At 70.3% G+C, this 56229-nt stretch carries 52 protein-coding genes (2 of these 52 running past the window's edge); 27 read left to right on the plus strand and 25 right to left on the minus strand.

What is annotated here, in order from left to right; translation table 11 throughout:
- The 3 genes from NHL51_RS06965 to NHL51_RS06975 all read left to right on the plus strand — a co-directional run.
- On the plus strand, positions 1-78 hold the final stretch of the coding sequence (locus NHL51_RS06965; RefSeq protein ID WP_434142692.1) for a hypothetical protein. 498 nt of this gene lie to the left of the window's left edge; 78 of the gene's 576 nt are visible here — the last part of the coding sequence; the start codon falls outside the window, past its left edge; it ends in the stop codon at positions 76-78.
- 21 nt (positions 79-99) lie between these two features.
- Positions 100-3492, plus strand: a complete 3393-nt coding sequence (locus tag NHL51_RS06970) for a carboxypeptidase-like regulatory domain-containing protein (RefSeq protein WP_434142693.1) — start codon at positions 100-102, stop codon at positions 3490-3492.
- Positions 3493-3787: 295 nt separating this feature from the next.
- On the plus strand, positions 3788-5074 hold the full coding sequence (locus NHL51_RS06975; protein WP_434142694.1) for a citrate synthase: 1287 nt from the start codon (positions 3788-3790) through the stop codon (positions 5072-5074).
- A gap of 145 nt (positions 5075-5219) precedes the next feature.
- On the opposite strand, the gene NHL51_RS06980 is transcribed toward NHL51_RS06975, so the two are convergent.
- Both NHL51_RS06980 and dapD read right to left on the minus strand, forming a co-directional pair.
- Positions 5220-6182 carry a hypothetical protein gene (locus NHL51_RS06980; protein ID WP_434142695.1) on the minus strand — a complete coding sequence of 321 codons (963 nt, stop codon included), beginning with the start codon at positions 6180-6182 and terminating at the stop codon, positions 5220-5222.
- A 313-nt stretch (positions 6183-6495) separates the two neighbouring features.
- Complete coding sequence (gene dapD, locus NHL51_RS06985; protein ID WP_434142696.1) at positions 6496-7452, minus strand: 2,3,4,5-tetrahydropyridine-2,6-dicarboxylate N-succinyltransferase; 957 nt, start codon at positions 7450-7452, stop codon at positions 6496-6498.
- Between the two features lie 69 nt (positions 7453-7521).
- On the opposite strand from dapD, the gene dapE reads away from it, so the two are divergent.
- Together dapE and NHL51_RS06995 are read left to right on the plus strand one after the other, a co-directional pair.
- A complete protein-coding gene (gene dapE, locus NHL51_RS06990; protein ID WP_434142697.1) occupies positions 7522-8637 on the plus strand; it encodes a succinyl-diaminopimelate desuccinylase in 1116 nt (371 codons plus the stop codon).
- Between the two features lie 94 nt (positions 8638-8731).
- Positions 8732-8902, plus strand: coding sequence for a DUF3117 domain-containing protein (locus tag NHL51_RS06995; RefSeq protein ID WP_434142698.1), 171 nt, complete (start codon positions 8732-8734; stop codon positions 8900-8902).
- A gap of 100 nt (positions 8903-9002) precedes the next feature.
- Here the strand turns inward: NHL51_RS06995 and NHL51_RS07000 are convergent, their stop codons facing one another.
- A complete protein-coding gene (locus NHL51_RS07000; RefSeq protein ID WP_434142699.1) occupies positions 9003-9641 on the minus strand; it encodes an O-methyltransferase in 639 nt (212 codons plus the stop codon).
- Between the two features lie 122 nt (positions 9642-9763).
- Between NHL51_RS07000 and NHL51_RS07005 the strand changes: the two genes are divergently transcribed.
- The gene (locus NHL51_RS07005) at positions 9764-10108 is read left to right on the plus strand and encodes a twin-arginine translocase TatA/TatE family subunit (protein WP_434142701.1); all 345 of its coding nucleotides are present in this window, start codon (positions 9764-9766) and stop codon (positions 10106-10108) included.
- Positions 10109-10137: 29 nt separating this feature from the next.
- Here NHL51_RS07005 and NHL51_RS07010 read toward each other — a convergent pair whose 3' ends face one another.
- The 3 genes from NHL51_RS07010 to NHL51_RS07020 are packed head-to-tail and all read right to left on the minus strand — an operon-like array spanning position 10138 to position 13155.
- On the minus strand, positions 10138-11289 hold the full coding sequence (locus NHL51_RS07010; protein WP_434142702.1) for an Mrp/NBP35 family ATP-binding protein: 1152 nt from the start codon (positions 11287-11289) through the stop codon (positions 10138-10140).
- Entirely contained in the window at positions 11273-11857 is a 585-nt protein-coding gene (locus tag NHL51_RS07015) for a DUF1003 domain-containing protein (protein ID WP_434142703.1), read from the minus strand. The genes NHL51_RS07010 and NHL51_RS07015 overlap by 17 nt, the downstream gene beginning before the upstream one ends.
- Positions 11854-13155 (minus strand): magnesium transporter MgtE N-terminal domain-containing protein, encoded by a 1302-nt coding sequence (locus tag NHL51_RS07020; RefSeq protein WP_434142704.1) that lies wholly within the window; start codon positions 13153-13155, stop codon positions 11854-11856. Before NHL51_RS07020 ends, NHL51_RS07015 begins: the two co-directional genes overlap by 4 nt.
- Before the next feature lie 100 nt (positions 13156-13255).
- Between NHL51_RS07020 and NHL51_RS07025 the strand changes: the two genes are divergently transcribed.
- The 3 genes from NHL51_RS07025 (at position 13256) to NHL51_RS07035 (ending at position 16290) form a co-directional block, all read left to right on the plus strand.
- Positions 13256-14458 (plus strand): YncE family protein, encoded by a 1203-nt coding sequence (locus NHL51_RS07025; RefSeq protein WP_434142705.1) that lies wholly within the window; start codon positions 13256-13258, stop codon positions 14456-14458.
- A 66-nt stretch (positions 14459-14524) separates the two neighbouring features.
- Entirely contained in the window at positions 14525-15025 is a 501-nt protein-coding gene (locus NHL51_RS07030; protein ID WP_434142706.1) for a general stress protein, read from the plus strand.
- Positions 15026-15039: 14 nt separating this feature from the next.
- Positions 15040-16290, plus strand: a complete 1251-nt coding sequence (locus NHL51_RS07035; protein ID WP_434142707.1) for a hypothetical protein — start codon at positions 15040-15042, stop codon at positions 16288-16290.
- Positions 16291-16329: 39 nt separating this feature from the next.
- Here NHL51_RS07035 and hrpA read toward each other — a convergent pair whose 3' ends face one another.
- Positions 16330-20277, minus strand: a complete 3948-nt coding sequence (gene hrpA, locus NHL51_RS07040) for an ATP-dependent RNA helicase HrpA (RefSeq protein WP_434142709.1) — start codon at positions 20275-20277, stop codon at positions 16330-16332.
- Between the two features lie 43 nt (positions 20278-20320).
- Here hrpA and NHL51_RS07045 point away from each other — a divergent pair, with 43 nt between their 5' ends.
- Positions 20321-21157: an aldo/keto reductase gene (locus NHL51_RS07045; RefSeq protein ID WP_434142710.1), complete on the plus strand. Its 837-nt coding sequence runs from the start codon at positions 20321-20323 to the stop codon at positions 21155-21157.
- A gap of 91 nt (positions 21158-21248) precedes the next feature.
- Positions 21249-22238 (plus strand): malate dehydrogenase, encoded by a 990-nt coding sequence (locus NHL51_RS07050; protein ID WP_434142711.1) that lies wholly within the window; start codon positions 21249-21251, stop codon positions 22236-22238.
- Positions 22239-22378: 140 nt separating this feature from the next.
- Here the strand turns inward: NHL51_RS07050 and speB are convergent, their stop codons facing one another.
- The 5 genes from speB to NHL51_RS07075 all read right to left on the minus strand — a co-directional run bounded on the left by speB (position 22379) and on the right by NHL51_RS07075 (position 27702).
- Positions 22379-23326 (minus strand): agmatinase, encoded by a 948-nt coding sequence (speB, locus tag NHL51_RS07055; protein WP_434142713.1) that lies wholly within the window; start codon positions 23324-23326, stop codon positions 22379-22381.
- A gap of 66 nt (positions 23327-23392) precedes the next feature.
- On the minus strand, positions 23393-24901 hold the full coding sequence (locus NHL51_RS07060; RefSeq protein WP_434142714.1) for an aldehyde dehydrogenase family protein: 1509 nt from the start codon (positions 24899-24901) through the stop codon (positions 23393-23395).
- A 51-nt stretch (positions 24902-24952) separates the two neighbouring features.
- Entirely contained in the window at positions 24953-25966 is a 1014-nt protein-coding gene (locus tag NHL51_RS07065) for an alcohol dehydrogenase catalytic domain-containing protein (RefSeq protein ID WP_434142715.1), read from the minus strand.
- A 47-nt stretch (positions 25967-26013) separates the two neighbouring features.
- Positions 26014-27444, minus strand: a complete 1431-nt coding sequence (locus tag NHL51_RS07070; RefSeq protein WP_434142717.1) for a purine-cytosine permease family protein — start codon at positions 27442-27444, stop codon at positions 26014-26016.
- Between the two features lie 39 nt (positions 27445-27483).
- Positions 27484-27702: a hypothetical protein gene (locus NHL51_RS07075; protein ID WP_434142718.1), complete on the minus strand. Its 219-nt coding sequence runs from the start codon at positions 27700-27702 to the stop codon at positions 27484-27486.
- 115 nt (positions 27703-27817) lie between these two features.
- On the opposite strand from NHL51_RS07075, the gene NHL51_RS07080 reads away from it, so the two are divergent.
- Positions 27818-29425: a PucR family transcriptional regulator gene (locus NHL51_RS07080; RefSeq protein ID WP_434142719.1), complete on the plus strand. Its 1608-nt coding sequence runs from the start codon at positions 27818-27820 to the stop codon at positions 29423-29425.
- Positions 29426-29435: 10 nt separating this feature from the next.
- Positions 29436-30857 carry an argininosuccinate synthase gene (gene argG / locus NHL51_RS07085; RefSeq protein ID WP_434142720.1) on the plus strand — a complete coding sequence of 474 codons (1422 nt, stop codon included), beginning with the start codon at positions 29436-29438 and terminating at the stop codon, positions 30855-30857.
- 61 nt (positions 30858-30918) lie between these two features.
- Here the strand turns inward: argG and NHL51_RS07090 are convergent, their stop codons facing one another.
- Entirely contained in the window at positions 30919-31167 is a 249-nt protein-coding gene (locus tag NHL51_RS07090; RefSeq protein ID WP_010156721.1) for a WhiB family transcriptional regulator, read from the minus strand.
- A gap of 194 nt (positions 31168-31361) precedes the next feature.
- Here NHL51_RS07090 and NHL51_RS07095 point away from each other — a divergent pair, with 194 nt between their 5' ends.
- Complete coding sequence (locus tag NHL51_RS07095) at positions 31362-31772, plus strand: hypothetical protein (protein ID WP_434142722.1); 411 nt, start codon at positions 31362-31364, stop codon at positions 31770-31772.
- 10 nt (positions 31773-31782) lie between these two features.
- On the opposite strand, the gene bcp is transcribed toward NHL51_RS07095, so the two are convergent.
- On the minus strand, positions 31783-32265 hold the full coding sequence (gene bcp / locus NHL51_RS07100) for a thioredoxin-dependent thiol peroxidase (RefSeq protein ID WP_434142723.1): 483 nt from the start codon (positions 32263-32265) through the stop codon (positions 31783-31785).
- Positions 32266-32385: 120 nt separating this feature from the next.
- On the opposite strand from bcp, the gene NHL51_RS07105 reads away from it, so the two are divergent.
- Complete coding sequence (locus NHL51_RS07105; protein ID WP_434142724.1) at positions 32386-34605, plus strand: NADP-dependent isocitrate dehydrogenase; 2220 nt, start codon at positions 32386-32388, stop codon at positions 34603-34605.
- Positions 34606-34794: 189 nt separating this feature from the next.
- Here the strand turns inward: NHL51_RS07105 and NHL51_RS07110 are convergent, their stop codons facing one another.
- Entirely contained in the window at positions 34795-35451 is a 657-nt protein-coding gene (locus NHL51_RS07110; protein WP_434142725.1) for a TetR/AcrR family transcriptional regulator, read from the minus strand.
- A 123-nt stretch (positions 35452-35574) separates the two neighbouring features.
- Here NHL51_RS07110 and NHL51_RS07115 point away from each other — a divergent pair, with 123 nt between their 5' ends.
- From NHL51_RS07115 to NHL51_RS07125, 3 genes are all read left to right on the plus strand, one after another.
- The gene (locus NHL51_RS07115) at positions 35575-36618 is read left to right on the plus strand and encodes an agmatine deiminase family protein (RefSeq protein ID WP_434142727.1); all 1044 of its coding nucleotides are present in this window, start codon (positions 35575-35577) and stop codon (positions 36616-36618) included.
- Positions 36615-38306 (plus strand): amidase, encoded by a 1692-nt coding sequence (locus NHL51_RS07120; RefSeq protein ID WP_434142728.1) that lies wholly within the window; start codon positions 36615-36617, stop codon positions 38304-38306. The genes NHL51_RS07115 and NHL51_RS07120 overlap by 4 nt, the downstream gene beginning before the upstream one ends.
- Positions 38307-38404: 98 nt before the next feature.
- Positions 38405-39793 carry an APC family permease gene (locus tag NHL51_RS07125; protein ID WP_434142729.1) on the plus strand — a complete coding sequence of 463 codons (1389 nt, stop codon included), beginning with the start codon at positions 38405-38407 and terminating at the stop codon, positions 39791-39793.
- Positions 39794-39803: 10 nt separating this feature from the next.
- Here the strand turns inward: NHL51_RS07125 and rsgA are convergent, their stop codons facing one another.
- Both rsgA and aroA read right to left on the minus strand, forming a co-directional pair.
- Entirely contained in the window at positions 39804-40862 is a 1059-nt protein-coding gene (rsgA, locus tag NHL51_RS07130; protein WP_434142731.1) for a ribosome small subunit-dependent GTPase A, read from the minus strand.
- Between the two features lie 2 nt (positions 40863-40864).
- Entirely contained in the window at positions 40865-42403 is a 1539-nt protein-coding gene (gene aroA, locus NHL51_RS07135; protein ID WP_434142781.1) for a 3-phosphoshikimate 1-carboxyvinyltransferase, read from the minus strand.
- A 136-nt stretch (positions 42404-42539) separates the two neighbouring features.
- On the opposite strand from aroA, the gene NHL51_RS07140 reads away from it, so the two are divergent.
- Together NHL51_RS07140 and NHL51_RS07145 are read left to right on the plus strand one after the other, a co-directional pair.
- Positions 42540-43163, plus strand: coding sequence for a sigma-70 family RNA polymerase sigma factor (locus NHL51_RS07140; RefSeq protein ID WP_434142732.1), 624 nt, complete (start codon positions 42540-42542; stop codon positions 43161-43163).
- Positions 43160-43426 carry a zf-HC2 domain-containing protein gene (locus NHL51_RS07145; protein WP_434142733.1) on the plus strand — a complete coding sequence of 89 codons (267 nt, stop codon included), beginning with the start codon at positions 43160-43162 and terminating at the stop codon, positions 43424-43426. The genes NHL51_RS07140 and NHL51_RS07145 overlap by 4 nt, the downstream gene beginning before the upstream one ends.
- Before the next feature lie 24 nt (positions 43427-43450).
- Here the strand turns inward: NHL51_RS07145 and NHL51_RS07150 are convergent, their stop codons facing one another.
- The 3 genes from NHL51_RS07150 to NHL51_RS07160 are packed head-to-tail and all read right to left on the minus strand — an operon-like array spanning position 43451 to position 45597.
- Positions 43451-43819 (minus strand): Fe-S oxidoreductase, encoded by a 369-nt coding sequence (locus NHL51_RS07150; RefSeq protein WP_434142782.1) that lies wholly within the window; start codon positions 43817-43819, stop codon positions 43451-43453.
- A 53-nt stretch (positions 43820-43872) separates the two neighbouring features.
- The gene (locus NHL51_RS07155; protein WP_434142734.1) at positions 43873-44730 is read right to left on the minus strand and encodes an arginase family protein; all 858 of its coding nucleotides are present in this window, start codon (positions 44728-44730) and stop codon (positions 43873-43875) included.
- A gap of 30 nt (positions 44731-44760) precedes the next feature.
- Positions 44761-45597, minus strand: coding sequence for a DUF3097 family protein (locus tag NHL51_RS07160; RefSeq protein WP_434142735.1), 837 nt, complete (start codon positions 45595-45597; stop codon positions 44761-44763).
- Between the two features lie 80 nt (positions 45598-45677).
- Here NHL51_RS07160 and NHL51_RS07165 point away from each other — a divergent pair, with 80 nt between their 5' ends.
- Positions 45678-46796, plus strand: coding sequence for a 3-hydroxyisobutyryl-CoA hydrolase (locus NHL51_RS07165; protein ID WP_434142736.1), 1119 nt, complete (start codon positions 45678-45680; stop codon positions 46794-46796).
- On the plus strand, positions 46793-47680 hold the full coding sequence (locus NHL51_RS07170) for a DNA-methyltransferase (RefSeq protein ID WP_434142737.1): 888 nt from the start codon (positions 46793-46795) through the stop codon (positions 47678-47680). Before NHL51_RS07165 ends, NHL51_RS07170 begins: the two co-directional genes overlap by 4 nt.
- 11 nt (positions 47681-47691) lie before the next feature.
- On the opposite strand, the gene NHL51_RS07175 is transcribed toward NHL51_RS07170, so the two are convergent.
- The 3 genes from NHL51_RS07175 to pdxS all read right to left on the minus strand — a co-directional run bounded on the left by NHL51_RS07175 (position 47692) and on the right by pdxS (position 50381).
- Positions 47692-48678, minus strand: a complete 987-nt coding sequence (locus NHL51_RS07175) for a DMT family transporter (protein WP_434142783.1) — start codon at positions 48676-48678, stop codon at positions 47692-47694.
- Positions 48678-49322: a TetR/AcrR family transcriptional regulator gene (locus NHL51_RS07180; RefSeq protein ID WP_434142738.1), complete on the minus strand. Its 645-nt coding sequence runs from the start codon at positions 49320-49322 to the stop codon at positions 48678-48680. The genes NHL51_RS07175 and NHL51_RS07180 overlap by 1 nt, the downstream gene beginning before the upstream one ends.
- Before the next feature lie 165 nt (positions 49323-49487).
- Positions 49488-50381: a pyridoxal 5'-phosphate synthase lyase subunit PdxS gene (gene pdxS / locus NHL51_RS07185; protein ID WP_434142740.1), complete on the minus strand. Its 894-nt coding sequence runs from the start codon at positions 50379-50381 to the stop codon at positions 49488-49490.
- Positions 50382-50475: 94 nt separating this feature from the next.
- On the opposite strand from pdxS, the gene NHL51_RS07190 reads away from it, so the two are divergent.
- The gene (locus NHL51_RS07190) at positions 50476-52029 is read left to right on the plus strand and encodes a PLP-dependent aminotransferase family protein (protein ID WP_434142741.1); all 1554 of its coding nucleotides are present in this window, start codon (positions 50476-50478) and stop codon (positions 52027-52029) included.
- Between the two features lie 21 nt (positions 52030-52050).
- Here NHL51_RS07190 and NHL51_RS07195 read toward each other — a convergent pair whose 3' ends face one another.
- The gene (locus NHL51_RS07195) at positions 52051-52431 is read right to left on the minus strand and encodes a DUF488 domain-containing protein (protein WP_434142742.1); all 381 of its coding nucleotides are present in this window, start codon (positions 52429-52431) and stop codon (positions 52051-52053) included.
- An 84-nt stretch (positions 52432-52515) separates the two neighbouring features.
- Here NHL51_RS07195 and NHL51_RS07200 point away from each other — a divergent pair, with 84 nt between their 5' ends.
- Both NHL51_RS07200 and NHL51_RS07205 read left to right on the plus strand, forming a co-directional pair.
- Positions 52516-53205 carry a metal-dependent transcriptional regulator gene (locus tag NHL51_RS07200; RefSeq protein ID WP_434142743.1) on the plus strand — a complete coding sequence of 230 codons (690 nt, stop codon included), beginning with the start codon at positions 52516-52518 and terminating at the stop codon, positions 53203-53205.
- A 39-nt stretch (positions 53206-53244) separates the two neighbouring features.
- A complete protein-coding gene (locus NHL51_RS07205; RefSeq protein ID WP_434142744.1) occupies positions 53245-53886 on the plus strand; it encodes an asparagine synthase in 642 nt (213 codons plus the stop codon).
- Between the two features lie 11 nt (positions 53887-53897).
- Here NHL51_RS07205 and NHL51_RS07210 read toward each other — a convergent pair whose 3' ends face one another.
- Positions 53898-54281 carry a GNAT family N-acetyltransferase gene (locus NHL51_RS07210; RefSeq protein WP_434142745.1) on the minus strand — a complete coding sequence of 128 codons (384 nt, stop codon included), beginning with the start codon at positions 54279-54281 and terminating at the stop codon, positions 53898-53900.
- A 42-nt stretch (positions 54282-54323) separates the two neighbouring features.
- On the opposite strand from NHL51_RS07210, the gene NHL51_RS07215 reads away from it, so the two are divergent.
- The gene (locus NHL51_RS07215; RefSeq protein WP_434142746.1) at positions 54324-55010 is read left to right on the plus strand and encodes a hypothetical protein; all 687 of its coding nucleotides are present in this window, start codon (positions 54324-54326) and stop codon (positions 55008-55010) included.
- A gap of 29 nt (positions 55011-55039) precedes the next feature.
- Positions 55040-56229 carry the 5' portion of an MDR family MFS transporter gene (locus tag NHL51_RS07220; RefSeq protein WP_434142748.1) on the plus strand. Its footprint extends 295 nt past the window's final position, so 1190 of the gene's 1485 nt are visible here — the first part of the coding sequence; its start codon is at positions 55040-55042; its stop codon lies off the right edge, out of view.

A 56229-nucleotide genomic window follows, 5' to 3' on the forward strand; every position in this document is an offset into this window, starting at 1 on the left:
GCGTTCGGCTTCCAGATCCGCGAGGCCGAGGGCGGCTTCGTGATCGCCTTCGTCGACAACGAAGCCCCGCTCGAGTAGGGGCACGGAAAGGGATACACGATGAGGAAACGAAGAGAACCACAGGACGGGACGGGCCCCTTCGGCGCCGTGCGCGCCGAAGGAGCGTTGCAGCGCAGGGGGTTGGGAACGGGCGCCGTGCTGCTGAGCGCGGCGCTGCTGCTCGGGGGTTCCGTCCCGGCGAGCGCGAATGAGACGCCGGGCGCGGGGTCAGACGCGCAGGCCGAAGCTCAGGCGGCCGCTGAGGCTCAGGCCGCCGCTGAGGCTCAGGCCGAGGCCGAACGGCTGGAGCGCGAGCGGCTGACCGCCGAGCAGGCGGAGGCCGAACGCCTCCGCCTCGAGGCGGAGCGCGCCGATGCCGAACAAGCCGAGGCCGAGTGGGCCGCTGCTGAGCAGGCAGCTGCTGAGCAGGCCGCCGCTGAGCAGGCCGCCGCTGAGCAGGCCGCTGCGGAACAGGCTGTCGCGTTGCAGCGGAGCGCGCCGGAAGGCGGCGCCGAACAGGAGGGAACGGGCGAGCAGACGTCGGAGGATCCCTCGCAGAACCACGACACCGACCCAGAGACTTCCGAGCCGACCGACACCGAGGGGGAGAGCGCGGAGAAACCCGCGGACGCCGAGAGCGCGGAGAAAACCGCGCAGGATGCCGGGGACTCCAAAGCCGACTTCACCGTGACCGGCATCGCTCCGGGCGAGACGCGGGTGTACCCCGAGGGCGTGCTGAACGCCGAGAAGTACAACGCGAGCGTCGCAGGGCCGGCGGGCATCGAGTTCAGGCTCGTCGCGGTGGGGCGTGAGAGCACCGACTGGTACGGGCCGGGCCAGTTCGCCCAGCTGCGCTTCATCGAGGGCTATGGGGGTCGCTTCACCGGCCTCGTGAACCTCGAAGTGCGCAACAGCGGCATCGAGGCGGCGAACGTGTTCATCGATCGCGGCTGGGAGTCCTCGGGCACGACACAGATGCGCGTCTTCGCCTCGAGCAACAGCCCCGAGCTGAAGATCTGGGGCGACCTCATGCCGATCTCCGATGGCAGGCCCATCGCCGTCACCGTCACGGTCACGGATCAGAACGGCCAGAGTCGCGTCGAAACCGTGCGCACGGAGGGCAACCAGGGGCGCTACAGCCTGGTGATGCGCGGTCTCGCCCCGGGCAGCTACACCGTGCACGCCGCTGCGCGCGTGAGCGGCGTCGCCTCATTCGACATCACCGGCGGGCGTGTGATCGCGGTCTCGGAGGCGCCGCGGCTGTTCCTCACCATGGAGCCCGAAACAGGTGCCTACGGGGGCTACTACCAGCAGCCCATGAGTGTTAGGGTCGAGGCCACCGACCCCGACGGCATCGCGACGATCCAGGGCAGGCGAGACGGTGAGCACGGCTCGTTCGCGATCCAGAACGGTTCGCGGCTGCAGTACTTCGAGGACGGTCGCCACACGCTCGAGGTGTGGGCGCGTGACACCCTCGGCAACGAGACTGCGCCCAGGCTGCTCGAGTTCGGCATCGATCAGACGAAGCCCACGATCGAGCTGGCGGGGGTGCTCGCCGATGGACGGGTCGATCAGCACGAGACCGCGGCTGCGGAGTTCAGCTGCGCCGACGCAACCGCCGGTGTCGAGAGGTGCGTCATCTCGATCGCCGGAAGACCGGCGCAAGAAATCGGCGCGGCGATCGATACCTCGGTGGCCGGGACCGTACCGTACGCGATTCTGGCCCAGGACCGGGCGGGTAACGAGCTGCGGCAGAACGGTGTGCTGGAGGTCGACGCGGGCGACGTCACCCCGCCCACCGTGGACCACGAGGTGACGCCCGAACCCAACTCGCAGGGCTGGCACCGCGGCGAGGCCGAGGTCATCCTCGACGCCCGCGACGACGACAGCGGGCTCGCCTCGCTGCAGTACCGCGTCGACGACGGCCCCTGGACCGACCCGCCCGTGCTCGGGGAGCCCGTGCGCGTGCTCGTGACGGGCGACGGCCACCACCGGGTGTGGTGGCGCGCGAGCGACGCCGCCGGCAACTCGACCGGCGAGCAGTCGGTGCCCGTGAACATCGACGCGACGCGGCCGGCGATCGACATCGATCCGACCCTCGAGGATCGCCAGGTGCCGCTCGGCGCGTCGGTGAACGCGAGCTTCGGCTGCTCCGACGCGACATCGGGCGTCGAGAGCTGCGTCGGATCGACGCCGCACGGCCACCCGCTGCCGAGCGACACGCTGGGGTGGCACAGCCTGCGCATCACCGCGAGCGACGTCGCGGGCAACACGAACGTGCGCATCGTGAACTACCAGGTCGTACCCGCCGACGCCGTGCTCGACGCGACGGCGACTCCCGACCCGGAGCGGCCCGGCGGCTGGTGGAACGGGCCGGTGGACGTGATGCTCGACCCGATCCCGCAGACCGGTGCCTCGGGCGTCGAGTGGCGGCTGACGGGCGCGCAGACCGGCAGCGGCATCACCGACGGCAGCGAGTCGATCTCGGTCGACGCGACCGGGCACACCGTGCTCAGCTACCAGGCCGTCGATGAGTACGGCCGCCGCGGTCCGGTGAAGCGGCTCGACATCCGGATCGACCGGACCGCGCCCACGGCGTCGTCGGTGCTCGACCCCGTGCCGAACGCGCGCGGCTGGCTGCGCCGTGACGCGAACATGCGGATCGAGTCGACCGATCAGGACTCGGGCGTGCAGCGGCTCGACTTCCGAGTGGGGGACGGTCCGTGGCAGGTCGCCTACCCCGGTTTCGCCGACGTGCCGCTGAGCGAAGAGGGCATCTACGCCGTCGAGTACCGCGCCACGGATCGCGCCGGTAACGAGACCGCGCTGCGCAGCCACGGTGTGCGGATCGACAAGACCGACCCGGTCGTGACGGTCGACCCCTCGATCGCGGGTGCGCGCGTCGCGCTCGGCGCCTCGTTGCCCGCAGCGTTCACCTGCGACGACGCGCTCTCGGGCGTGCTCACCTGCCAGGGGTCCGTGCCGCTCGGCCAGCCGCTGCCGACCGATACCGAAGGCGTCTTCGAGTTCACCGCGTCCGCGATCGACAACGCCGGCAACATCACGCGCGAGACCGTGCAGTACACGGTCGTCGCAGAGGAGCCGGGCGGAGATCCCGGCGGGGACCCGAACGGCGGTGCCGAAGGCGATCCGAACGGCGATCCGAACGGTGACCCGAACGGCGATCCGAATGGCGGTGCCGAAGGCGATCCGCACGGGGGTGCGAGCGGTGACCCCGACGGCGGTACCGGAAGCGAAGCGGGCGCCTCGGCATCGGGCGCCGGTGCGAACGCCGCGGCTCGGGGAGGCGATCCCTCGCCCAAGGCCGACGGCGGGCTGGCGCGCACCGGATCCGAATCGGCGGGCCGGTTCGCGGGCGCCGCGCTCGCGCTCGCGGGGCTCGGTGCAGCGGTGATGCTGATGCTCCGCCGCCGCGACTCGCGCGCGGAGTGACCGAAGGGATCGGGGCGTCGCAGCACCGCCATCGTGCGGTCGCGGCGCCCCGATCCCTCTCCCGTCATACCGGTTCCCGAGTCCCGATCCCTCGCCCGTCGCGGCGGATCGAGGGGCCCGATCGCCTGCCCTGCGACCGTCGCACGAATCGCATTTTGCTCGACATCGAGATAATCTGGAGATGATACGCGGCATATCCGCCGTGATTCACCTGTGCTCGAACGAGCCGATAGGGTGGAAGACGGGCAGTGTTTACCGAGACGTCTGCCAGTAAGCGAACTCACGAGGAGACGACGTGACCGATTCGACTCAGGCACCGAGCACGGCGAAGCTGACCTACCCGGGCGGCGCCGCCGAGTTCCCGATCTTGGAGTCGGTGGACGGTCGGTCATCGATCGACATCAGCACGCTGACCAAGCAGAGCGGCTACACGGCGCTCGACTACGGTTTCGTGAACACGGCGTCGACGCGCTCCGAGATCACCTACATCGACGGCGACCAGGGCATCCTGCGCTACCGCGGCTACCCGATCGAAGAGCTTGCGGCCGGTTCGAGCTTCCTCGAAGTCGCCTACCTGCTCATCTACGGCGAGCGCCCGACCGCGGATCAGCTCGCGGCCTTCGACGGCGAGATCCGTCGCCACACGCTGCTCCACGAGGACATGCGGTACTACTTCGAGGCCGTGCCCCACACCGCGCACCCGATGGCGATGCTTTCGGGCGGCCTGCAGACCATGTCGACCTACTACGAGAGCTCGCTCGACACCGCGCGCCCCGAGTTCGTCGAGGTCAACACCATCCGTCTGCTCGCGAAGCTGCCCGTGCTCGCCGCGTACGCGCACAAGAAGTCGATCGGACAGGCCTTCCTGTACCCGAAGAACGAGCTGAGCTTCGTCGAGAACTTCCTGCGTCTCAACTTCGGCAACAAGGCCGAGACCTACGAGATGAACCCGGTGCTCGTCGAGGCGCTCGACAAGCTCCTCATCCTGCACGCCGACCACGAGCAGAACGCATCGACCTCGACCGTGCGCCTCGTCGGCTCGACCGGGGCGAACATGTTCTCGTCGATCTCTGCCGGCATCAACGCGCTCTCGGGCCCGCTGCACGGCGGTGCGAACGAGGCCGTGCTCAGCATGCTCGCGCAGATCCGCGACTCGGGCCAGAGCGTCGAGACCTTCGTCGAGAAGGTCAAGCGCAAGGAGGACGGCGTGAAGCTCATGGGCTTCGGCCACCGCGTCTACAAGAACTACGACCCGCGTGCGCGCATCGTGAAGCAGAGCGCCGATAAGATCCTCGCCGAGCTCGGCATCAACGACCCGCTGCTCGGCCTCGCGCAGGAGCTCGAGCAGATCGCCCTCGAAGACGACTACTTCAAGGAGCGCAAGCTCTACCCGAACGTCGACTTCTACACCGGCGTGATCTACAAGGCGATGGGCTTCCCGACCCGCATGTTCACCGTGCTGTTCGCGATCGGCCGGCTGCCGGGCTGGATCGCGCAGTGGCGCGAGGCGCACTCGGACCGCTTCACGAAGATCGGCCGCCCGCAGCAGCTCTACATCGGCTCGCCCGAGCGCCACATCTAGGCCGTTCGCGCCGGCGGGGCGTGCCGTCGCGCCCCGCCCGGCCCCGCCCCGCCCCGCGACAAAGGGTCGCGAATTGGGGTCGAGCCGTGCTCGATCGCCCAATTCGCGACCCTTTGTTCGTTTTCTGAGTAGGCCGCGGCCTCGATCACGACGGGGCCCAACCCCGGCTCCTGAGCGCTCTCTCGATGCGTCGCGCCGTGTGCGTCGATTCGGAGCCTCCCGCCTTCGTCACTTCGATGATGATCCACCCGTCGTCGCGCAGCGCCTCCACGCGCATGACGTCCTGGGCGTAGGTGGCGGCGTGCATGAGGCCGTGGTATTCGGCCCCGACCTTCAAACTCCGGTAGGCGAGATCCAGACAGGCGAGGAAGCGACCGCCGTCATCGTGCACGTCGACATTGAGCTCGGGCTCCGGGAGCCCGGCCTCACGGAGGTTCAGACGGAGCAGGCTCTCCTGCGGCGACCACGAATCTTCGCGCACCAGTTCGAGGGCCCGTGCCAGACGGGAGATTCCGCTCCATCGGCCGAGTTCGAGCACGGCTCTCAGCTCGTCGAGCGACGCGTGCGGCGGTCGGCCGACCTCCCGACGGCCGTGCCCGGCGCGGTATCGTCGTGCGAAGTAATCGCCGGCGACCACGAGGTCGGAGACGCTCGCACCGAGACCGCCGAGCATCGCCCACGTCGTCGCCGGTGCGCTGAGCGGGACCCCGTCGATGCGGTCGACCTCGCAGCGGCCCGGGTGGATGCGGTGGCCGACGGTGCCGGCGACTCTGGGCGCACGCGCGGGGGAGAGCGCGCTCAGATGGAGCACCTGCCCGAGCCGATGAGGAATCGGCGCGCCCCAGAGGAGCGCCGCGCTGCTGTGGCTCATGAACTGCCCGGGGAGGAGACGCCGGGCGAGCGCATGGATGAGCTGCACCGTGCGGCGACGCTGCAGTTCGAACGGGTGCATCGGCTCGGCGGCGGCCGGAGGCCTCACGATGCGGGTCGCATGGAACGGTGCCTCGAAGCGTCGACTGCGCAACGATTCGTAGCTCAGGCCGGCGGCTCGCGCCTCCGCCACCGAGAAGGCGGTTCCGAGCGATGCGAGGGCGGGCGACTGCGACATGACTCTACGGTGCACGAGATCGCGGAAGTCCGTCGGAGTTCTCCACAGGTAGGACGCCAAGAACCGCTCGAACCCGTGACGAAGAGCTCGACGATGGGGCTGTGGAGGAAGATGCTCGGCGACCGGCCCTCCGGTCGAAGTGCGCGCCGGCTCGATCTCTCAGCGGCGTGCGCCCCACGGTAAAGGGTCGCGAATTGGGGTCCGGCCGACGGGGGCACCCCAGATCGCGACCCTTTGTCGAGGCAGGCCAGGGATCGCCGGGCGTTCGGCGGGCTGCGGAGAGCGCCTACGCGCGGCGGGCTGCGGAGAGCGCCTACGCGTGGAGGGCTGCGGTGAGGGTGATCCCTGCACCGTCGCGCGGCAACGCCTCGACGGCGCCCGTGCGCGAGTTGCGGCGGAACAGCAGCTTCGGCAGGCCCGAGAGCTCGACCGCCTTCACTTCGACGGGCTCGCCGCCCGACGCCGCAGTGCCCTTCGGCAGCAGCACCTTGGTGCCGGCGGTCACGTACAGGCCGGCCTCGACGACGCTGTCGTCGCCGATCGAGATGCCGATGCCCGAGTTCGCGCCGAGCAGGGCGCGTGCGCCGATCGTGACGCGCTGCGTGCCGCCGCCCGAGAGGGTGCCCATGACCGATGCGCCGCCGCCGATATCGGAGCCGTCGCCCACGACGACGCCCTGCGAGATGCGGCCCTCGATCATCGAAGCGCCGAGCGTGCCCGCGTTGAAGTTCACGAAGCCCTCGTGCATGACGGTCGTGCCCGGGGCGAGGTGAGCGCCGAGGCGGATGCGCGAGGCATCGGCGATGCGCACGCCGGCCGGGACGACGTAGTCGGTGAGCCTGGGGAACTTGTCGATGCCGTTCGCCGTCAGGCCCGCGCGGCGCAGGAGCGGCAGGCGGGCGGCGTACACCTCGGGCAGCATCGGGCCGGCGCTCGTCCACACGACGTTCGGGAGCCGACCGAAGATGCCGTCGAGGTTGATCGTGTTCGGCTGCACGAGGCAGTGCGAGAGCAGGTGCAGACGCAGATAGGCGTCGTCGGCGCTCTCGGGGGCCGCATCGAGGTCGATCTGGATCGTGATCGGCTGCAGCTCGACATCGCGGAGTTCGTCGCGACCCGCCAGCGCTTCGAGCTCGGCGGGTGCCACCCAGCGATCGATGGCGGCGGGGAGGCCGCCGAGTGCGGGTTCGGGGAACCAGGCGTCGAGCACGGATCCGTCGGTCGCGATCGTTGCGAGGCCTGCAGCCCAGGCGAAGCGGGAGTCGGTCATGCTTCTAGGGTACCGCCCGAGCGCGCATCGACCGGCGGCGGCGGCGCGCGATCCCGTATCGTTGCAGACGTGAACCACGCAGAACGCCCGTCGCTCCCGATCCGCCTCGACCTCGGGGACGGTGCGGTCGGGCTGACCCGGCAGCTGTGCGACATCCCCTCGGTCTCGGGGGATGAAGCGGCGGTCGCCGACGCGATCGAGGCCCTGCTGCTCGAGCGGGCGCCGCACCTCGCGGTCGTGCGTGACGGCGACACGCTCGTCGCGCGCACGGAGCTCGGCCGCGACCGGCGGGCGGTGATCGCGGGCCATCTCGACACGGTGCCGATCAACGGCAACCTGCCGGTGCGCGATACGACCGAGTCGGAGTCGGGGGAGGCGATGCTGTGGGGCCGCGGCACGGTCGACATGAAGGCGGGAGTCGCGGTGCAGCTCGCGCTCGCCGTGGAGCTCGCCGAGCCGGGCATCGACATCACGTGGGTCTGGTACGACCACGAGGAGGTCTCGGCCGATCTCAGCGGGCTGGGCAGAGCCGTGCGCAACAGCCCCGAGCTGTTCGGGGCCGACTTCGCCATTCTCGGCGAGCCGTCGAACGGCACGATCGAGGGCGGCTGCAACGGCACGCTGCGCGCGCGGGTCGTGCTGCGCGGTCGTCGGGCGCATTCGGCGCGCGGCTGGATGGGCGTGAATGCGATCCATCGCGCGGGCGCACTGCTCGAGAAGCTCGACGCGTACGAGGCCGAGACGGTCGAGGTCGACGGTCTCGCGTACCGCGAGGGGCTGAACGCCGTGAAGATCGAGGGCGGAGTCGCCGGCAACGTCATCCCCGACGAGTGCGTCTTCGAGGTGAATTACCGCTTCGCACCGAGCAAGACCATCGCGGATGCCACCGCGTTCGTCGAGGCGTTCTTCGCCGACGCCGATGAGGTGCGCGTCGTCGACGCGGCCCCCGGGGCGCGGCCCGGCCTCGATTCGCCGATCGCCCGCGCATTCGTCGCAGCGGTCGGCGGTACGCCCACCGCGAAACTCGGATGGACCGACGTGTCGCGCTTCTCGGCGCTCGGCATGCCCGCGGTCAACTTCGGCCCCGGCGACCCGCTGCTCGCCCATGCCGACGACGAACGGGTGCCCGTGGCGCAGATCGTCGACACCGAACGGGCCTTGCGCGACTGGCTCACCGCAATGTGAAGCCGCATGTCGCAGCACCACGCCGCGAATTACTCGATTGGCTCGAATCGCGGGATAATAGACGCGGTATCACCAAATCTGCTGAGGAGGCGCCATGGCTGCAATGAAACCGAGAACTGGGGACGGACCCATGGAGGCGGTGCGCGAAAGCCGGGCGATCGTAGTGTACGTGCCCGTCGAAGGCGGCGGACGCATCGTTGTCTCGGTGACCGACCAGGAGGCGGCTGAGCTCCGCGACGTCCTGGCCGGCGTGCTCGACGCCTGATCGACACTGCGGCATCGACGCCGAACACGAAGGCCTGGCGATTCCCTCAGGGATCGCCAGGCCTTCGTCGTACCCGGTGCCGATGACCGGCAGCGCCGTGCTACTCCTGGTCAGGGAGACGCACGAGGGTGAGGATGCCGTCGCCCGCGGGTGAGAGGATCGGAGCGATCGCGGAGGAGTCGGAGACGAGCGCGAGCAGGTCGCGCATGTTCTGGGCGGCGGTGTCGCGCGCGGCGGGATCGGGTACGCGACCGTGCACGAATGCGCCGGGAACGACGATGCTGCCGCCGGGGCGCACGATGCCGAGGGCGTGCTCGAAATGCTCGAGCAGATCGTTCGGGTCGGCGTCGAGCAGCACGACATCGTAGGCCGACGTGTTCAGGCGCGGCATGACGTGGCGGGCGTCGCCCTCGATGAGGCGCAGCCGCGATGACGCGATGCCCGCCCCCGCGAACACCGTCCGCGCCTCGCGCAGATGCTCGGGCTCGATCTCGATGGAGGTGAGCGTCGCCTCGGGGGCGTAGCGCAGCAGCGAGAGGCCGCTGACGCCGACGCCGGTGCCGATCTCGCAGATCCCCTGGGCGCCGCTCTGCGCGACGATGCCCGAGAGGTGGGCGGCCGTCGAACGGCTCACCGGTTCGATGCCGAGCTCGAGCGCGAGCCGCCGTGCGCGCACGAGCGCTTCGGTCTCGCCCGGGTACTGCTCGGCGTACTGCCAATTGCGTTCGAGCTTGCTCACGTTCTCCTCCGGGGGTCGTCGGTGCCGACCCCCCCTAGCGTAGGGCTTCGGCGTGCCGATCGCGGCCGCACACGCTCGCACCCGAGCGAATCTTCGGATTCCGGATCGGTAGACTGAACGGGATGGGCCTCAATATGGAAAAGATGCTGGTGATCCTCGTGATCGCCGTCTTCGTCATCGGTCCGGAGCGCCTGCCCGCCTACGCGAAGAAGTTCAGCGACTTCGTGAAGACCGTGAAGCAGATGGCGAACGGTGCGAAGGATCGTCTGCGCGATGAGATGGGCCCCGAGTTCGACGAGGTCGATTGGAAGCAGCTCGACCCGCGCCAGTACGACCCGCGGCGCATCATCCGCGACGCGCTGCTCGAGGACGAGCAGCAGGCGTCGCGGACGCCGGCCGCGGCGGCGCCCCAGCTTCCGCAGAAGCCCGACACGGGCGAGTTCCACTTTGACGACGAGGCGACGTAGGGCCGGGCGACCGTTGAAGCCCTGTCCGCTCAGCGCGGGCTGATGCCAAGCGGCTTCCCCGCGAGCCCGCGGCCCTGCACGGCGATGCGGTCGGCGATGCGCAGCACCTCGGCCGCGGCCGGATCCTCCGGATGCGCGAGCACCGCCGGTTCGCCCGCGTCGCCGCCCTCCCGGAACGCCGGCGACAGCGGTACGCTGCCGAGGAGCGGGACTTCGCCGTGCTCCGTGTCGCTCAGACGGTCGGCCACGAGCGCGCCGCCGCCCGACCCGAAGACGTCGATCACGCTGCCGTCGGGCTGCGGCATGCCGGCCATGTTCTCGACGACGCCGACGACCTTCTGCCCGGTCTGCCGGGCGACGAGCGCACTGCGCACGGCGACGTCGGCGGCGGCCTCCTGCGGTGTGGTGACGACGAGCACTTCGGCCTGCGGCAGCAGCTGCCCGATGGTGATCGCGATGTCGCCCGTGCCGGGCGGAAGATCGAGCAGCAGCACGTCGAGCTCGCCGAACCACACGTCGCGCAGGAACTGCTCGATCGTGCGGTGCAGCATGGGGCCGCGCCACGAGACGGCGGTCGTGCGCGGGTCGGCGTCGCCCAGGAACATGCCGATCGAGATGACCTTCACGCCGTAGGCGACGGGCGGCAGCATCATGTCGTCGACGCGGCTCGGCTGCTCGGTGATGCCATCGCGGCTGAGCCCGAGCAGCCCCGGGATGGAGAAGCCGAAGACGTCCGCGTCGACGAGACCGACCGAGAGCCCGCGCGCCGCGAGGGCGACCGCGAGCCCGGCGGTGAGCGATGACTTGCCGACGCCGCCCTTGCCGCTCGTGATCGCGATGACGCGCGTGAGCGAGTCGGGGCCGAACTGCTGCGGTCGTGCACCGCGCCCACCGCGCACCCGCTCCGTGAACGCCTTGCGCTCGGTCGGGGTCATCACGCCGACCTCGACCCGGGCCTCGACCACCCCCGATGCGCCGGCGGTCGCCTCGTGCACGTCGGATTCGATGCGCCGCGCAGCCGGGCAGCCGGCGATGGTCAGGAGGATCGACACATCGGCGCGGCCGGCATCGTCGACCGCGACCGAGCGCACCATGCCGAGATCGGTGATGGGGAGCAGCAGCTCCGGATCCTGCACTCGCGACAGCGCCGCCCAGACCGCATCCTCAATCGGCTTCGGCACGCCCCGCCTCTTCCTCGGACGGGGCCGCCGCTGACGGGGCCGCCTCGGTCGCGTCCGCACCGGCTGCGATCTCCTCCTGATCCTCCTGGAGCTCGGCGAGCAGCGCGCGCAGCTCGGAGCGCACGAAGTCGCGATCGGGCAGATCCTTCATCGCGATTCGGAGCGCGACCACCTCGCGCGCGAGATACTCCGTGTCGGCGAGATTGCGCTCGGCGCGCTGCCGATCCTGCTCGATCTGCACGCGGTCGCGGTCGTCCTGCCGATTCTGCGCGAGCAGGATCATCGGAGCCGCGTACGAGGCCTGCAGCGAGAGGATCAGCGTGAGCGCCGTGAAGCCGAGGGCCGCGGAGTCGAAGCGCCACTCCTCGAGGCCGTACGTGTTCCATGCGAGCCAGGCGATGCAGAAGATGGTGAGCATCAGCAGGAACCAGGGGGTGCCCATGCCGCGGGCGATGCCCTCCGTCCATCGCCCGAACCGCTCGTTGCCGATGCCGCGCGGGGTCTTCGCGGCGCGCGAGCCCGCGGCGAGCGGCGCATCGAGACCGGGGTCGCGCCCGAACAGCCTCATGATGCGGCCCCTGCGCTGCGCGCGGCGCGGCCGGCGGGCTCGGTCTCGGCATCGTCGTCGGCGTGCCGCCAGTCGTCGGGCAGCAGATGGTCGAGCACATCGTCGACGGTGACGACGCCGACGAGGCGGTTCTGATCGTCGACGACCGGCATCGCGACCATGTCGTAGCTCGCGAGGCGGCGCGATACCTCGGCAGCGCTCGCGTCGACCGGCACCGGCTCGAGCTCCTCGTCGACGAGCGACGAGAGCCGCTCGTGCGGGGGGAAGCGGAGCATGCGCTGGAAGTGCGCCATGCCCAGATACTCGCCGGTCGGCGTCTCGAACGGCGGGTGCGTGACGTAGACCGCCGAAGCCATGGCGGGAGGGATCTCGGCGCGGCGGATCATCGCGAGCCCCTCGGCGACCGTGGATTCGCCCGAGAGCACGATCGGCGACGGGCTCATGAGGCCGCCCGCCGTATCGGCGTCGTACTCGAGCAGGCGGCGCACCGCCTGCTCCTCCTCATCCTCCATGAGGTCGAGCAGTTCCTCGCCGCGCGCGGCGGGCAGCGCGGAGATCAGGTCGGCCGCGTCATCGGGCTCCATCTGGTCGAGCACATCCGCCGTGCGATCGGAAGGAAGCAGCGCGAGCAGCGCGAGCTGGTCGGGCTCGCTCATCTCCTCGACCGCGTCGGCCACGCGGGAGTCGGGCAGCTCGGCGATGACTTCGAGCATGCGCGGCTGCGGCAGTTCGAGCAGCGCCTCCGCGAGGTCGGCGGGTTTCAGATCGACGAGCGTCTGCAGGAGCAGCTCGGCCGACTGCACGCCGGGCTTCAGGCTCGGCAGGCGCACCTCCGACCAGCGCACGATCCGCGATTCTGCCCGCGCGAACGGGGCCGACGGCCGCGGTAGTCTGACGAAGAGCTCGGAGACGTGCCACTCGCCGGTGCGCGCCCGTTCGATCGCCGCGTCCTCGATCGTCGCCCCGACCGGGTCGCCGCCGGGCTGCGCCGGGGGCAGGAGCACGTGGCGGCCGATGAGCTCTGCGATCATGCGGGTCTCGCCGCCGCGCTGCTCGAAGCGGCGCACGTTGATGAGGCCGGTGGCGATGACCTGGCCCGCACCGATCGATGTCACCCGGCTGATCGGCACGAAGACGCGGCGCTTGCCCGGGATCTCGACGATGAGGCCGACCACGCGGGGGGCGCCCGCCGCACGGTAGACGACCAGCACGTCGCGCACCTTGCCGATCCGATCGCCGACCGGGTCGAAGACGCTGCGCCCGGCCAGACGACCTACGAAGACCCTCGATGTACTCACAGCTCTACGCTACCGCGTGACCCGCCTCGCGGGCCGAGCGTCGGCGAAATCCATCGAACGGTTGAGGCGGAGACGCCACCCGCTGCGGGAGACTGAGCGCATGCTCGACAGGATCGTTCCTCTCACTCGCCGCCGGATGCTCGGCGCGGCCGCGCTCATCGGCATGATCTCGCTGCTCGCCGGGTGCGCTGCCGAGCCGGCATCGTCGCCGCGAGCGCCTGCGCCCGCCACGCGCGCGCCGGCGCCGACGGTGGCCTCCGAGCCGGTCGATGACGCGGTTGCAGGGCCCGAGCTGCTGCTCGCATCGCTGATGCACGGCGACGCGGTCGCCGTGATCGACCCGTCTCGGCCCGATGCCGATGCCGTGACGACCATCCCGGTCGGGGCGGCGCCCTGGGGCGTCGGCGTGTCGCCCGACGGGCGCACCGGGTACGCCGCCACCGCCGAAGGGCTCGCGGTCGTCGACCTCGTCGCGGGCGAGCGGACCGCGCTCGTGCCGTACCTGCACCCCGCGAGCCGGATTTCGTCGGGGGAGTACCGCGCCGGCGGCTTTGGCCTCGCGGTCGCACCCGACGGGTCGCGCGTCTACGTCGCGGTGATGACCGAGCCGGGCGAATCGCTGCTCGAGGTGTTCGAGACGGCGAACGGCGGATTCACGGCCTCGGTGCCGGTCGGCGCCAGGCCCTTCGACGTGCTCGTCGCGCCCGACGGGGCGTGGGCCGCGACCGTCGACCACGACGGCTTCTCCGTCACCGTCGTCGATGCAGCGACGCTCGCCCCGACGACGCACGAGATCGCGCCCTTCGGCACGATCGGCGGGCTCGCCTCGTGGGAGAAGCCGCACTACGGCGCGGTCGATGCAGACGGCACGATCCTACTGCCGGTGCAGGGCCTCGTCGTGGAACGGCTCGACCCCGTCACCGGGACGGCCTCGACGATCCCGAGCGCCGCGAACTCCCATTCGCACGGAGCCGCGCTCGCGCCCGCGTCGGCCGAGCGAGGCACGAACGCCCGGCTGCTCACCGTCGGCACCGGATCGTTCGGCAACGCGAGCGGGGACTCCAACCTGTCGATTCTCGACCTCGTGAGCGGAGAGGAGCGTCTCGTACCGCTGCGCGTACCGCACGAGACGGTCGCGTTCTGGCAGAACGACGACGGCGCCGAGTTCGCGGTCGTCGCAGGGGGCAATACCCGGGAACTGGGGTGGGACGGGGTGACCGTCATCGCCCTCGACGGTCTCGCGACCCGGGAGCTGCCGGTTTCCGGCTACCCGCAGGCGATCATCGGATTCCGGCAGCCCTGAGACGCCGCGGCGCCCGATCGGTCCGTTCACCGCACTTCTTCCGGCGAGCGATGAGAAGATAGAAGCATGAGCATTCCAGGCCCCATGTCTTCGTCGCGAGCCGCTGTGGTACCCGAGATCCCCCAGGGGGAGATCATCTCGACCTACGACCGCTACGAGGATGCGAAGCACGCCGTCGACCTGCTCGCCCGCTCCGGCTTCCCGGTGCGGCAGGTCAGCATCGTCGGCAACGATGTGCGCAGCGTCGAGCGCGTGACCGGCCGGTTGACCTACGGTCGGGTCGCCCTCATGGGGGCGCTGTCGGGCGCATACCTCGGCCTGTTCCTCGGGCTGCTCCTCTTCATCTTCCAGCCCGACAACGAGGCGATCCTCGGCGTGTTCGCCGCCGCCGTCGTGATCGGCGCCGGCTTCGGCATGCTGTTCGGCGTGCTCTCGTACGCCATGAACCGCAACCGGCGCGACTTCTCGTCGGTGATGCAGATGATCGCCACGCGCTACGACCTCATCGTCGACGCGGAGCTGCTGCACGAGGCGCGGCGCGTGCTGGTCGAGTCGGCTCAGCAGTAGTTCGCGAGCTGACGGTGAGTCGAAGCCGTCGGGGTTCCGACGCGCGCGACCGGGCGGCGAGCGGTTCGACCGAAGCACGTCGTGTGCTGAAGGCCTGGGGAGCGGTGCTCATCGTCGTGCTCGCGCTGGGCGCGCTCTTCGGCGTCGGCTCCCTCGCGCGATATCTGCAGGCACCGCCGATCTCCGAGAGCTTCGGGGCCGAGGATGCCGTCGTCGCACTGCGGCTCGAGGCGCGGGGCACGTCGTATCTGGTGCTCGTGAACGAAGCCGGCACCGCGCGCTCGGTGCAGCTCGCCGAGCGGGGATTCATCGGCACGCAGATCGCTTGGTCCGATGCAGGGATCAGCACCGGCGACCCGACGCACGAGTACCTGATCGGCGAGAACGGCCTCGTGAAGCTCGCCGTGCCGGGCCCGACGGAGGGCGTCCACGATCGCGCACGTCTCGCGTCGGGACCGGGGTTCGCAGTGTTCACCGGTTCGGCCGATGGGCAGCGAGCGCTGTTCGTCGATGCAGCCGGCCCGGGCGCATCGCTCACCGGAACGGACATCGGGCGCGAGATCCCGGAGCTCGCGAGCTGCGGCGACGGGATCGTGATGGCGACCGCGAACGGTATCGCACCGGTGACGCCGCGGACGAGCGATTTCGCGGGGCTCGGTCTGTTCGACGATGTCGTCGCCCTGGCCTGCGATGCGGATCGCGTCTACGGTCTCGGCGCGATCCCCGATGGGCCCGAGCCGCGCGAGAGACTGCGCGTGTGGGACCGTTCGGGCGGCGCCCCGCTCGAGTTCTCGGTGCGGTACCCGGGGGAGCTGATCGAGAAGTCGCCGCACTCCCCGTTCGTGCACGACGGCCGCCTGTACTGGACCGCGGAGTGGAACCTGTGGTCGGTCGCGCTGCCGGACGGGACCGGACACTCCTCCGGCACCGGCGAGATCCCGGTGCTTGACGCGGTCGTATCGGGCGATCTCGCCGGATTCCTCGAGTCCGACGGCGCATCCGAATACGAGATCGCGGCGGGCACGCCCGAGGGAATGCTCGCCGCGGTGGAAGGCCGCGTGTTCGGCGTCGCCACCGACGAGGAGTTCGACGGCGGCGGCCGGGGGCCGTCGTTCACGAGGCTCGACGGCCTCGAGATCTTCAGCGTCGACGCCGCGACGGGGGAGCGGCGCATCGAGATCGAGGTCGACGGCATCGACTTCCCCCGCCGAGACCTGCACGTCACCGCGATCGCGGTCGACCCCGAGTGGGCCGCGGGGCGCTGAACCCGCCCGGCAGCCGTGCCCGAGCGGTGCCGGGCATCGCTACCGGTCCTGCAGCACCTTCTGGATGCGCTGCACCGATACCGGCTCCGCGGTGCGCAGCTGCTGGGCGAACTGGCTCACCCGCAGCTCCTCGATGAGCCACCGCGCGTGCACGAGATGCCCGGGGGCATCGATGGGGGTCGGGATCGCCCCGCCCGCCTCCGCGTACAGCGCGGCGACGCGATCGATCTCGTTCTGGCGGGCCCGATCGCGGCCGGGGTTCTCGACGAGCCCCTGCATGCGCAGCCGGACGGCTTCGAGGTAGACCGGGAGGCGCGCGAGCTGCGCGAGCCCGGTGCGCGAGACGAAGCCGTCGGCGCCCGAACCGGCCCAGACGAGCCCGTCGATCTGCTGCGCGGCATCGGCGACCTGGCCGAGTACCTGGATCGATTTCGCCTGGTCGACCGCCTTGCGGGCGAGCCGCGCGCCGTCGAGCACACGGGCGGTGAGCGCGATCGCCCCGTAGATCTCATCGATCAGGGATCTGGCGTACTCGTCGGCGATCGCCGAGAACACGTCGGCCCGCCACACGAGACCATCGGGCGCGTGCCGGCGGATCGCGCGGTCCGCGACCGCGAGCGAGACGTCGGCGATCGCGAGGTCGAGCGAGCGGTAGGGGCCGCCGCCGAGCAGCAGCTTCTCCTGGTTCGACAGATGCTCGCGCACGTAGCTCGCGGGCGACGGAGAGCTCAGCGCGAGCAGTCGGCGGATGCCGCGCCGCGACAGACGGGCCTGCTCCGCCTCGTCCGCGACCAGCACGAGGTCGACGGCGGTGCGGCGGTCGACGATCGCCGGGTACGCGCGTACGACGCCGGCCCCTGCACCGCGGCCCTTCGCGTACTCGGTGTCGACGTGGCGCGGCAGATCGCCGAAATCCCAGGCGGTCGCACCCGTGCGTTCGAGGTCGCTCTTCGGCAGCGCGGCCGCCGCGACCTTCGCGACGCCCTGCGTCGCACGATCCTTATGGGCTGCCTGCAGCTGCCGCAGATCCTTGCCCGAGCCGATGGTGCGCCCGCGGCCGTCGACCACGCGGAACGTCGGAGTCAGGTGCGACGGCAGACGGTCGGGGGCGAAGTCGTCGGGGGAGACCGGCACGCTCGTGCGTCGACGGATCTCATCGGCGAGCAGCCGCAGGAGCGAAGCATCGTCGTGCTCGACCTTCGGGCCGACCGCGACGAGCAACTGCCTCGCCCAATCGGCGGCGGGCACCACGTGCTTGCGGATCGCCTTCGGCAGCGTCTTGATGAGCGCCGTCACGAGCTCCTGGCGCAGCCCGGGCACCAGCTTCTCGAAGTCGGCGCTGTCGAGACGCGGGAGCAGGGGCAGCGGCACGTTCACGGTCACGCCGTCGTCCGCCGCCGTCGGGTCGAAACGGTACCTGAGCCGCAGCGTCTGGTCGCCGTGCTTCCACTGGCGGGGGAACTCGTGCTCGTCGACGGCCTCCGCCTCGTCCTCCATGAGGTCGTCGCGGCGCAGGTGCAGGAAGTTCGGGGCGGTGCGGCGCTTCTCCTTCCACCAGCCCTCGAAGCTCCGCGTCGACACGACGTCGGCGGGCACCCGCGCGTCGTAGAACTCGAAGATCGCCTCGTCGTCGGAGACGATGTCGCGCCGTCTCGTGCGCTCCTCGAGCTGCTCGAGTTCGCGCCGCAGCTGCCGGTTGGCCCGGTCGAACGCCTGCGGCGACTCCCAGTCGCCGTCGACGAGGGCGTGCCTGATGAAGAGCTCGCGGGCATGCGCCTGGTCGAACCGTGCGAGCTGCACGCGACGCCGGTCGACGATCGGCACTCCGAAGAGGGTGACGCGCTCATAGGCGACGGCCGCGCCCTGCTTCTTCTCCCAGTGCGGCTCGGAATAGCTGCGCTTCGCGAGCGGGCCCGCGAGCTCCTCGGCCCAGGCCGGGTCGACGACGGCCACCTCGCGGCCGAAGAGCCGTGAGGTCTCGACGAGCTCGACGCTCATCACGATCTCGGGAGGCTTCTTCGCGAGCACCGAACCGGGGAAGAGTACGAAGCGGGTGCCGCGGGAGCCGATGTACTCCTGCGCGGGCTTGCGCTTCACCGCCCCCGGAGCGCCCCGGCCGCGGCCCGGCGCACTGCGATCCTGCCGGTCGTCGCGCACGCCGAGCTGCGAGAGCAGGCCGGCGAGGATGGACCGGTGGATCGGCTCGAACGCGCTGTTCGCGCTCGAATCCCCGTCGGCACCGGCCCCGACGGTCTGCGATGCCGTGCCCGGCCGGGAGCGATTCGCCCCCGCGATGCGGCTGATCTGCTGATTGAGATCCATCCACTCGCGCACGCGCAGGAAGTTCAGGAACTCGGCCTTGCAGAGCCGTCGGAAGGCGCTCGACGACAGTTCGCGCTGCTGCTTCTGCAGGTAGTTCCAGAGGTTTAGCAGCGTCATGAGATCGCCCTGCGGGTCGGCGAAGCGCGCGTGCAGCTGGTCGGCCTGCGCGCGCTTCTCGAGCGGGCGCTCCCGCACATCCTGCACGGTCAGGCCCGCGACGATCGCGAGCACCTCGGGCACGACCTCGTGGCGCCTGGCCTCGACGACCATGCGGGCGAAGCGCGGTTCGATGGGCAGGCGCGACAGCTCGCGGCCGATCTTCGTGATGCGCGCCTGCGCACGCGATCCCTTGCCCTCCATGCGCACGGCGCCCAGCTCGGCGAGCAGCCCCAGACCGTCGGCGATGCCGCGCTGATCGGGCGGCGTGAGGAACGGGAAGCGGGAGATGTCGCCGAGCCCGAGCGCGAGCATCTGCAGGATGACCGAGGCGAGGCCCGTGCGGCGGATCTCGGGCTCGGTGAACTCGGGACGGTTCTCGTAGTCGTCCTCGGCGTAGAGCCTGATGGCGATGCCGGGGCTCGTGCGCCCCGAACGGCCCGAACGCTGGTTCGCGCTCGCCTGCGACACCGCCTCGATGGGCAGCCGCTGCACCTTGCTGCGCGCCGAATAGCGCGAGATGCGCGCCGTGCCGCCGTCGACGACGTAGCGGATGCCGGGCACCGTGAGTGAGGTCTCCGCGACGTTCGTGGCGAGCACGACGCGGCGCGCCCCCGCCATCGACGAGCGCTCGAACACCCGGTGCTGCTCGGCGGCCGAGAGCCGGCCGTAGAGCGGCAGGATCTCGAGCGGTCTGGCGCGATCCCTGGAGAACCGCCCGCCGAGCGCGTCTGCCGCATCCCTGATCTCGGCCTCGCCCGAGAGGAATACGAGCACGTCGCCGGGCTCCTCGCGGCCGAGCTCCTGCACCGCATCGCCGATGGCGTCGAAGAGGTCGCGCTCGGCCCTGCGCACCCGATCGGGGCCGCCCTTCTTATCGGGCACGACGGTCTCCTCGACCAGCGGCCGATACCTGATCTCGACCGGGAAGGTGCGACCCGACACTTCGATGACCGGCGCGGGCCGCTGCGTCCTCGCGTCGGCGAAGTGCTGCGCGAACGACTCGGGGTCGATCGTCGCCGAGGTGATGATGACCTTCAGGTCGGGGCGGCGAGGCAGCAGCGTCTTCAGGTACCCGAGCAGGAAATCGATGTTCAGGGATCGCTCGTGGGCCTCGTCGATGATGATCGTGTCGTACGCCGAGAGGTCGCGATCGCGATGGATCGCGTTCAGCAGGATGCCGTCGGTCATGAGCCGGATGCGCGTGTCGGCCGACACCTTGTCGGTGAAGCGCACCTGGTAGCCGACGAGCCCGCCGAGATCGGAGCCCAGCTCATCGGCGATGCGCTCGGCGATGGTGCGGGCGGCGAGACGGCGCGGCTGCGTGTGCGCGATGCGTTCGCGGCCGAGCGCGAGGGCGATCTTGGGCAGCTGCGTGGTCTTGCCCGAGCCCGTCTCGCCGGCGACGATGACGACCTGATGGTCGCGGATCGCGTCGGAGATCTCGCCCCGCATCTGCGACACCGGGAGGTCGGCCGGGAACTCGATTCGTGTGGCGGGATTCGTCATGACCCCCCTATTATCCCGTGTTCGGCCGCCCTAGACTGGCCGCATGAGTGCGCTTGCGATTCCGAACATCAGTCTGAACAACGGTCGGCAGATCCCGCAACTGGGTCTGGGGGTGTACAAGGTCGCGCAGGGCGAGACCGAGCGCACCGTGCTCGACGCGCTCGAGGCGGGCTACCGCCACATCGATACCGCGAGCTTCTACCGCAACGAGGCCGAGGTCGGCAGCGCCGTGCGCGCGAGCGGGACCCCGCGCGACGAGATCTTCGTGACGACCAAGCTCTGGAACACCGACCAGCCGCGCCCGCTCGAGGCCTTCGAGGAGAGCCTCGAGCGCCTCGGACTCGATCGGGTCGACCTCTACCTCATCCACTGGCCGCAGCCCGAGCACGGCCAGGCCGTCGATGTCTGGCGCGCTCTCATCGACATCGCCGCGTCGGGCCGCGCGACCTCGATCGGCGTCTCGAACTTCGAGATCGAGCACCTCGAGCAGCTGATCGCCGAGACGGGCGTCGTGCCCGCGGTGAACCAGATCGAGGTGCACCCGCTGCACCAGCGTCGCGAGCTCTCGCAGTTCTGCAGCGACCACGGCATCGCCGTCGAGGCCTGGGGGCCGCTGTCGCAGGGCAAATCTGACCTGCTCGAACGCCCCGAGATTCTGGCCGCCGCCGAAGCGCACGGGAAGAGCCCGGCGCAGGTCGTGCTGCACTGGCACGTGCAGCAGGGGCGCATCATCTTCCCGAAGACCTCGCGCCGCGAGCGCCTGTTCGAGAACGCCGACATCTTCGACTTCGAACTGAGCGACGCCGAGATGACCGCGATCGCATCGCTCGACGAGCAGCGCAACTTCGGGCCCGACCCGCGCGCCTTCAACGACCGCTGAGGTGCGCGGGGCCCGCACGGAGCCGTTGCGATCCGTCAGGACCCGTTGACCCGTAGATGATTCCGACACCCGCCGCAGAGGAGACCCCGCGATGACGAAGCCGCCGATCACCATCACACTCACGGGCGCCGGAGGCCAGATCGGCTACGCGGCGCTGTTCCGCATCGCAGCGGGCGACATGCTCGGCGCCGACCAGCCCGTGATCCTGCGCCTGCTCGAGATTCCGCAGGGCATGCGCTCGGCCGAGGGAGCGGCGATGGAGCTCACCGATTGCGCCTTCCCGCTGCTCGACGGCGTCGAGCTGAGCGATGACGCGAACGCCGCATTCGACGGCACGAACCTCGCGCTGCTGATCGGCTCCCGGCCCCGCACCGCCGGTATGGAGCGCGGCGACCTGCTCGCCGCGAACGGCGCCATCTTCGGCCCGCAGGGGCGCGCGATCGGCGAGCACGCCGCCGCCGACATCCGAGTGGTCGTCGTCGGCAATCCCGCGAACACGAATGCGCTCATCGCGCAGCAGCACGCCCCTGCAGTGCCGCCGGAGCGCTTCACCGCACTCACGCGGCTCGACCACAACCGCGCGGCGGGGCTGCTCGCCGAGCAGGTCGGCGCCGCGGTCTCCGACATCGACGGCATCACCATCTGGGGCAACCACTCGGCGACCCAGTACCCCGACCTCAGCCACGCCACCATCGCGGGCGACCCCGCGCTCGTCGCCGTGGGCGAGGAGTGGGGGCGCGGCGACTACATCGAGCGCGTCGCGAAGCGGGGCGCCGAGATCATCGACGTGCGCGGCGGCTCCTCGGTGGCATCCGCCGCCAACGCCGCGATCGAGCACATGCGCGACTGGGTGCGCGGCACGGGGGAGGCCGGCGGCCGCACGAGCGCCGCAGTCGTCTCGCGCGGGGAGTACGGAGTGCCCGAGGGGCTCATCTCGTCGTTCCCGGTGCGATCCGAGGGCGGCGAATGGCGCATCGTCGAGGGGCTCCCGGTCGATGGCTTCTCGCGCGCCCGCATCGACGCCTCGGTGGCCGAGCTCGTCGCCGAGCGCGAGGCGGTGCGCGAGCTCGGCCTCATCTGAGCCGACCCGCCGAGGCGCGTGCCGCCCAGCGCGTGCCGCCTCGGCCCGCAGAACGAGAACAATGGGTCGCATATTGGGGTCTCCGTGAAGAGCAAACCCCAATATGCGACCCATTGTCGTGCGCTGGTAGCGCGTTTCGGTCAGTCCTGCGTCAGCAGGGCCATGTAGTCGAAGACCAGGGTGGCCGCGGCGAGCGCGGTCGTGTCGGCGTGATCGTAGGCCGGTGCGACCTCGACGACGTCGGCGCCGACGATGTTCAGGCCGTTCAGGCCGCGCAGGAGGCGCAGCAGTTCGCGCGAGTGCAGGCCGCCCATCTCGGGGGTGCCGGTGCCCGGGGCGTAGGCCGGGTCGAGCACGTCGATGTCGATCGAGACGTAGACGGGGGTATCGCCGATGCGATCCTTCACGCGTTGGATCGCGGCCGGGACGCCGATCTCGTCGATGTCCGTGCATCGGATGATCTGGAAGCCGAACTCGTGATCGCGCACGAAGTCGTCCTGATCGTACACGGGGCCGCGGATGCCGATGTGCATCGACTTGTCCTCGATCAGCAGGCCCTCCTCGAACGCGCGGCGGAACATGGTGCCGTGCGTGATCGGCTCCCCGAAGTAGGTGTCCCAGGTGTCGAGGTGCGCGTCGAAGTGCAGCAGGGCCACGGGGCCGTGCACCTTCGCGGTCGCGCGCAGCATCGGCAGGGCGATGGTGTGGTCGCCGCCGAGCGCGATCACGACCTTGTCCGTGCCGACGAACTTCGAGGCCGCGGCCTCGATCTGCTCGACGGCTTTGCCGATGTTGTAGGGCGTGCAGGCGACGTCGCCGGCGTCGACGAACTGCTTCTTCTCGACGGGCGTGGTGTCGAGTTCGACGTGGAAGCCGGGGCGCAAGAGGCGCGAGGCCTCGCGGATCGCGGCGGGCGCGAAGCGCGCGCCGGGACGGAACGAGACGCCGCCGTCGTACGGCACGCCGAGGATGGCGACGTCGTAGTCGGGTACTTCGTGCACCTGGGGGAGCCGGGCGAAGGTGCCGAGACCGGCGTAGCGGGGGACCTCGGTCGCTTCGACCGGGCCGACGGGCTTGTGTGCCACCATGATGTGAATCCTTTCTTCGGCGCCGCGGGGCGCCCGTACGAGTTGGGGTGCTCGTGGCACCCGGTCCTATGCGTCGATCGTGACCCAGACGGTCTTGGTCTCGGTCACGAAGTCGAGCTGCTCGGCGCCGAGGTCGCGGCCGAAGCCCGAGGCCTTGTATCCGCCGAACGGCATCGCCGGGTCGATGGTGCTCTGCGCGTTGACGTACACGCTGCCGGCCTTCAACTGCGGTGCGACGCGCAGCACGTTGTTGATGCTCTCGGAGTAGATGGTCGCGGCGAGACCGTAGTCGCTGTCGTTCGCGAGCTTCACGACCTCCTCCTCGGTCGAGAACTTCTGGCAGACGAGCACCGGGCCGAAGATCTCCTCGCGCACGATGCGCATGTCGTTGTCGCAGTCGGCGAAGACGGTCGGCTGCACGAAGAACCCCGTCTCGGAGGTCCCGGGCCCGCCGGTGACGAGCCGCGCGCCCTCGGCGATGCCGATCTCGATGTAGTCGACGACCTGGCGCATCTGGTTCTCGGAGACGAGCGGCCCCATGAAGCAGTCGGGGTCGAGGCCCGGCTTCACTGCGAGAGACGAGACGTGGGCCCCGAGCCTCTCGATGAACTCGTCGTAGATCGACTCGTGGATGTACGCCCGCGATCCCGCGTCGCACACCTGGCCGCTGTTCGCGAAGATGCCGAGCGCGACCCGCTCGACCGTCTGCTCGATGTCGACGTCCGAATAGACGATGACGGGCGACTTGCCGCCGAGCTCGAGGGTCATGCGGGTCCAGTTCTCGAGCGCCGCGTGACCGACGGCGAGGCCGGTCTTGGTCGAACCGGTGAAGGTGATCTTGTCGATGTCCTTGTGCGCGGCGAGCGCCGAGCCCACGACCGAGCCGCGGCCGGTCACGATGTTGATGACGCCGTCGGGGATCCCGACCTCCTGCGCGAGCTCGGCGAAGCGCAGGGCGCTCAGCGAGGTGAGCTCGGCGGGCTTCACGACCACCGTGCAGCCGACGGCGAGGGCCGCGCCCAGCTTCCAGGCGAGCGTCTGCAGCGGGAAGTTCCAGGGCACGATGACGCCGATGACGCCGACCGGCTCCTTGCGGGTGTACGCGAGGTACTCGCCCGGCATGCTCGACGCCTCGGCGCTGCGGCCGCCGATCTTCGAAGCCCAGCCCGCGAAGTAGCGGAGGGTGTCGACCGTGCCCTGGATATCGATGTCCTTCGCATCCTGCAGCGACTTGCCGACGTCGACCGACTCGATTTCGGCGAACTCGTCGAGGTTCGCCTCGAGCGCATCGGCGAGCTTCAGCAGCAGCTGCTCGCGGGCGAGCGGCTTCATGCGGGGCCACTCGCCCTCGTCGAACTGCCGGCGTGCGGCGGCGACGGCGCGGTCGAGGTCGTCGACGGTGCCGGTGGTGAGCGTGGTCAGTACCTCGCCCGTCGACGGCTCGATGACATCGGTGCGCTCGGGGCCCACCGACCACTCGCCGCCGATGAAGAGGCCGTGCTCCTTCGCGATGAAGGCGCGGGTCTTGGGCGACAGGCCGTACTGGTCGAAGTAGCGTTCGATGTTCTCAGACATGTTCGTTCTCACTCTGCTGTGCTGGTTCGGGTGGGAATGCGGTGACGCCGGTCAGAGCGTGACGACGTAGCGGCCCGGGGCGCGGCCCTCGTCGAGCTCGATGATCGACTCGTTGATGTCGGCGAAGGGGATAGGGAGCACCTTCGACTGCACGCGGCCCTCGGCGGCGAGGCGGATCACGGTGTCGCGCTCGAGGCGCGTTCCGTCGGCGCTGCCGACGATCCTGAGGCCCTTGTTGATGATCTCCCAGGCGTAGAACGAGAGCTCCTGCGGCGGCAGTGCGACCTGCACGATCGTGGCGCGGGGAGCAGCGACCTCGATCTCGTTCTTCAGCACCTTCGGGCTGGGGGCGAAGCTGAGGCAGGCATCGGCGCCGCCGAGGGCGAGGATCTCGGCCGTCGCCTCGTCGCCCGGCTTCAGAGCGAGCTCCGCACCGTACTCGCGCGCCTGTTCGAGCTTCGCCTCGTCGAAGTCGAGGGCGATGACCTTCGCGCCGGTGAGCACGGCGAACTGCAGGGCGTACATGCCGACGCCGCCGAGGCCGAAGACCACCCCGATCTTGCCCGGGCCGAGCCCGGTCTTGCTGACGGCGCTGAACGCGGTCACGCCGGCGCACAGCAGCGGCGCGGCCTCTGCCGAGTCGAGGCGTTCGTCGATGGGCGTCACCCAGTTGTCGGCCGACACGATGTACTCGGCGAAGCAGCCGTCGACGTGCACGCCGGTCGCCTGCGAGTTCTGGCAGTAGGTCTCGCCGCCGGTGCGGCATTCGCGGCATTCGCCGCAGGTTTCGTACACGAAGCCGATGCCGACGCGGTCGCCGATCTCGCCGCGGGCGCCTTCGCCGAGCTCGACGATGGTGCCGACGCCTTCGTGGCCGAGCACGGGCTGCGGGCGGCCCTCGGGGAGCTCGTCCTCGCCGTTCCAGTAGTGCACGTCGGAGTGGCAGACGCCGCACGCCTCGATCTTGACGAGCACCTGGCCGGGGCCGGGCTGGGGGCGCTCGATGTCGAGGAACTCGAGGGGAGCGCTGGTCTGGGTGAGCACTGCGGCCTTCATCGTGGGCATATCGTGCGTCCTTTCGGGAGGTGGTGGTGAATGGGTGCCGGTGCGGTTCAGGCGGCCGCGTGGGCGATGGGCCGCCGGTCGTACGCGCCCCAGCCGAGCTTCTTCACGAAGAGCGGGTTGACGAGGGCGTAGACGAGGCCCGCGATGACGAGGGAGAAGACCGATGCGGTCGTCGTCTCGAAGAAGAGCCCGTGTGCGAGCGTCTGCGGGTTGAACGTGGCGATCGAGGCGATGGCGCCGACGACGAGCGCGATGATCGCGGCCGGGTTGAAGCCCTTCCAGTAGTAGTAGCTGGAGTTCGGCGTCGTGTCGAAGAGGTCGGCGAGCGGCACGTGGCTCTTACGCAGCCAGAAGTAGTCGACGATCATGATGCCCGAGAGCGCCGAGTAGAGCGCCGCCGTCCACACCATGAAGGTGATGAACCCGTCGTACAGGCCCGGAAGCGCGAACATCGCGACCACCGGAATGACGCAGAACATGTAGGTGAGCTTCTCCCAGCCGAAGCGCTCGAGGTGTCGCAGGAAGGCCTGGCGCAGGCCTGCGATCGCGGTGTAGAGGATGTTCGCCATGCTGGTCACGTTCGCGAAGGCGATGAAGAGCAGCACGATGACGCTCAGCCAGACTCCGCCGAGCTTCGTCATCCAGTGGGTCGGATCGGCATTGCCGTAGACGATCGCGCCGACGAGGCCGACGACCTCGCCCACGCACGCGGCGAAGCAGATGCCGATGAGGTTCGGCCAGAACGCGATGCGTTCGGTCTTCGTGATGCGCGACAGATTGCCGATGTAGGGCCACCACGAGAAGCCGGCGGCGATGTTGATCTCGACGGCGATCATGAAGTTGAGCGACTGCGACGGCGTGAGCTGCTCGAGCGCGGGCAGCTCCCACAGCTCGAGCGCCGAGTAGTCGCGCAGGTAGAGGTAGACCATGACGCCCATGACGATGAAGAGCGCGGGGGCGACGACGGTGTTGAACACCTTGATCGAGGTCGGGCCCTTGGCCACGATGAACGCGGTCAGGGCGATCGCTGCGATCGTGATGAGCGGGATGTACCAGGCGCCGGGCTCGGGGGCGCGGTCGCCGATGACGGCGACGGCGGAATCGACCGAGCGGCCGAACATGGTGCCGAGCACGACGAGCCAGCCGACGGTGAGCAGCACGATCGCGAGGATGTAGATGACGCGGCTGCCGTTCGGGCCGAAGATGCTGCGCAGGAACGTGTACTGCTCGACGCCGTACTTGCCCGACGAGATGCAGACGGCGAGGCTCGTGAGCAGCACGCCGACGACGTTGCCGAGCACGATGGCGAGGATGCCGTCTTTCACGCCGACGATGCCGGCGAGCGAGCCGCCGATGAGGAAGCCCCAGGTGGCGATAGCGAGGGCGGAGTTGGCCCAGGTGTATTCCCAGAAGCCCCAGAGTCTCAGACGTGCGGGGAGCGGAGCGCGCCCGCGTTCGGCTTCGAGTGCGAAGTCCATGGTTCCTCCTTTGGAACGGAACTGATGAGTCGGTGGGCCTTAACGGCAGATGAGGATGCCGATGAACGCGGCGACGATCGCGGCGACGGCGATGACGTATTCGATCTTGGTGAGCTGGCCGGGGATGCGCGTCCCCTCGCCCCGGGCGAAGTCGGCGCAGACCTCGTCGCGCAGCACGCGGAAGGCTTCTTCTTCGCTGTCGAAGGCGATGTTGATGCTGCCCGAAGGGGCGTAGTCGCCGGAATTCGGAAGGGTCATTGCGGGGTCCAAACTTCGTTGTGCGGGAGTACTCGCACCAGTATCGGCCCGGCCCGAAACGGGCGACAAGAAGCGCCGTGTATCGAACCGTAAGCGGCTGCGTTACACTGTGTAAATGCATGCGACGGTCTCCGACATCCTCGCCATCCCTGCCGTGCGGGCGACGAGCCCGGTGCTGCTCGGGGGCAGCAAGTATCTCGACGGCGCCGTGCGGTGGATGCACACGACCGACGGCACCGACCTCGCAGGGCTGCTGAAGGGCGGCGAGATGATCCTCACTGCCGGCGAGGCCATCACCGGGTCTCCCGAAGCCGCCGCGGAGTACTTCGCGGGGCTCGTGCGCAACGGGGCCTCGGGAGTGATGGTCTCGCTGCTGCACGGCGACGAGCACGCCAAGCTGGTGCTGCGCGCGGCATCGGGGTCGGCGGGCCTCCCGGTGATCCTGCTCAGGGATCGCGTTCCTTTCGTCGACCTGACGGAGGCCGTGCACCGGGTGCTGCTCTCGATCGATCGGGGCGACGGCCCCGAGACCGATCTCGTGCGGCTGATCGACCGGTTGAGCGTCGAGAGCGCGAGCCCGACGGAGATTCTGCGGCGCACCTCGGAGCTGCTGCTCGCCCCCGTCGTCTACGAGGATCTGCACCACGGCGTGGTGGCGTATGCGACCGCCGGGCTGCAGACGGAGCGGCTGCTCGAGAACTGGGCGAATCGGTCGCGGAGCGTGTCGAGCGCCGCCGGCATCACAACGGGCGACTGGCTCCAAGTGAACTATCGGGAGCTCGAGGAGACCGTCGGACGTCTCGTCGTGCCCATGCGCCTCCCCGGGCCGCAGCCGCAGGCGATCCTCGAACGCGCGGCCCAGGTGCTCGAACTCTGCTACGCCAATCTCGGCCGGTCGTACGACGTGCGCTTCCGCGCGCCGGTCGGCGCCTTCGAGGAGCTGCGGGTGAGCGGGTTCATGTCGGAGGCGTCGGCGCGCTTGCGGGCGGAAGCGAGTGGCATCGCCGCCGCGGCCGAGTACGTTCCGCTCGCCGTCGTACGGGCCGCCGCGCCCGCGCACGCGGCGGACGCGGCGGCGGGCTCCGGCCCGGTGCTCGACGCGCTGTACCGCGCGGCAGCAGAGCGCGGCGTGCCGCTGCTCGCATGCGAGCTCTCGGCCGACGCGATCGGGGTCGTCGTCGGGGTGCCGGCCGGGAAGGAGGCGCGGGACGTGCTGCAGTCGCTCGCGCGCGCGGCGGATCTCGGCGCCGACGGCGCACTCAGCGCGGGGGAGTGGTCGGTCGGCATCGGACCGAGCGCTGCCGAGCTGCAGGCGTCGATCGATGCAGGGGTCGATGAGGCACGGGCGGTGGCGGAGGCCGCGATCGGCGTCGAACCGAGGCTCGTGCCGTACGCCACGGTGGGCGACGTGCGCCTGCGGCGCCTGCTGCGCGCGATGCGCGACGAGGCGCGCATCCGATCGTTCGTCGACGAGAGCCTCGCGGAGCTGAAGGCAGAGGGCAATGACACCCTGCGCATCCTGCGCGCCTACATCGAACTGAACGGCAATATCGCCGAAGTCGCCCGCGCCGTCTACCTCAGCCGGCCGAGCGTCTACGCGCGTCTGAATCGCATCGAGGCGGTCATCGGCTCGAGTCTCGGCAGCGCCGATACCCGCACCGGGCTCTATGTCGCGCTGCTCGCCGATGCGAATGGGGAAACGGGAGCCTCCGGCTCGTCATAGGATAGAAGGCATGTCTAAGGTTCTTTCCTCCCTCCCGATCGGCGAGCGCGTCGGCATTGCGTTCTCCGGTGGCCTCGATACCTCATGTGCCGTCGCTTGGATGCGCGAAAAGGGCGCCGTGCCCTGCACGTACACGGCCGATATCGGTCAGTACGACGAACCCGACATCGACGGCGTCGCCGGCCGCGCGAAGGAGTACGGCGCCGAGCTCGCCCGCCACGTCGACGCGAAGCTCCCCCTCGTGGAAGAAGGCTTCGTCGCGCTGCAGACCGGCGCCTTCAACGTGCGCTCGGGCGGCAAGACCTACTTCAATACGACTCCGCTCGGCCGCGCCGTCACCGGCACGCTGCTCGTGCGGGCGATGAAGGAGGACGGCGTCGATATCTGGGGCGACGGCTCCACCTACAAGGGCAACGACATCGAGCGCTTCTACCGCTACGGCCTCATGGCGAACCCCGCACTGCGCATCTACAAGCCGTGGCTCGACAGCCAGTTCGTCGAAGAGCTCGGCGGCCGCCACGAGATGAGCGAGTGGCTCGTCGCCCACGGCTACCCGTACCGCGACGCCACCGAGAAGGCCTACTCGACGGACGCGAACATCTGGGGTGCGACCCACGAGGCGAAGAAGCTCGAGTTCCTCGACGCCGGTCTCGACATCGTCGAGCCGATCATGGGCGTCGCCGCCTGGCGCGACGACGTCGAGGTCGCCACCGAAGAGGTCTCGGTGCGCTTCGAGGCGGGCCGCCCCGTCGCGATCAACGGCGTCGAGTTCGCCGACCCCGTCGCCCTCGTCTACGAGGCCAACGCGATCGGCGGCCGTCACGGCCTCGGCGTCTCGGACCAGATCGAGAACCGCATCATCGAGGCGAAGTCGCGCGGCATCTACGAGGCTCCCGGCATGGCGCTGCTGCACATCGCCTACGAACGCCTCGTCAACGCGATCCACAACGAGAACACGCTCGCCTCGTACCACAACGACGGCCGCAAGCTCGGTCGCCTCATGTACGAGGGCCGCTGGCTCGATCCCGAGTCGCTCATGCTGCGCGAGGCGCTGCAGCGCTGGGTCGGCTCGGCGGTCACCGGCGAGGTCACGCTGCGCCTGCGCCGCGGCGACGACTACACGATCCTGAACACCGAGGGCCCGAACCTCAGCTACCACCCCGAGAAGCTCTCGATGGAGCGCACGGTGGGCGCGGCCTTCGGCCCCGAGGATCGCATCGGCCAGCTCACCATGCGCAACCTCGACATCGCCGACTCGCGGCAGCGCCTCGAGCAGTACGCGGCTCTCGGCCTCGTCGGCGGCGCGACCGCCGAGCTCGTCGGCGAGCTCGAAGCCGGCGGCGCCGAGGAGATCGCCGACGCGGTCGGCGGCATCGACGGCGACGCCGATCAGCTCGGCCTCTCGGCGGCGTTCGACTCCGGCACCGACTGACCTCGTGACGCAACGAAGAAGCCCCGGGCCGCGGCCCGGGGCTTCTTCATCCGATCAGTGGTCAGGAGGCGCGGCGCGCACGTGCGGCGCGGCGCTTCAGGGCGCGGCGCTCGTCCTCGCTGAGACCGCCCCAGACACCCGAATCCTGACCGGTGTCCATCGCGTACTGCAGACACATCTCGGTGACGGTGCACCGCGCGCACACCGACTTCGCCCGCTCGATCTGCTCGACGGCGGGGCCGGTGTTGCCGACCGGGAAGAAGAGCTCCGGGTCTACCGTGAGGCAAGCCGCCTGCTCGCGCCAATCCATCGTGTGTCCTCCTATGCTGCGAACGCACGCGAAATACACTGGAGGCCGGTGGCCTAGATCTCGCGCCGTCAATTACCTGAAACGTGGCTGAGAATGCTCACGTCGGTGTGCGCGAAACTCGACGAAATATATAGTTTCATGGATATCAAGGCAAATCAATAGTCAATTTGCAATTCTCTGGAAAGGTGCTCGTCATGAGTTCGTCACCCGCCGTCGGTAATCGTGCGCGCATCGCATGGGGCGTGCTCACCGTGCTGCTCGCGCTCGAGACGCTGCTGCTCGTGTGGGTGACCTATCTGACGGGGGCCGCCACGTTCGGCGATCGCGATTTCCTCGTGCAGAATGCGAGCCTCTGGGTCATGTCGGTGTGCTCGCTGCTGTGGGTGCTCATCACCCTGATCGGCGCGCTGCGTTCGCGGGCGAGCTGGGTGCGGGGGTCGGCGGTCACCATCCACGTGCTGCTCTTCGCCGCGGGCACCGGCTGTCTGCAGCTCGCGATCGGCTCCTGGCAGTTCGGCTTCGCGCTGGTGGGCGCGGCGCTCGTCGGCTTCGTCGCGGCCATCCTCGCGAAGCCGCTGCTGCAGTCGGACGCCGTGCCGAACTGACGCGCCGCGGCTATGCCGCGCCGACGCCCACGAGCTTCAGCACCCGGGCGGCGTGGCCGGTCGCCTTCACGTTGTACAGGGCGTGCTCGATGCGGCCGTCCGCATCGATGACGAACGTCGACCGGATGACGCCCTCGTAGACGCGGCCGTAGTTCTTCTTCTCGCCGTACGCGCCGTACGCGAGCAGCGTCCCGTGCTCCGGGTCGCTGAGCAGGGGATAGGCGAGGGCGTCGCGCTCGGCGAAGCGGCCCTGCTTCTCGACCTCGTCGGGCGACAGCCCGAGCAGCGCGAAGCCCGCCGCCTGCAGGGGTTCGAGGGAGTCGCGGAAGTCGCAGGCCTCCTTCGTGCACCCGGGGGTCATGGCAGCCGGGTAGACGAAGAGGATCACTCGCTCGCCGCGATAGTCCGAGAGGGAACGGATGGCGCCCGACTGGTCGGGCAAGGAGAAGTTCGGTGCGGTCTGACCGGGTTCGAGAATTACGCGCTCGCTCATACCCGCCAGTCTATGGGCCGCGATCCCTGCGCGTTTTCTCTCGACATCGAGATAGTTCAGGCTGGTGGGCTAAGATGCTGGAGGCCTTATGCCCTCTTTCGAACGGGAGAACTACCAGCTGTGACCGACTCCACCATCATTTACACCCACACCGATGAGGCACCGGCTCTCGCCACCGCCTCGCTCCTGCCGATCGTCGACGCGTTCACCCGCGCGGCGGACATCGCCTTCGAAACTCGCGACATCTCGCTCTCGGGGCGCATCCTCGCCGCGTTCCCGCAGCGGCTGACGCCGGAGCAGCAGGTGGGAGATGCATTGGCGGAGCTCGGAGCGCTCGCGACGCAGCCCGAAGCGAACATCATCAAGCTCCCGAACATCTCGGCCTCGATCCCGCAGCTGAAGGCCGCGATCGCCGAGCTGCAGTCGAAGGGCTACGACATTCCCGACTACCCCGATGAGCCGAGCGGCGTCGAGGAGCAGGATATCCGCGCGCGCTACGACCGCATCAAGGGGTCGGCCGTGAACCCGGTGCTGCGCGAGGGCAACAGCGACCGCCGCGCGCCCCAGTCGGTGAAGAACTACGCGAAGAAGCACCCGCACACGAACAAGCCGTTCGCCGCCGGATCGAAGACCCGCGTCGCGACGATGGGCCACGACGACTTCAAATCGAACGAGAAGTCGTGGATCGCGGCTCATGACGACGTGCTCACCGTCCGCCACACGGCGGAGGACGGCACCGTCACCGTGCTCAAGGACAACCTGAAGGTGCTGCCGCGCGAGATCATCGACGCGACTTTCATGTCGGCCGCCGCCCTCGACGCCTTCCTCGCGGAGACGCTCGAGCAGGCCAAGGCCGAGAACGTGCTCTACTCGCTGCACCTCAAGGCGACGATGATGAAGGTCAGCGACCCCATCCTCTTCGGCCACGCCGTCAAGGCCTACTTCGCCGAGGTCTTCGCGAAGCACGGCGCCGCGTTCGAGGCTGCAGGGATCACCCCGAACAACGGTCTCGGCGCCATCCTCGCGGGCCTCGACGCCATCCCCGGCGGTCAGGGCATCGCCGATGAGATCGCCGAGGCGATCGCCGCAGGCCCGCGCCTGTCGTACGTCAACAGCGACAAGGGCATCACGAACCTCCACGTGCCCTCCGACGTGATCGTCGATGCATCGATGCCGGCGCTCGTGCGCAACGGCGGCAAGCTGTGGGGCGTCGACGGCGGCGAGGACGACACGATCGCGGTCATCCCCGATTCGTCGTACGCCGGCGTCTACCAGGCCGTCATCGAGGATGTCATCGCGAACGGCCCGCTCGACCCCGCCACCATCGGGACCGTGCCGAACGTCGGTCTCATGGCGCAGGCCGCCGAGGAGTACGGCAGCCACGACAAGACCTTCGAGATCGCCTCGGCGGGCACCGTGCAGCTCGTCGACAGCGACGGCGACGTCGTCATCGAGCACACCGTCGGCGCCGGCGACATCTGGCGCGCGACCCAGACGAAGCACATCGCCGCCATGGACTGGGTGAAGCTCGCCGTCACCCGCGCCCGCGTGACCGGCGTGCCCGCGGTCTTCTGGCTCGATGTGAATCGCGCGCACGACGCCCAGCTCATCGCGAAGGTGCACCAGGCGCTCGCGACCCTCGACGCGTCGGACGTGCAGATCGCCATCCTCGCGCCCGAGGAGGCGACGCGCTACACGCTCGCACGCCTGCGCCGCGGCCTCGACACCATTTCGGTGACCGGCAATGTGCTGCGCGACTACCTCACCGACCTCTTCCCGATCCTCGAGGTCGGCACGAGCGCCAAGATGCTCTCGATCGTCCCGCTGCTCGCGGGCGGCGGCCTCTTCGAGACCGGTGCCGGCGGGTCGGCCCCGAAGCACGTGCAGCAGCTCGTCGAGGAGGACTACCTGCGCTGGGACTCGCTCGGCGAGTTCTTCGCGCTGGCCGCCTCGCTCGAGCACCACGCGACCACCGCGGGCAACCCGAAGGCCCAGGTGCTCGCCGACACGCTCGACCGGGCGACCGGCACCTTCCTCGAGAACGACCGCTCGCCGGGTCGCAAGCTCGGTACGATCGACAACCGCGGCAGCCACTACTACCTTGCTCAGTACTGGGCGCAGGAGCTCGCGCAGCAGTCGGCCGATGCGGAGCTCGCCGCGTTCTTCGGCCCCGTCGCCGAGCAGCTCACCTCGAACGAGGAGGCCATCGTCGCCGAGCTGCTCGCCGTGCAGGGCGAGAGCGTCGAGCTCGGCGGCTACTACAAGCCGCAGCCCGAGCTCGTGAATGCGGCGATGCGCCCGTCGGCGACGCTGAACGGCATCATCGACGCGATCGCGTAATCCCGTTCGCCGGTTCTGCCGGCTATGTCAGGGGGCGGCTGCGGCCGCCCCCTTTTTCTTGCGCGCACGGGGCGGCCCCGGGGAGGTGCTGCCCGCGCGGCGATGCGGCGCGGCGCGGCGGCTGGGCTGCATCGACCCCGGTGCTCCGGCGGCCTCGGTGCTTCGGTCCGGTGCTTCGGCCCCGGCGGTTCAGCTCTGGGGTGCGGCTGCTTCGCCGTCGAGGCGGTCGCTGATCGCACCGGGTGTTGCGCCCACGAGCGTTTCGCAGGCCTGGGCGAGCCGCGCCGCGAAGAGCGTGGCGTCGGTACCGCGCGTCAGCGCATGCGCCGAGATGCCGTCGATCATTGCGAGGATCTGCCAGGAGACCGCAGCGGCGTCGTCGAAGCGGAAGGCGCCCGCATCGCGCCCGTCGGTGACGATCTGCGTGATGCACGCCTGCCAGGCGTCCATCTGCTCCTCGATCGCGACCGAGAGCGCCGGCAGGCTCCTGCCGAGGGACCAGGCGTCGACCCATACCAGGGTGATGTCGTCGTGGTCGTTCCGCAGCACCGCGGCGATCATGCGTGCGAGCCGCGCAGCGGCGTCCGATGCCTCCCGGACCTCGGCCTCGACCTCGACGAGCTCGGCGCCGACGAGCGCGCTGAACGTGCGGGCCACGAGTTCTTCCATGCTTGTCGCGTAGTGGGAGACAAGGCCGGGCGCCACGCCGGCCCGTGCGGCGACGGCGCGCAGTGTGAGTGCGGCGAGCCCCTGTTCGCGTGCGAGATCGGAGGCGGCGGCGTGGATCTCGTCGGAACGCTGCTCGGGGCTCTTGCGACGGCGGGGGCGAGGAGGAGCTGTTGACATGATCCCTCCAGTGTAGGATGATGTCGGTGTTGATCGTATGATCAATAAGCTTCGGTGCGATGCGGATCGCACCGCTCGACCCGGCGACTCGGGGCGAGCCGCAGAATCGACGAAGGAGACGATATGGGCTGGCGTATGCCGCACGAAGGCGACGCGCACGAGCGCACCTGGATGGCATTCCCGCGCGCGGGCACCACTCTGGGCGAGGGAGCCGAGTACCAGGAGACCGCGTACCGCGCCTGGACCGATACCGCCCTCGCGATCGCGGAGTTCGAGCCCGTGACCATGGTCGTCGACCCCACTGAGACGGAGCGCGCGAAGCGCATGCTCGGCAGCGACGTCGAGATCGTGGAATCGCCGCTCGACGAGTTCTGGATGCGCGACTTCGGGCCGACCTTCGTGCTCGACGACGAGCGCCCAGGCGTGCTCGGCGCCGTCGACTGGATCTTCAACGGCTGGGGAGCGCCGGCCTGGGCCGAATGGCAGGTCTCCGCCGGCATCGCCCGCATCATCGCCGAGCGCGTCGGCGCCGAGCTCGTGAGCTCGGTGCTCGTCAACGAGGGCGGCGGCATCCACGTCGACGGCGAGGGCACCGTGCTGCTCACCGAGACGGTGCAGCTCGACCCGAACCGCAACCCGTACGCCGACCGCGCGCGCGTCGACGCCGAGATGGCCCGCACCATCGGGGCCCGGAAAGCGATCTGGCTGCCGCGCGGCCTCACCCGCGACTACGACGAGTTCGGCACGCGCGGCCACGTCGACATCGTCGCCGCCTTCGCTTCGCCCGGCCGCGTGCTGCTGCACCGCCAGGACGACCCGTCGCACCCGGACCACGCGGTGACGCGGGAACTGAAGGCGATGCTCGAGGCCGAGACCGACGCTGCCGGGCGCAGCCTCGAGATCATCGACGTCCCGGCGCCTGCGGCGCTGCGCGACGACGAGGGCTTCGTGGACTGGAGCTACATCAACCACCTCGTGGTGAACGACGGCATCGTCGTCTGCGGGTTCGGCGAAGATGCCGCGGATGCGCGTGCGCGCGAGATCCTCGAGGGCGCATACCCGGGGCGCCGCGCGGTGACGGTCGACTCGCGGCCGATCTTCGCACGCGGCGGCGGCATCCACTGCATCACCCAGCAGCAGCCGCGCCTGCCGGGGGCCGCCTCGTGATCGATGTCGTCGAGGCCTCGATCGCAGACCTCCGAGCGGCGCTCGAATCGGGCGCCGCGACGAGCGCGGACCTCGTGCGCGCCTACCTCGGGCGCATCGATGCCTACGATGCGCCCGGTACGGCCACCGCGCTGAACGCGGTGGTGGTGCGCAACGACGAGGCACTGGCCGAGGCCGAATCCTCCGACGCGCGCCGCGCGGCCGGCCGCACCCTCGGCCCGCTCGACGGCATCCCCTACACGGCGAAGAACAGCTACCTCGTCACCGGCCTCACCGCGGCCTCCGGGTCGCCGGCATTCGCCGACCTCGTCGCGCAGCGCGACGCCTTCACCATCGAGCGTCTGCGAGCCGGCGGCGCGATCTGCCTCGGCCTCACGAACATGCCGCCCATGGCGAACGGCGGCATGCAGCGCGGCGTCTACGGCCGGGCCGAGAGCCCGTACAGCGCCGCCTGGCTGACGAGCGCATTCGCCTCCGGTTCCTCCAACGGCTCGGGCACCGCCACGGCCGCGAGCTTCGCCGCATTCGGGCTCGGCGAGGAGACCTGGTCGAGCGGCCGCGCCCCCGCATCGAACAATGCGCTGTGCGCCTACACGCCGAGCCGCGGCGTGATCTCGGTGCGCGGCAACTGGTCGCTCGTGCCGACGATGGACGTCGTCGTGCCGCACACGCGCTCGATGGCCGACCTGCTCGAAGTGCTCGACGTGATCGTCGCCGACGACGCCGAGACGCGCGGAGACTTCTGGCGCGTGCAGCCGTGGGTCGAGATCCCGCGGGCCTCCGACGTGCGCCCGGCCTCGTATCCCGCGCTCGCGCCCGCAGAGCTGCGAGGCAAGCGCATCGGCGTGCCGGCGATGTACATCAACGCCGACGCCGAGGCCGGCACCGGCACGACGATCGGCGGCCCGACGGGGGAGCGGATCGTCACCCGGGCCTCGGTGCTGGAGCTGTGGGAATCGGCGCGGCGCGGCCTCGAAGCGGCGGGCGCCGAGATCGTGGTGGTCGACTTTCCCGTCGTCACGAACTACGAGGGCGACCGCGCCGGCGCCCCGACTCTCGCGACCCGCGGGCTCGTGAGCCCCGAGTATCTGCGCAGCGAGATCGTCGACCTCTCGGCTTGGGCATGGGACGACTTCCTGCGCGCCAACGGCGACCCGGCCCTCCCGACGCTGACGCAGGTGGAGGGATCGCGCATCTTCCCGGCGCCGGAGGGCGCTCTGCCCGACCGCTACACCGGATTCGACGACGACATCGCCGAGTACCCGGCGCAGGTCGCGGCGCATCCCTACGCGGGCGTCGCCGAGATCCCGCATCTCGAGGAGGGCCTCAAAGGGCTCGAGGAGACGCGCCGCATCGACCTCGAGGCCTGGATGGAGGCGCTCGGTCTCGACGCCGTCGCGTTCCCCGCAGTCGCCGACGTCGGCCCCGCCGACATGGATGTGAACCCCGAGTCCGCCGATGCGGGATGGCGCAACGGCGTCTGGGTCGCCAACGGCAATCTCGTGCCCCGGCATCTCGGGATCCCGACCGTGACCGTGCCGATGGGCACGATGCGCGATCTCGGCATGCCGGTCGGGCTCACCTTCGCGGGGCGGGCCTACGACGACACCGCCCTCCTCGCACTCGGGCTCGCCTTCGAAGCGACGGGCGACCGCCGTACCGAGCCGCCCCGCACCCCGCGCCTCTAGCGCCGGCCCGCCGGTGCCGCGCCCCCGCGGCCCCGGCGGATCGAGCAGAGCTCCCGCGCACCGTTCGACCCCTCATGCTGTACAAGGAAGTAAGCACCATGACCACGCCCGCCCCCGTGACCCTTCGCCGCAGCCTCAAGCAGCGGCACGTCGTATTCATCGGCCTCGCATACATGTCGCCGTTCGCGGTCTTCGATACCTTCGGCATCGTGTCCGAGGCGACCCGCGGCCATGTGCCGATGTCGTACATCATCGTCACCATCGCGGTGCTCTTCACCGCCCTCAGCTACGCGAAGATGGTGCGGGTCTACCCCTCCGCCGGCTCCGCCTACACCTACGCCCGTCGCACGATCGCGGCCCCGGTCGGCTTCCTCGTCGGCTGGGTCGCGCTGCTCGACTACCTGTTCCTGCCGATGATCAACGCGCTGCTCGCGAAGATCTATCTGTCCGCGCAGTTCCCCGAGGTACCCGGGTGGGTGTGGATCGTCGGCCTGCTCGTCCTCATCACCGTGCTCAACATCGTCGGCGTGCGCATCAGCGCCGCGGCGAACATGATCATGGTGGTCTTCCAAGCGCTCCTCGCGATCGTGTTCGCCGTGCTCACGTTCCGGGCGATCCTCGCCGACGATGCGCTGAGCTTCACCTTCGCCCCGTTCTACTCGATGTCCGCCGACATGACGAGCCTCATCGGCGGCGCTTCGGTGCTCGCCCTCGCGTTCCTCGGCTTCGACGCCGTCACGACCCTGTCCGAGGAAACGGTCGATCCGCGCCGCACGGTGCCGTGGGCCATCATGTGGATCGCCGCGCTCGGTGCGGCCTTCTTCATCGCGATCACCTACATCATGCAGACGCTCGTTCCCGACCTCGAATCGCTGCGTGCGATCGCCGACGACATCGAGGGCGCATCGCCGTATCTCGCGCTCTTCATCGGCGGCATCGTCTTCCAGACGCTCTTCCTCGTCGGTGCTACGATCTCCGTGGTCTCGTCGGGCCTCGCATCGCAGTTGAGTGCCTCGCGCCTGCTCTTCGCGATGGGGCGCGACGGCATCCTGCTGCGGAAGGTGTTCGGCTACGTGAGCCCGAGGTTCGGCACGCCGGTCTGCAACATCGTGCTGGTCGGGGCGATCGCGCTCGTCGCCCTGAAGCTCGACCTGAACGCCGCCACCTCGCTCATCAACTTCGGCGCGTTCACCGCATTCGCGTTCGTGAACCTGTCGGTGATCGCATTCTGGATCAGGCACCGCCGCACGAACCACGCCGCGGGCTCGACGTTCGCCTGGACGGTGGTGCCTGGCATCGGGCTCCTGATCAACGCGGCGCTCTGGGTCGGCCTGGACGGGCTCGCGATGACGGTCGGCCTCATCTGGGCGGGCGTCGGCATCGTCTACCTGCTGGTACTCACCCGCGGGTTCCGTCGCCCGACCCCCGAGCTCGCGTTCGACGAGGCGGACGAACTGCCGACGGGAATCGTGCGCGTCTCGGAGTGAGCCCGGCCAGCTACTTCAGCAGGCGTCGCAGGGAGTCGACCCGCAGCGCCCCGGCGGCGTCGAGGCGGCCGTCGGCGATCGCGGCGTCGAGCTCGCAGTCGGGGGCGTCCGCCTGGTGCGTGCACCCGCGCGGGCACTCCTCAATCAGTGCGGCGAGGTCGGTGAACCCGCGCAGGATGCTGTCGCTCGTGACGTGGCCGAGCCCGAACGACCGCACGCCCGGCGTGTCGATCACCCAGCCCGAGTCCCCGGCCGGAACGCCCGGGGTGGCCGCCCGCAGCGCGACCGATGACGACGAGGTGTGCCGGCCTCGGCCGGTGACCTCGTTGACGTGGCCCGTGGCGCGCTCGGCCTCGGGCACGAGCTCGTTGATGAGGGTCGACTTGCCGACGCCCGAATGCCCGACGAACACCGTCGTGCGGCCCGCCAGCGCTTCGCGGATCTCGGCGAGCGGCCACGTGCCCGGGGCCGAGCGGAAGATCGGCACCTCGAGGGCGGCGAAGTGGGCGAGGAACGGCTCGGGGTCGGCGAGGTCGGTCTTCGTGATGCAGATGAGCGGCCTGATGCCGGCATCGTACGCGGCTACGAGATAGCGATCGACGAGGCGCACCCGGGGTTCGGGGTTCGCCGCGGCCACGACGATGAGCATCTGGTCGGCGTTCGAGACCATGACGCGCTCGAAGCGGTCGCTGTCGTCGGCGCTGCGGCGCAGCAGGGTACGGCGCTCCTCGAGGCCGATGATGCGGCAGAGCGCGCCCTCGGCTCCGCTCGTGTCGCCGACGAGCTGCACGCGGTCGCCGATGACGATCGGGGTGCGGCGCAGTTCGCGGGCCCGGGCGGCGACGACGGTGCGTTCGACGGGCGATGCCGGGTCCGCGCCCTCCGCGACGAGCGCCGTGTAACGGCCGCGGTCGACCCCGGTGATCATCGCGACGATGGCATCCGCGTGCTCGGGGCGGCGCTTCGTCCGGGGCCGGTTGCCCTTCGGGTTCGGGCGCTCGCGCACGCGGTGATCGGCGTACTCACCGTACGGCGTCTCGTCCTCGTCGTCGAGCGGTAGCCAGCTCACCGTCAGTCCAGCTCCGAGATTCCACGGGCGATGCCGCGACCGATCGAACCGATGATGCTGCCGGTGCCGCGCACGACCGCCTCGCCGCCCGAGAAGGCTCCGCCGATGAGATCGCCCAGCAGATCGCCGCCCTCGTGAGTGCTCTCGCGCGACTCCGGCGACGTCTGCGTCTGCGGCAGACCGTCGCCGCCGTCGAGCATGCCGGCCCACATCTCGGTGAACAGCGGCATCGTCTTCGACGTGGAGCCGATGTCGTCGACCTCGACGCCGGGCACGCTCAGGCCGAGCACGGCGCCGGTCGTCGCCATGCGGTGGTCGGCGTACGCGCCCCACAGGCCGCCGTGCAGCTCGGCGGGGTGGATGGCGATGCCGTCCTCGAGCTCCTCGGCCCTGCCGCCGAGACGGTTGACCTCGGCCACGAGCGCCGCGATGCGGTCGGTCTCGTGGTGGCGGATGTGCCCGATGCCGGTGATCTCGCTCGCATGCCCCTGCGCGCCGGCGAGCGCCGCGAGGCCGACGAGCGTCGGCGAGAGCTCGCCCGCCTCGGGTACGTGCAGCCGCACCCCGCGCAGCCGGCCGTCGCCCGAGACCGTGAGCGAGCCGTCGGCCGCGAGCTCCGCGGTCGCGCCGAACTCCGGCAGCAGCGTGCGCAGCTGATCGCCCACCTGCGTCGTCGACGTCGGCCAATCGGGAACCGTGACGCTGCCGCCGGCGGCGACCGCGGCGGCGAGGAACGGTGCCGCGTTCGACAGGTCGGGCTCGATGCGCGTATCGACCGCACGGATCGGCCCGGGCTTCACGACCCATTCGCCGACGGTCGGCGACGACACGTCGACGCCGCGCGCCCGCAGCGTCTCCATCGTCATCTCGATGTGCGGGATGCTCGGCACCCGGTCGCCGACGTGCACCACGTGCACGCCCTCGTCGAAGCGGGGAGCGGCCAAGAGCAGCGCCGACACGAACTGGCTCGAGAGCGACGCGTCCACCTCCACTCGGCCGCCGCGCAGCGACCCGCCGCCGTGCACGGTGAAGGGGAGGAACCCGCGGCCCTCGTCAGCGATGTCCGCGCCGAGCGCGCGCAGCGCATCGAGCACGGGGCGCATCGGGCGCTTGCGGGCGTACGGGTCGCCGTCGAACGAGACCGGGCCGAGCGCGAGCGCCGCCACGCCGGGCACGAAGCGCATCACGGTGCCGGCGAGCCCGCAGGCGATGCTCGTCGAGCCGATCAGCTCCTCGGCCGGCGTGATGCGCAGGTCGGGCCCGTAGGGGTTGCCCGTCTCGATCGTCTCGAAACCGGTGCCGAGCGCGCGCAGCGCATCGACCATGAGGTCGGAGTCGCGCGATCGCAGCGGATTGTGCAGCACGCTCGGCCCGTCGGCGAGCGCGGCGAGGATCAGCTCCCGGCCGGTGAGCGACTTCGAACTCGGCATCGGCACGCGGGCCGACACGGGGCCTGCGGCCGGGGGAGCGGCCCACGCCGTCGACTCGTCATCGGGCACGTCTACCGCCCCGATCTCTTCGCCGTCTTTGCCCTTGTTCATCTTCGCTTCGAACACGCCCCCGAGTCTACCCGGCGGGCCGGAGCGGGGCCTGATCCCTGGCGAGTCCGCCTCGGCGCCCGGCGATGCCGGGACGGGCTGCGGGAACGGACGGGATCGGCGGGCTAGGATCGGGAGGGTGAGCGATACGCCGGTAGGAGAAGACCAGAAGCGACTGGAAGCGCGATTCACCGCCGACGCGCTGCCGCTGCTCGACCAGCTGTACGGCGCGGCGATGAAGATGACGCGCAATCCCCAGGATGCGCAGGATCTGGTGCAGGAGACCTATCTCAAGGCGTACTCGGCCTTCGGGTCGTTCACGGAGGGCACGAACCTCAAGGCCTGGCTGTACCGCATCATGACGAACAGCTACATCAACACCTACCGCAAGCGCCAGCGCGAACCGTATCTGGGCGCGGTCGACGAGCTCGAGGACTGGCAGCTCGGCGGCGCCGAGTCGACGACGGCGATGTCGGCGCGTTCGGCCGAGGCCGAGGCGATCGACCGCACCCCCGACTCGGTGGTATCGCAGGCGCTCAACGACCTGCCCGAGGACTTCCGCCTCGCCGTGTACCTCGCCGACGTCGAAGGGTTCAGCTATCAGGAGATCGCGGATATCGCCGAGGTGCCGATCGGCACGGTGATGAGCCGCCTGCACCGGGGGCGCGCCAGGTTGCGCAAGTCGCTCGGGGAATACGCACGCGAGCAGGGCGTTGGACTTGCTAAGGACGACGCGAAGAGCACAGGAGGGAACGCCCGATGAGCCAGACAGGCGATTGCGGTTGCGAGAAGGCCAAGGCCAACCTCTACGAGATGCTGCGCGGTGAGCTGTGCGCTGAGGAGTCCGCACCGATCCGAGAGCACCTGGAGACCTGCGCGCACTGCCAGGACGAGCAGACGGTGTGCATCAGCCTCACCGATGTCGTGCGCCGTGCGTGCGAGGACGAGCGCGACAACAACTGCCCGCCCGAGGAGCTGCGTGCGGCGATCCTCGCCGCGCTGAGCCCGAAGCAGCAGCCGGCCTGACGGCTGCGGCGGGCCCGCCAGGGATCAGCGTGCGCCGGGCCGGCCCCGGCGCACGTACCCGCCGTCTTCGAGACCGGCTTCGATCTCGAACCGGTTGCGCAGCGGGTCGCTGCCGGCGAAGAGATAGAGCAGCGGCATCGCGAACCCGTAGTGGCGCCACTGCTCGACATGCACGAGCTCGTGCCGCAGCACGGCCGTGCCCACGTTGCGGTCGGTGAGATAGCACGCCCCGACGCAGACCCCGCCGCGCTTGAACGCCCAGCGGGGCAGCCCGGTGAACACCCACATGCCGTGGTGCCTGCGCACGCGGCCGGTGCTGAGCATCGCCCCCCAGGCGAAGCCGACGGCCGTCGCGTACCAGTAGCCGAGACGGGCGAGGGGCCAGGGCGCCATCCCGTCGTAGCGGCTCGCCGCAGCGGTCGCCGCAGCCGACGGCGGGGCGCCCGTCAACGCGCCGTACCGGAGGTGAGGGCCGCGAGCACGCGCAGCACGGTCGGCAGGTCATCGGCCGCGAGCTCGGCATCCGCGGGCGCGAACTCGCAGATCGCGGCCCCCGCGAGCGGCAGCGCGGCGACGGCGGCGCGGACCGCCGCCGTGAGCTGCGCCACCGTGAGGCCGAACGGCACCGGCGAGTGGACGGCCGCGAACTCCGACGGGTCGAGCACGTCGAGGTCGATATGCACGTAGACGCGTTCGGCGCCGAGTTCGGCGAGCCGGCCAGCGATCCGCGCCGCGAGCTCTTCGGGCCCGTCGAGGTCGATCGCGGGGCCGATGGTCGAGATGCCGAGCCGGTCGACCTCCTCGCCCTCCTCGGGGTCGCTCGCGCGCACGCCGACGAGGGTGAGCGCCGCGGTGTCGATCGGATGCGCCGACGCGAGGTCGGGGGAACCGTCGCCGAGCGCGTGCCGCAGCGTCATGCCCGAAGCCGCGCCCGATGGCGACGTGCTCGGATGCTGCAGGTCGGGGTGCGCGTCGAACCAGAGCACCGCGAGCGCGCCGTCACCGCTCGCGGCCGCCGCCTCGAGACCCGGGAGCGACGACGCGCAGTCGCCGCCCACGATGATGGCCGGCCCGTCGGCGCGGGCGAGGGCTTCGCGCGCCGCCTCGCGGGCGCTCAGCAGACTGCTCAGTCGGGCGACCGGCGTGCCCATCGCATCGCCCGCCTCGAGCGGCACCGCGACTTCGCGGGTGGCCGCGCTCGGCAGATCCTCCCGCAGCAACCGGGCGCCGTCGGCGAGCTGCATGGCGCGTGACGACGGCGACCCCTGCCACTGCGGCATCACCAGAAACACGGGGTTCGACATGTCGAACAGAATACTCCCGAATGGTGGGGATCAGGCGGCGGTGACGAAGTCGATGAGATGCTCGACGCGACCGACGAGCTCGGGTTCGAGGTCGCGGAAATCGCGCACGCGCCCGCGGATCCGCGACCAGGCGTCCGCGATATCCGCCGGTTCGTCCGGCGGCCAGCCGAGCGCGCGGCAGATGCCCGCCTTCCACTCGATCTCGCGCGGAATCGTCGGCCAGGCCTCGAGCCCGACGCGCCCCGGCTTCACCGCCTGCCAGATATCGACGAACGGGTGGCCGACGATGAGCACGTGGCCGCCGTGCGGGCCTCGGGCGATCGCATCGGCGATCCGCGTCTCCTTGCTGCCGCGTACGAGGTGATCGAGCAGTACGCCCGCGCGACGCCCCCGACCGGGCCCGAACTCGGCGAGCACCGCCTCGAGGTTGTCGGCGCCCTGCAGCAGTTCGACCACGACGCCCTCGACGCGCAGGTCGTCGCCCCACACCTGCTCGACGAGCTCGGCATCGTGCTTGCCCTCGACGAAGATGCGGCTCGGCATCGCGACCCGGGCCCGCTGCTCGGCGACTGCGAACGAGCCCGAAGCCGTGCGCTGCCGGCCGGCAGGCTGCCGCTTCGGCAGCACCAGCACGACGGGCTCGCCGTCGATGAGGAACCCGTCGTTCACGGGGAACGCGCGCACCTTGCCGCCGAAGTCCTCGAGCTGCACCAGGCCTTCGCGGGCCCCCACGACCGCCCCGCACCATTCCGTCTCGGTGTGCTCGACCACGAGCCCCTTCGACAGCGGCACCTGCCGGCGCTGCACGGGCCCGCGCCGCGGTCGCATGCGTGAGACGGGGTCGTTGTCGTAGCGAGAATCGAACACGAGAACCGAGCCTACCCGCAGGCGGGCGCACCGTCCCGTCGCGCGCGACGAGTCGCCCGGCGTGCTGCTACGGTGCTGCCATGAGCAACGCCACTGCATCGACGTCGACCGAGGCCGCGAACACCGCGCCCGAACCGCTCATCATCGCCAGGCGGTCGGGAGCGATCACTCGCATCACGCTGAACCGGCCGCGGGCGATCAACGCGCTGAACCGCGAGATGTTCCTCGCGCTCGAGACCGCGGTCGGCGAGGCCGACGGCAGCGCCATCCTGCTCGATGGCGCGGGCGAGCGCGGGTTCTGCGGCGGCGGCGATATCAAGGAGCTCGCGGCGAGCGGCACCGGAGCCCGCGACATCCTCGCGATCGAGTACCGCGTCGACCACATGATCGGGGTCTCCCGGACGCCCGTCGTCGGCTTCATGGACGGCGTCACCATGGGCGGCGGCATCGGTCTCACCGGCCATGCTCAGCACCGCGTCGTCACCGAACGCAGTCGCCTCGCGATGCCCGAGGTGCGCATCGGTATCGTGCCCGACGTCGGCGGCCACCTGCTGCTCGCGCGTGCGCCCGGCCGGCTCGGAGAACTGCTCGCGGTGACCTCGGGCGAGATGGCCGCGGGCGACGCCATCGCCCTCGGGTTCGCCGATTATTTCGTGCCTGCCGAGCGGCTCGGGGCACTCGCCGCAGCGCTCGAAGCGGGGGAGGAGCCGGGAGCGGCCTGCGCGCGCTTCTCGGAGCCCGCGCCCGCATCGGCCGTGGCCGCGGCGCGCACCTGGTGGGATCCGATCGCGGAGGCCGCCCTCGCCGACGTCGAGGCGCAGCCGCGCGAGGCGGCACTGCGGCTCCTGGCTGGCCTCGACGCCGCAGCGGCGGCGGGCGGCGAGGGCGCGGCCGATGCCGCCGCGACCGCTGAGACCGTGCGGGGCATGTGCCCCGTGTCGGTCGCCGTCACGCTCGCGCAGATCTCGCGCACGCGCCGCGCATCCCTCGACCTGCGGGCGGTGCTCGAGGACGACCTGCGTGTGCTCGGCCGCCTCAGCGTGCGCCCCGACTTCGCCGAGGGCGTGCGCGCGCAGGTCATCGACAAGGATCGCGACCCGCGGTGGCGGCCGACGTCGATCGAGGTGATCGACGAGGCCGAGCTCGCCCGAGTGCTCGACCCGATGCCGCTCGTCGACGAGCCGCCGATCGGCCTGTGAGCGGCGCTGACGGGAAGGGGCTCGCTGCGTGGGATGAGGCGGGCCCGAACCTCGTCTTCGCGGGCGACAACCTGCCGATTCTGCGCAGCCTGCCCGGCAGCCGCTTCGCGGTCGTCTACCTCGACCCTCCGTTCAACACCGGGCGCGAGCGCCGTGCGGAGCGCGTGGACGTGGTCCGAGCCTCGGAACCGGGAGCCGGCGGCGGCACGCGGCTCGGCTTCCGAGGCCAGGGCTACAGCGCGACCCGTCGCGCGCTCGAATCGTACGACGACCGCTTCGGCGACTACTGGGCCTTCCTCGAGCCCCGTCTCGAAGAGGCCTGGCGCGTGCTCTCGCCCGACGGGCTGCTCTACCTGCACCTCGACTACCGCGAGGTGCACTACGCGAAGGTGATGCTCGACGCGCTGTTCGGCCCGGAGTGCTTCATCAACGAGATCATCTGGGCGTACGACTACGGGGCGCGGGCGAAGCGCCGGTGGCCAGCGAAGCACGACAACATCCTCGTCTACGCGAAGCTGCCCGATCACTACTACTTCGACGCCGAGGCCGTCGACCGCGAGCCCTATATGGCACCGGGGCTCGTGACCGCCGAGAAGGCCGCGCTCGGCAAGCTGCCGACCGACACCTGGTGGCATACCATCGTCTCGCCGACGGGCGGGGAACGCACCGGGTACCCGACGCAGAAGCCGCTCGGAGTGCTGCGCCGTATCGTGCAGGCGTCGTCCCGGCCCGGCGACTGGGTGCTCGACGCCTTCGCCGGCAGCGGCACGGCGGGGGCGGCGGCGGCGGAGCTCGGACGGCGCTTCGTCCTGATCGACGAGAACCCCGCCGCGATCGAGGTCATGCGGGGCCGGCTCGCGGGGCCCGGAACGCGCTTCGTCTGAGGCCGCGGCTCTCACCTCGGCGGGGCGGGAGCCGCCGCAGAACTCCTGACGGATGCCGCACGGGATGCCGGTTCCGCGGTCGTCCGTGCGGCGGTGTTCGTCGTGGCGCTCTCCGCGCCGGGCGCGAGCGTCAGCACGACGAGCACGATCGCGATGCAGCCGAGACCCGCCCAGCCGAGCGGTCCGAGTCGTTCGCCGACGATGAGCACCGCGAGCACGGTCGCGATCGCGGGTTCGAGCAGGGTGACGGTCGTCGCCGTACTCGCGCTCACCCTCGTCAGGGCGACGCCGAAGAGCACATAGCCGAGGAACATCGGCACGAGAGCCATGTACGCTGCAACGGCCATATTGCCGGGGGATTCGAAGATCGGGGCTCCGGTGAGTGCCAGCACGGGCATGAGCAGCATCCCGCCGAGACCGAAAACGGCCCCCATCGATGCAGCGCGCCCGACCCCGGCGCGCATGAGCCGGTACGAGGACCAAGAGTAAGCGGCGTAGCTGGCGCCCGCGGCGAGTCCGAGCGCGACTCCCGTCGTGGTCTCGAGGAACGAACCGGTACTCATCGTCGCCCGCGAGGCGCAGAGAGCGGCGCTGCCGATGATGCCGAGACCGACTGCGAACCACCACCACGGACCGAGGCCGGTGCCGTCGACGAGGCGCTCGAGCAGGCCCGATGCGATCGGCGCAGAGGCGAGCGAGACGACCGAGCCGATGGCGACGCCCGCGAAATGCATCGAGCTGTAGAACGCGAGCGGGTAGATTGCAACGGCGATCGCCCCGAACATGACGATTCCGGCCCGCGCCCGCAACTCGTGCCGGTTCGCCCGCAACTGCGGGAGTGCGATGAGCGCCTGAAGAATGCCGCCGATGCCGAGCGCCGCCGCTCCGATCGCGAGCGGCCCGACGCCGGGAGCGAAGGTTGCGGCGGTGCCGGTGGTGCCCCATGCGAGGGAGGCGATGGTCAGCATGGCGATGCCGATCGTGCGGTCGCGATGCATCATGCTCGGCCTTCGGCGCGCGTCTGCCGTTCTTCGGCCGGCAGAGCGGTGACCAGCCGTTCGGCGAGAGCTCGTGCGTGCTGGAGTCGGGACGGGCCGCCCTCGAGACCCGCCCGGGCGACCGCCCCCTCGAGCAGGAAGGAGCAATGCTCCGCGGTCTCGGCGGCTCGACTCTCTCCCGTCAGTTCGCGCAGAGGGTCGAGGAGAATGGCCTCGACCTCCTCCTTGTGGCGGCGCACGGCTTCGCGGCCCGGCTCGCCGACGGAGAGTTCGGCTGCGGCGTTCAGCAGCCCGCACCCGCGGAAGCCATGGGCATAGCCCAGCTCGGCATGATCGATGTAGGCGTCGAATACCGCGAGCACCCGGTCGAGCGGAGTGCGTGCGCCGGACCGGCGCGCCTCGTACAGGGCGAGCCATTCGTCATGGCGGGCGGCGATGTAGGCCTCGACCAGGTCCGCCTTCGACGCGAAGTTGTTGTAGAGGCTCATCTTGGCGACTCCGGCATCCGACGTGATCGCATCGATGCCGGTCGCGGCGATGCCGTCGGCGTAGAACCTGGCGGCGGCGGCGTGCAGAATTCGACGTCGGGCCGATCCGTGTCGTCGGCCCGGGTTCTTGCCGCCGTTGCGCAGTGCTTCGCTCATGCAGACATCATAAACAAGGTAGACCGATCTACCTAATTTCGGCATGGGCAGTGCATGTCCGAGTCCGGCGAGGCCGCATGCGGGATCTGGTGCGGAATTTTCGACGGATTCTGCACCAGAACCCGCATTCGCGGCCGTCTGTGCGGCGTGCGGAGCGGGCGCCGGCTACCAGCCGCGCTCGGCGAGGCGGTGCGGTGCGGGCAGATCGGCGACGTTGATGCCGACCATCGCCTCGCCGAGGCCGCGCGAGACGTCCGCGATCAGCTTCGCGTCCGTGGAATTCGCGGTCGCCGTGACGACGGCCGTCGCGCGCGCTTCGGGGTTGCCCGACTTGAAGATGCCCGAACCGACGAACACGCCGTCGGCGCCGAGCTGCATCATCATCGCCGCATCGGCCGGGGTGGCGACGCCGCCCGCCGTGAAGAGCGGCACCGGCAGTTTGCCGGTGCGCGCGACCTCGGCGACCAGCGCATACGGCGCCTGCAGCTCCTTCGCTGCGACGAAGAGCTCGTCATCGCCCAGCACGCCGAGCCGTGCGATCTCGCTCCTGATCGTGCGGATGTGCTTCGTCGCCTCGGAGACGTCGCCCGTGCCGGCCTCGCCCTTCGAGCGGATCATCGCCGCGCCCTCGGCGATGCGACGCAGCGCCTCGCCCAGATGCGTGGCCCCGCAGACGAACGGGACCGCGAAGCCGCGCTTGTCGATGTGGTTCACGTAATCGGCGGGCGAGAGCACCTCGCTCTCATCGACGAAGTCGACGCCCAGCGCCTCGAGCACCTGGGCCTCGACGAAGTGCCCGATGCGGGCCTTCGCCATGATCGGGATGGATACGGCGGCCCGGATGGCGTCGATGAGATCGGGGTCGCTCGCGCGGGCGACGCCGCCCTGCGCACGGATGTCGGCCGGGACGCGCTCGAGCGCCATGACGGCGACGGCGCCTGCTGCCTCGGCGATGCGCGCCTGCTCGGCGGTGACGACGTCCATGATGACGCCGCCGACGAAACGGTCGGCGAGTCCGCGCTTGACGAAGGTGGTTTCCGGAGTATCGAGTTCAGTCATGCCTCCACCATTGCCGGGACGATTGGTACTCTGCAAGATCCACTTCTCGTGATCAAGAGTGGACCATTGGGTCCGTGGATGCCAGACTTGACGCATGCCCGCCCCGCACCCCCGCACCCCCGCAGAGATTCCGGTGACGCTCGACCGCGCCGCCGAGAGCTCGCTGCCCGTGCAGATCGCGGCAGCCCTGCGCGACGCCATCGACCGCGAAGCGCTGCGGCCCGGCGAGAGCGTCGCCGCGACGCGGCAGTTCGCGCAGCGGCTCGGCGTCGCACGCGGTGTCGTGGTGGCCGCCTATGAGCAGCTCATCGCCGAGGGGTACCTCAGCGCCGAGCACGGTCGCGGCACCATGGTCAACCCCGATCTGATCGGTCGCCGCACCGCGCCGGGGCAGGGCGAACGGAGTCCGCGGGGGAACGCCGCTGCCGGCGAGCCCCATGCAGGTCGGGCAGCAGCCCATCCGGGAAGCCGCGGCGGCCGCTCCGATCCGCGCTCCGATCCGTACGACGAACGGCCGGCCCCGCGCCCGCCCCTGAAGCCCGGAGCGCCGGTCACCGATACGGTCGACAGGCCGGCATGGCGAGCGGCCTGGCGCAGCGCGCTCATCCGGGCCGATCGTCCGGCCCCGCCGCTCGGCGACCCGGGCCTGCGTGCGGAGATCGCCGAGCACCTGAGACTCGTGCGCGGCACCGCACGTCCCGCCGCCGATGTGCTCGTGACCGCCGGCGCGCGCGAGGGGCTCGGCCTGCTGCTCAGCGCCCTCGGCACCACGCACGGCAGGCGCCTCGTCGTGGGCGTCGAAGACCCCGGGTATCCGTCGCTGCGCGGTGTCGCCGCCCGGCACGGCGCGCGCATCGTCGGTCTGCCCGTCGACGACGACGGCCTGCGCGTCGACCGCCTGCCGAACGGCCTGCTCGACCTCGTCATCGTCACGCCGAGCCACCAGTACCCCGTCGGCGGTTCGCTGCCGCTGCCGCGCCGGCGTGAGCTGCTCGAGTGGGCCTCGCGCACCGGCGTGGTCATCGTCGAGGACGACTACGACTCCGAACTGCGCAGCACCGGCAGCCCCTTGCCGGCGCTCGCGGCGCTCGACGACCCCGTGTCGGGACCCGTGGTCACCCTCGGCACCTTCTCGAGCACGGTCACCCCGGCGCTCGCCGCAGGCTTCCTGCTCGCCCCCGAACGTCTGCGCGGGGTGCTCGAGCCGGTGCGCCGCGATCTCGGCTCGCCGGTGTCGACCGTCGTGCAGCTGGCGCTCGCGGAGTTCCTGCGCAGCGGCGAGCTGCGCCGCAACATCGCCCGCATGCGCCGGCGCTACGCGGCGCGGCGCGATCTGCTCTCCGAGCGCTTCGCAGGGCTCTCGGGCGCGCGCCCGCGGCCGATGAACGGGGGGCTGCACGCCGTCATCGAGCTGACGGGCGCGCCCGACGCCGTGCTGCGCCGCGAGTCCGAGATCGTGCGGCAGGCCGCTCGGCCCGCCCCGGAATTCCCAGAAGGTCTCGGGGTCGCGGCGCTCGGCGCGTACTGGCGGCATGAGCGCCCGGACCGCACGGCCGGACTCGTGCTCGGCATGGGCGGCCCCGAAGATGCGGTGTTCTCCGGCGCGATCGAGCGGCTGTGGGACGTGCTGCAGCGCAACGCCGGGTGAACGGTGCAGGCGCGCGGACGGTCAGCCGGCGAGCCGCTCGATGAGCGCGTCGCGCAGCACCACGGCATGATTGACCCGTTCGTCTTTCGCGCCGTACACGAGGGTGAGCGGCGAGTGCGCCCGAGCGAGCTCCGCGAGGGAGTCGAGCGCCGCGAGGCCAGGCCCGTCGGCCAGTTCCGACCGGTAGTCCGCAGCGAAGGCGGCGAAGTGCTCGGGGGAGTGCCCGTCGACGTCGGAGTGCCACGCGCGGCGCAGCTCGGGGCTCGGGGCGACATCCTTGTCCCAGAGATCGAGGTGCGCCGCTTCTTTCGCGATGCCGCGCGGCCAGAGCCGATCCACCATCACCCGGTAGCCGTCGCCGGGTTCTGCGTTCTCGTACACGCGTTTGATCCTGATGTCCATGCTTCCAGTGTCCTCCTCCGCGGGCCCGAGCACCAGGGCGTGCGGATCGGGCCTGCGCTCGGCCCGAGCGAGTACCCTGGCGGGGTGAGTGTTGACAGTATTTCGCCGAGCATGCAGAACTACCTGAAGGTGATCTGGAGCCTGCAGGAGTGGTCCGAGGCGCCCGTGACGAACTCCGCGATCGCCGAAGCGGCGGGAGTGCGGCTGTCGACCGTCTCGGATGCGCTGCGCAAGCTCTCCGATCTCGAGCTCATCGGGCACGCGCCGTACGGCAGCGTCACCCTTACGGAGATCGGGCATCAGCACGCCGTCGCGATGACCCGCCGCCACCGGCTGCTCGAGACGTTCCTCGTGCAGATGCTCGACTACGAGTGGGACGAGGTGCATGACGAGGCCGACCGCCTCGAGCACGCGGTCTCCGACGAACTGGTCGACCGAGTCGACCGGGTGCTCGGGTTCCCGACCCGGGATCCGCACGGCGATCCGATCCCCGGCGCCGATGGTCGCGTGCACCGCCCCGATGCCGTCGTGCTGCAGCTCGCGAGCGCCCCGGGTCGGGTGCGCGTCGAACGCATCTCGGATGCCGACAACGAGATGCTGCAGTACTTCGCCTCGCGCGGCATCGTCGTGGACGCGGAGCTCGAGCTGCTGCCGTCGGAACCGTACGCCGAGACCGTGACGGTGCAGCTGGCCGGCACCGGCGAGCCGATCAGCCTGGGGCCGGCGGCCTCCTCGTCGATCTGGGTGTCGGCGATGCCGGACGATCGGCGATAATGGAAGCGGTTCGAGTGCGAAGCTGTCGAGAGGGGGGCCGTGTTCAACTGGTGGAAGAAGCGCAAGCGTAATCGTGGGCGACCGCGGCGCCTGCCGCGCCGTGTGCTGGCTCCGGTCGAGGAGATCGTCGAGCAGGGGCTGCTCGTCGCCGATGTCGCGGTGCGCATGACGGTGAAGAACGACATCATCATGAACGCGCTGAAGCGCCACGTCGACTACGACAAGGCAGAGATCATCGAGATGGTGCGCAGCGCGACCGAGAAGCTCGCCGACGAGCGCGAGCACGACGCCGAGCACATCGGGCGGATGATCGGCGAGATCCGCGACACCGGCCGCAGCTCGTGGAGCGAATCCGACTACGGCATCGGCGACAACACGACGCTCAAGCATCGTCGCGAGGTCTACGCCGGGGTCGCGGAGGAGCTGCGCAAGCGCGTCGAGGACGAGGAGTTCCTCGCGGAGACGGCCGGGCGCGCACGCGATCTCGCCTGGGCGGAGATCGGCGACTCGCTGAAGGAGCGCGCGTCGCACCCGTACTACAGCGGCGGCGACAACGACGAGTACCGCGGGGCGCGCGAAGGGCGTATCCAGCAGTTCATCGAACGCGACCTCACGGAGCTCATCCAGCAGCAGAGCGCGAAGCCGTCACGCCTGCGCATGCGCACCCGCAAGGAGAAGTGAGGCGAGGGCGCTCAGCCTTCGTCGTGCGTCTCGCGCTTCTGCGACTGCGGAACGTCTCGGCGCAGCTCGGGATGCTTCGCGAGGTATCCCTCGATGAACCAGCACGATGCAAGGATGCGTCGGCCGTCCGCCGCGCTGCCCGTCAGCGCGCGTCGGGCGAGCACGCCCGAGAGCCCGGTGCCGCGCAGCGACGGATCGACGACGGTGTGATCGAAATCGATCGCGTCGTCGCCGATGAGGGTATAGTGCGCCTCGCCGATCATGCGGGGTTCCGGCGCGCCGGGCCCCGCCTCGCCACCGGGCTGCTGCAGCAGGGCGTATCGGTGCCGGTCGGCCTGGTGCACGATGGTGAAGCCGTCTGCTGCGGCTGCGGCTTCGTCCTGGTATCTCGCCATGAGCCCACCATAATCCCATCCCCCTCGCGCTATTCTGAGATGATGCGTACGAGGACCTGGAGAGCAGCCGGCGCCGCAGCATCCGCGACCGCCGCGCTGCTGCTCATCGGCTGCCAGGCCGCCGCTCCCGAGGAGCCGCCGGAGCCGGAAGTGCTGTCGGCGACGAAGGCGGGCGGGCTCTACCTGTCGGCCGTGTGCCCGGTGAACGAAGCGTGGGATGAGCTCGACGTGGAAGTCGATCGTCTGCGGATCGCCCAGTCCCGCGGCGACGACGGCACCGAGGGCTTCTCCGAGGCGATGCTCGCGGTCGGCGAGGCGAGCGAGCGTGCCGCGGGGCAGCTCGAACCGAAGGATCGTGCCTGGCCGGCGGATGCCGTGGACGAGGTCGAGGCGGTGCGCGACACGCTGCGCGATGACGCGAAGCAGGCCGAGAAGGTCGCCGACCTGCCCATCGAGAAGGCGACCGTCTATTCGTGGAAGGGGGCGGCCGACGCCGGCGTCGCAGCGGCCGAGGCTCGAGAGGCGCTCGGGCTGCCCGCGGACGCGGAGACGGCCTGCACGCAGTGGCAGGAGCAGGAGGCGGAGCGGAGCGCCGCCGAGAGATCCGCGACCGAGGACTCTCAGACCGAGAAGCCCGCGACGGAGAAGCCCGCGACCGAGAAGCCCGCGACGGAGAAGCCGGTCACTGAAAAGTCTCCGGCAGAAAAGAGCGGTGCGGCGAAGAACTAGCGCGGAGATTCCGGTAGGCTTGACCTCTTATGTCTGATTCACCTTCGGCCCACTCCGAACCCTTCGGCGATGCGGGGGAGCCGGAGTTCGGCGCCCGCGAACAGCTCGCGATCTGGCTGCTGCTCGCCTCGGCCTTCGTCGTCATCCTCAACGAGACGATCATGAGCGTGGCGCTGCCGCCCGTCATGGACGACCTCGGCATCACCGCGGCGGTCGGCCAGTGGCTGACGACGGCGTTCCTGCTGACGATGAGCGTCGTGATCCCGATCACCGGCATGCTCATCCAGCGCGTCGACACGCGCCCGCTCTTCATCGTCGCGATGAGCCTGTTCACCGCGGGCACGCTGATCGCCGCCGCCGCCCCGGGCTTCACCATGCTGCTGCTCGGGCGGGTGGTGCAGGCCGGCGGCACGGCGATCATGATGCCGCTTCTCATGACGACGGTGGTGACGCTCGTTCCCGAGCGCCAGCGCGGTCGCCTCATGGGGCGCATCGCGATCGTCATCTCGGTGGCGCCGGCGCTCGGGCCGACGATCTCGGGGCTGATACTCGAGGTGCTCGACTGGCGCTGGCTGTTCATCTTCGTGCTGCCGGTCGCCGGCGCGGCGCTCGTGATCGGCGCCGTGAAGATGCCGAACGTCGGCATGCTCCGCGTCGCGCGCATCGATGTGCTGTCGGTGCTGCTGTCGGTGCTCTCGTTCGGCGGGCTCGTGTACGGGCTCAGCCTGATCGGCGATGCGGCGAACGGCAACGCGCTCATGCCGCCGTGGGTCGCCCTCGTCGTCGGAGCGCTCGCGCTCGCGGCATTCGTGGCCCGACAGTTGCGACTGCAGCGCGACGACCGCGCGCTGCTCGACCTGCGCACCTTCGAGACGCGCCCGTACGCGCTGTCGGTGCTGCTGTTCTCGTTCAGCTCGATGGCGCTCTTCGGGTCGCTGATCCTGCTGCCGATCTACGTGCAGAAGGTGCTCGGCGAGAGCACGCTGGTCACGGGCCTGCTGCTGCTGCCCGGCGGGCTGCTCATGGGCCTGCTCGGCCCGACGGTCGGGCGCATGGTCGACAGCCGCGGCGCCCGCTTCATGCTGATACCGGGCACGGGCGTCACCGCGCTCTCGATGTGGTGCATGGGGCTCTTCACCGACGCGACCAGCGTATGGCAGGTGCTCGGCACGCACCTGCTGCTCAGCGTCGGCCTCGCTGGCGTGTTCACGCCGCTGTT

Origin of the sequence: Leucobacter sp. gxy201 (assembly GCF_051043335.1) — a bacterium.
Classification (GTDB): Bacteria; Actinomycetota; Actinomycetes; order Actinomycetales; family Microbacteriaceae; genus Leucobacter.

What these genes read in the sequence shown, in the direction of transcription:
- NHL51_RS06970 (WP_434142693.1), top strand. Translation starts at nt 100, where the DNA reads ATGAGGAAACGAAGAGAACCACAGGACGGGACGGGCCCCTTCGGCGCC.
- NHL51_RS06980 (WP_434142695.1), bottom strand. Translation starts at nt 6,182, where the DNA reads ATGTCGCAGTCGCCCGCCCTCGCATCGCTCGGAACCGCCTTCTCGGTG.
- dapD (WP_434142696.1), bottom strand. Translation starts at nt 7,452, where the DNA reads ATGACCGACTCCCGCTTCGCCTGGGCTGCAGGCCTCGCAACGATCGCG.
- NHL51_RS06995 (WP_434142698.1), top strand. Translation starts at nt 8,732, where the DNA reads ATGGCTGCAATGAAACCGAGAACTGGGGACGGACCCATGGAGGCGGTG.
- NHL51_RS07005 (WP_434142701.1), top strand. Translation starts at nt 9,764, where the DNA reads ATGGGCCTCAATATGGAAAAGATGCTGGTGATCCTCGTGATCGCCGTC.
- NHL51_RS07015 (WP_434142703.1), bottom strand. Translation starts at nt 11,857, where the DNA reads ATGAGGCTGTTCGGGCGCGACCCCGGTCTCGATGCGCCGCTCGCCGCG.
- NHL51_RS07025 (WP_434142705.1), top strand. Translation starts at nt 13,256, where the DNA reads ATGCTCGACAGGATCGTTCCTCTCACTCGCCGCCGGATGCTCGGCGCG.
- NHL51_RS07030 (WP_434142706.1), top strand. Translation starts at nt 14,525, where the DNA reads ATGAGCATTCCAGGCCCCATGTCTTCGTCGCGAGCCGCTGTGGTACCC.
- hrpA (WP_434142709.1), bottom strand. Translation starts at nt 20,277, where the DNA reads ATGACGAATCCCGCCACACGAATCGAGTTCCCGGCCGACCTCCCGGTG.
- NHL51_RS07045 (WP_434142710.1), top strand. Translation starts at nt 20,321, where the DNA reads ATGAGTGCGCTTGCGATTCCGAACATCAGTCTGAACAACGGTCGGCAG.
- NHL51_RS07050 (WP_434142711.1), top strand. Translation starts at nt 21,249, where the DNA reads ATGACGAAGCCGCCGATCACCATCACACTCACGGGCGCCGGAGGCCAG.
- speB (WP_434142713.1), bottom strand. Translation starts at nt 23,326, where the DNA reads ATGGTGGCACACAAGCCCGTCGGCCCGGTCGAAGCGACCGAGGTCCCC.
- NHL51_RS07060 (WP_434142714.1), bottom strand. Translation starts at nt 24,901, where the DNA reads ATGTCTGAGAACATCGAACGCTACTTCGACCAGTACGGCCTGTCGCCC.
- NHL51_RS07065 (WP_434142715.1), bottom strand. Translation starts at nt 25,966, where the DNA reads ATGCCCACGATGAAGGCCGCAGTGCTCACCCAGACCAGCGCTCCCCTC.
- NHL51_RS07070 (WP_434142717.1), bottom strand. Translation starts at nt 27,444, where the DNA reads ATGGACTTCGCACTCGAAGCCGAACGCGGGCGCGCTCCGCTCCCCGCA.
- NHL51_RS07075 (WP_434142718.1), bottom strand. Translation starts at nt 27,702, where the DNA reads ATGACCCTTCCGAATTCCGGCGACTACGCCCCTTCGGGCAGCATCAAC.
- NHL51_RS07080 (WP_434142719.1), top strand. Translation starts at nt 27,818, where the DNA reads ATGCATGCGACGGTCTCCGACATCCTCGCCATCCCTGCCGTGCGGGCG.
- argG (WP_434142720.1), top strand. Translation starts at nt 29,436, where the DNA reads ATGTCTAAGGTTCTTTCCTCCCTCCCGATCGGCGAGCGCGTCGGCATT.
- NHL51_RS07090 (WP_010156721.1), bottom strand. Translation starts at nt 31,167, where the DNA reads ATGGATTGGCGCGAGCAGGCGGCTTGCCTCACGGTAGACCCGGAGCTC.
- NHL51_RS07095 (WP_434142722.1), top strand. Translation starts at nt 31,362, where the DNA reads ATGAGTTCGTCACCCGCCGTCGGTAATCGTGCGCGCATCGCATGGGGC.
- bcp (WP_434142723.1), bottom strand. Translation starts at nt 32,265, where the DNA reads ATGAGCGAGCGCGTAATTCTCGAACCCGGTCAGACCGCACCGAACTTC.
- NHL51_RS07110 (WP_434142725.1), bottom strand. Translation starts at nt 35,451, where the DNA reads ATGTCAACAGCTCCTCCTCGCCCCCGCCGTCGCAAGAGCCCCGAGCAG.
- NHL51_RS07115 (WP_434142727.1), top strand. Translation starts at nt 35,575, where the DNA reads ATGGGCTGGCGTATGCCGCACGAAGGCGACGCGCACGAGCGCACCTGG.
- NHL51_RS07125 (WP_434142729.1), top strand. Translation starts at nt 38,405, where the DNA reads ATGACCACGCCCGCCCCCGTGACCCTTCGCCGCAGCCTCAAGCAGCGG.
- aroA (WP_434142781.1), bottom strand. Translation starts at nt 42,403, where the DNA reads ATGAACAAGGGCAAAGACGGCGAAGAGATCGGGGCGGTAGACGTGCCC.
- NHL51_RS07145 (WP_434142733.1), top strand. Translation starts at nt 43,160, where the DNA reads ATGAGCCAGACAGGCGATTGCGGTTGCGAGAAGGCCAAGGCCAACCTC.
- NHL51_RS07150 (WP_434142782.1), bottom strand. Translation starts at nt 43,819, where the DNA reads ATGGCGCCCTGGCCCCTCGCCCGTCTCGGCTACTGGTACGCGACGGCC.
- NHL51_RS07155 (WP_434142734.1), bottom strand. Translation starts at nt 44,730, where the DNA reads ATGTCGAACCCCGTGTTTCTGGTGATGCCGCAGTGGCAGGGGTCGCCG.
- NHL51_RS07165 (WP_434142736.1), top strand. Translation starts at nt 45,678, where the DNA reads ATGAGCAACGCCACTGCATCGACGTCGACCGAGGCCGCGAACACCGCG.
- NHL51_RS07175 (WP_434142783.1), bottom strand. Translation starts at nt 48,678, where the DNA reads ATGCATCGCGACCGCACGATCGGCATCGCCATGCTGACCATCGCCTCC.
- NHL51_RS07180 (WP_434142738.1), bottom strand. Translation starts at nt 49,322, where the DNA reads ATGAGCGAAGCACTGCGCAACGGCGGCAAGAACCCGGGCCGACGACAC.
- pdxS (WP_434142740.1), bottom strand. Translation starts at nt 50,381, where the DNA reads ATGACTGAACTCGATACTCCGGAAACCACCTTCGTCAAGCGCGGACTC.
- NHL51_RS07190 (WP_434142741.1), top strand. Translation starts at nt 50,476, where the DNA reads ATGCCCGCCCCGCACCCCCGCACCCCCGCAGAGATTCCGGTGACGCTC.
- NHL51_RS07195 (WP_434142742.1), bottom strand. Translation starts at nt 52,431, where the DNA reads ATGGACATCAGGATCAAACGCGTGTACGAGAACGCAGAACCCGGCGAC.
- NHL51_RS07210 (WP_434142745.1), bottom strand. Translation starts at nt 54,281, where the DNA reads ATGGCGAGATACCAGGACGAAGCCGCAGCCGCAGCAGACGGCTTCACC.
- NHL51_RS07215 (WP_434142746.1), top strand. Translation starts at nt 54,324, where the DNA reads ATGCGTACGAGGACCTGGAGAGCAGCCGGCGCCGCAGCATCCGCGACC.